This is a genomic window from Tenacibaculum sp. MAR_2009_124, assembly GCF_900105455.1.
Classification (GTDB): domain Bacteria; phylum Bacteroidota; class Bacteroidia; order Flavobacteriales; family Flavobacteriaceae; genus Polaribacter.
In genome coordinates, this window is the sequence record NZ_FNSF01000005.1 from 1 (window position 1) to 57671 (window position 57671).

A 57671-nucleotide genomic window follows, 5' to 3' on the forward strand; every position below is an offset into this window, starting at 1 on the left:
TCACATACACCATCGTTATCCTCATCATTACTATTTGGATTACATGGGTCTGCTGGATCAGGGTCTACCGTATCACAAATACCATCGCCATCTGCATCTGTATTGTTTGGTACACATGGATCCGTTGGATCGGGATCAACAGTATCACAAACGCCATCATTATCCTCGTTCATTACTATTTGGATTACATGGATCCGCTGGATCGGGATCTACTGTATCACAAATACCATCGCCATCTGCATCTGCACTATCTGGATTACATGGGTCTGTTGGATCTGGATCTACCGTATCACAAACACCATCATTATCTTCATCACTACTATTTGGGTTACATGGATCCGCTGGATCGGGATCTATAGTATCACATACGCCATCGCCATCTGCATCTGTATTATCTGGGCTACATGGATCATTTGGATCAGGATCAACACTATCACAAACACCATCGCCATCACTATCCGTTCCATTTGGAACACATGGATCTGCTGGATCGGGATCTACGGCATCGCAAATACCATCGCCATCCGCATCTGGTGCTCCTATTGGACATGGATCTGTTATATCTGGATCTACCGTATCACAAATACCATCTCCATCTACATCTGTTCCATTTGGTATACATGGATCCGTTGGATTTGGATCGATCGCATCACATACGCCATCACCATCGGTATCTGCTCCATTTGGACTACACGGATCTGTTGGGTCAGGATCTACTGTATCGCATACGCCATCGCCATCGGTGTCTAATGCATTTGGATCACATGGACTATTTGGATCAGGATCTATCGTATCACAAATACCATCACCATCGGCATCTGTTGCATCTGGAATACATGGATCTGTTGGGTTTGGATCTATTGCATCGCAATAACCATCACCATCTTCATCTGCACTATCTGGATTACATGGATTATTTGGATCGGGATCTATCGTATCACAAATACCATCGCCATCCGCATCTGTTGCATCTGGAATACATGGATCTGTTGGATTCGGATCTATTGCATCACAATAACCATCACCATCTTCATCTGCACTATCTGGATTACATGGATTATTTGGGTCGGGATCTATCGTGTCACAAATACCATCGCCATCGGCATCGCTTGCATCTGGAATACATGGATCTGTTGGATTTGGATCTACTCCATCACAATAACCATCGCCATCTTCGTCATTACTATTTGGATTACATGGATCTGCTGGATCTGGGTCTATACTATCACATACGCCATCATTATCCGCATCTATTCCATTTGGAATACATGGATCCGTTGGGTTTGGATCTACGGCATCACAAACACCATCACCATCTTCATCATGTCCGTTTGGAATACATGGATCGGTCGGGTTTGGATCTACACTATCACAGATACCATCGCCATCACTATCTGTTGCATCGGGTACACATGGATCCGTTGGATTTGGATCTACTGCATCACATACGCCATCGCCATCCTCATCGTGTCCATTTGGATTACATGGATCCGCTGGATCGGGATCTACACTATCACATACGCCATCATTATCTGCATCCGTTGCATCTGGTACACATGGATCACTTGGATCAGGATCTACACTATCACAAACACCATCGCCATCACTATCTAAATCTTCTGGACCACATGGATCTGTTACATCTGGATCTATTGCGTCACAAATACCATCGCCATCAACATCTGTTGCATCTGGACTACATGGATCACTTGGATCTGGATCTACTGCATCACAAATTCCATCGCCATCAGTATCGGTACTGGTTGGATTACATGGGTCGGTTGGATCGGGATCTATTGTATCACAAACGCCATCACCATCTGCATCCGTAGCATCTGGGCTACATGGATCGCTTGGATCGGGATCGATAGCATCACATACACCATCGCCATCAGTATCTGCACTTGTTGGATTACATGGATCAGTTGGGTCTGGATCTATTGTATCACATACACCATCGCCATCTGCATCGGTATTATCTGGAATACATGGGTCACTTGGATCGGGATCTACGGTGTCACATATACCATCACCATCTGCATCGGTATTGTCTGGACTACATGGATCCGTTGGATCGGGATCTATTGTATCACATACACCATCGCCATCTGCATCGGTATTATCTGGTATACATGGATCCGTTGGATTTGGATCTACAGTATCACATACGCCATCACCATCGGTATCGGTATTATCTGGTACACATGGATCCGTTGGATCGGGATCTACCGTATCACATACGCCATCATTATCTGAATCTACACTATTTGGATTACATGGATCCGCTGGATCGGGGTCTACGGTATCACATACACCATCGCCATCTGCATCTGTATTATCTGGTACACATGGATCCGTTGGATCAGGATCTACCGTATCACATACCCCATCATTATCTGAATCTACATTGTTTGGATTACATGGATCTACTGGATCTGGATCAATCGTATCACATACGCCATCACCATCCGCATCTGTATTATCTGGATTACATGGATCACTTGGATCGGGATCTATCGCATCACATACGCCATCACCATCACTATCTGTTGCATCTGGTAAACATGGATCATTTACATCATTATCTGTAATCGTTCCCTCTCCTTGTAAATCAGTGGTGGTTATGGTTTCAGGTGTTGGCGAGCCAATACTGACATTGCTCATCAACACATTATAAGTCTCACTAATTTCATAGACATTGTTGTCTATCGTTGTTATCGGAATCGTTACTGTTGTACTTCCAATAGGAATTGTATAACCTGCACTAGTTTGAGCCAAATAATCTGCTCCTACTTGCGCAGTATTATCAGATGTGGTCACATCTAAAGTAACGTCATACTGCGCTGGATTACTTAAGGTAGCGGTAAAGTTCGCTGTGGCTCCCTCAACTACTGTAATATCATCAATGCTTATTGTTGGGGCACTATCGCCTAAATCAGTGATTGTTCCTGCTCCTACTAAATCAGTCGTTGTAATTGCCTCTGATGGAGTTGATCCAATATTTATGTTACTCATTGTAACAGTATAGGTCTCATCTGTTGGCTCGTACGTAGTATCATTGATCGTTACCACTGGAATCGTTACGGTAGTACTTCCTGCGGTAATCGTATAACTTGCACTACTTTGAGCAGTATAATCATCTCCTGCTGTTGCCGTTCCATCACTCGTTGTTACATCAAAAGTAACATCATATTGAGAAGGATTGCTTAAGGTAGCGGTAAAGTTTGCTGTACTTCCTTCTGCAACCGTGATATCATCTATGCTAATCGTTGGGGCACTATCACCTAAATCGGTGATCGTTCCTGCTCCTACTAAATCAGTCGTTGTAATCGCCTCTGCTGGAGTTGATCCAATACTTACGTTACTCATTGTAACGGTATAGGTCTCATCTGTTGGTTCGTACGTAGTATCATTGATCGTTACCACTGGAATCGTTACGGTAGTACTTCCTGCGGTAATCGTATAACTTACACTACTTTGAGCGGTATAATCATCTCCTGCGGTAGTAGATCCATCACTCGTTGTTACATCAAAGGTAACATCATATTGAGAAGGGTTACTTAAGGTAGCGGTAAAGTTTGCGGTGCTTCCTTCTGCAACCGTAATATCATCTATGCTGATCGTTGGGGCACTATCACCTAAATCGGTGATCGTTCCTGCTCCTACTAAATCAGTCGTTGTAATTGCCTCTGCTGGAGTCGATCCAATACTTACGTTACTCATTGTAACGGTATAGGTCTCATCTGTTGGTTCGTACGTCGTATCATTGATCGTTACCACTGGAATAGTTACGGTAGTACTTCCTGCGGTAATCGTATAACTCTGACTGCTTTGTGCTGTATAATCACCTGGGGCTACTGCACTACCATCATTCGTACTTACATTAAAGGTAACATCGTATTGTGAGGCACTACTTAAGGTAGCGGTAAAGTTCGCTGTAGCTCCCTCAACTACTGTAATATCATCAATGCTGATTGTTGGTGCACTATCACCTGTATCAGTAATTGTTCCTGCTCCTACTAAATCTGTCGTATTAATTGTCTCTGGAGTTGGTGAACCAATACTTACACTACTCATTGTAACGGTATACGTCTCATTGGTTGGTTCATAAACAGTATCATCAATCGTAACTACTGGAATCGTTACCGTAGTACTTCCTGCGGTAATCGTATAACTCTGACTGCTTTGAGCGGTATAATCATCTCCTGCGGTAGCAGATCCATCACTCGTCGTTACATCAAAAGTAACATCATATTGAGAAGGGTTGCTTAAGGTAGCTGTAAAGTTTGCGGTGCTTCCTTCTGCAACCGTGATATCATCTATACTAATCGTTGGTGCACTATCACCTAAATCAGTGATCGTTCCTGCTCCTACTAAATCAGTCGTTGTAATTGCCTCTGCTGGAGTCGATCCAATACTTACGTTACTCATTGTAACGGTATAGGTCTCATCTGTTGGTTCGTACGTAGTATCATTGATTGTTGCCACTGGAATCGTTACCGTAGTACTTCCTGCGGTAATCGTATAACTTACACTACTTTGAGCGGTATAATCATCTCCCGCTGTTGCCGTTCCATCACTCGTTGTTACATCAAAAGTAACATCATATTGAGAAGGGTTGCTTAAAGTAGCTGTAAAGTTTGCGGTGCTTCCTTCAGCTACTGTAATATCATCAATGCTAATCGTTGGGGCACTATCACCTAAATCAGTGATCGTTCCTGCTCCTACTAAATCAGTCGTTGTAATCGCCTCTGCTGGAGTTGATCCAATACTTACGTTACTCATGGTAACAGTATAGGTCTCATCTGTTGGCTCATACGTAGTATCATTGATCGTTACCACTGGAATAGTTACCGTAGTACTTCCTGCGGTAATCGTATAACTCTGACTACTCTGTGCTGTATAATCACCTGGGGCTACTGCACTACCATCACTCGTACTTACATTAAAGGTAACATCGTATTGTGAGGCACTACTTAAGGTAGCGGTAAAGTTCGCGGTGCTTCCTTCTGCAACCGTAATATCATCTATGCTGATCGTTGGTGCACTATCACCTAAATCAGTGATCGTTCCTGCTCCTACTAAATCAGTCGTTGTAATCGCCTCTGATGGAGTTGATCCAATATTTACGTTACTCATTGTAACAGTATAGGTCTCATCTGTTGGCTCGTAAGTGGTATCATCGGTAGTAGCTATAGGAATAGTTACTGTCGTAGTCCCTGCAGTGATCGTATAACTTGTACTACTTTGAGCGGTATAATCATCTCCCGCTGTTGCCGTTCCATCACTCGTTGTTACATCAAAAGTAACATCATATTGAGAAGGGTTGCTTAAAGTAGCTGTAAAGTTCGCGGTGCTTCCTTCTGCAACCGTAATATCATCTATGCTGATCGTTGGTGCACTATCACCTAAATCAGTGATCGTTCCTGCTCCTACTAAATCAGTCGTTGTAATCGCCTCTGATGGAGTTGATCCAATATTTACGTTACTCATTGTAACAGTATAGGTCTCATCTGTTGGCTCGTAAGTGGTATCATCGGTAGTAGCTATAGGAATAGTTACTGTCGTAGTCCCTGCAGTGATCGTATAACTTGTACTACTTTGAGCGGTATAATCATCTCCCGCTGTTGCCGTTCCATCACTCGTTGTTACATCAAAAGTAACATCATATTGAGAAGGGTTGCTTAAAGTAGCTGTAAAGTTTGCGGTGCTTCCTTCAGCTACTGTAATATCATCAATGCTAATCGTTGGGGCACTATCACCTAAATCAGTGATCGTTCCTGCTCCTACTAAATCAGTCGTTGTAATTGCCTCTGCTGGAGTTGATCCAATACTTACGCCACTCATTGTAACGGTATAGGTCTCATCTGTTGGTTCGTACGTAGTATCATTGATCGTTACCACTGGAATCGTTACGGTAGTACTTCCTGCAGTAATCGTATAACTTACACTACTTTGAGCGGTATAATCATCTCCTGCGGTAGCAGATCCATCACTCGTGGTTACATCAAAAGTAACATCATATTGTGAGGGGTTGCTTAAGGTAGCAGTAAAGTTTGCGGTGCTTCCTTCTGCAACCGTAATATCATCTATGCTAATGGTTGGTGCACTATCACCTAAATCGGTGATCGTTCCTGCTCCTACTAAATCAGTCGTTGTAATTGCCTCTGCTGGAGTTGATCCAATACTTACGTTACTCATTGTAACGGCATAGGTCTCATCTGTTGGTTCATACGTAGTATCATTGATCGTTACCACTGGAATAGTTACGGTAGTACTTCCTGCGGTAATCGTATAACTTACACTACTTTGAGCGGTATAATCATCTCCTGCGGTAGCAGATCCATCACTCGTGGTTACATCAAAAGTAACATCATATTGTGAAGGGTTGCTTAAGGTAGCTGTAAAGTTTGCGGTGCTTCCTTCTGCAACCGTGATATCATCTATACTAATGGTTGGTGCACTATCACCTAAATCAGTGATCGTTCCTGCTCCTACTAAATCAGTCGTTGTAATTGCCTCTGCTGGAGTTGATCCAATACTTACGCCACTCATTGTAACGGTATACGTCTCATCTGTTGGTTCGTACGTAGTATCGTTGATTGTTGCCACTGGAATCGTTACCGTAGTGCTTCCTGCGGTAATCGTATAACTTACACTACTTTGAGCGGTATAATCATCTCCTGCGGTAGCAGATCCATCACTCGTGGTTACATCAAAAGTAACATCATATTGAGAAGGGTTGCTTAAGGTAGCTGTAAAGTTTGCGGTGCTTCCTTCTGCAACCGTAATATCATCTATGCTGATCGTTGGGGCACTATCACCTAAATCAGTGATCGTTCCTGCTCCTACTAAATCAGTCGTTGTAATTGCCTCTGCTGGAGTCGATCCAATACTTACGTTACTCATTGTAACGGTATACGTCTCATCTGTTGGTTCATACGTAGTATCATTGATCGTTACCACTGGAATCGTTACGGTAGTGCTTCCTGCGGTAATCGTATAACTTACACTACTTTGAGCGGTATAATCATCTCCTGCAATAGCAGATCCATCACTCGTTGTTACATCAAAAGTAACATCATATTGTGAGGGATTGCTTAAGGTAGCTGTAAAGTTTGCGGTGCTTCCTTCTGCAACCGTGATATCATCTATGCTAATCGTTGGTGCACTATCACCTAAATCGGTGATCGTTCCTGCTCCTACTAAATCAGTCGTTGTAATTGCCTCTGCTGGAGTTGATCCAATACTTACGCTACTCATTGTAACGGTATAGGTCTCATTGGTTGGTTCATACGTAGTATCATTGATCGTTACCACTGGAATAGTTACGGTAGTACTTCCTGCGGTAATCGTATAACTTACACTACTTTGAGCGGTATAATCATCTCCTGCGGTAGCAGATCCATCACTCGAGGTTACATCAAAAGTAACATCATATTGTGAGGGATTGCTTAAGGTAGCTGTAAAGTTTGCAGTGCTTCCTTCTGCAACCGTGATATCATCTATGCTGATCGTTGGGGCACTATCACCTAAATCAGTGATCGTTCCTGCTCCTACTAAATCAGTCGTTGTAATTGCCTCTGCTGGAGTTGATCCAATACTTACGTTACTCATTGTAACGGTATACGTCTCATCTGTTGGTTCATACGTAGTATCATTGATCGTTACCACTGGAATCGTTACGGTAGTGCTTCCTGCGGTAATCGTATAACTTACACTACTTTGAGCGGTATAATCATCTCCTGCAATAGCAGATCCATCACTCGTTGTTACATCAAAAGTAACATCATATTGTGAGGGATTGCTTAAGGTAGCTGTAAAGTTTGCGGTGCTTCCTTCTGCAACCGTGATATCATCTATACTAATGGTTGGTGCACTATCACCTAAATCGGTAATCGTTCCTACTCCTACTAAATCAGTCGTTGTAATTGCCTCTGCTGGAGTCGATCCAATACTTACGCTACTCATTGTAACGGTATAGGTCTCATCTGTTGGTTCGTACGTAGTATCATTGATCGTTGCCACTGGAATCGTTACCGTAGTACTTCCTGCGGTAATCGTATAACTTACACTACTTTGAGCAGTATAATCATCTCCTGCGGTAGCAGATCCATCACTCGTTGTTACATCAAAAGTAACATCATATTGAGAAGGGTTGCTTAAGGTTGCTGTAAAGTTTGCGGTGCTTCCTTCTGCAACCGTGATATCATCTATACTAATGGTTGGAGCACTATCACCTGTATCGGTGATTGTTCCTGCTCCTACTAAATCTGTCGTGGTTATCGAACTTCCTGTTCCTGTTTGGACATTACTTAAAGTAACAGTATAAGTTTCGTTTGTTGGTTCGTATGTAGTATCGTTTATTGTTACTACTGGTATGGTAACTGTTGTATTACCTGCAGTAATCGTATAGCTTTGGTTGGTTTGTGTAGTATAATCGTCACCACCAATTGCTGTTCCATTACTCGTTGTTACATCAAAAGTAACATCACAAGCTATTGCTTGACTTAACGTTGCCGTAAAATTAGCTGTAGTTCCTTCCGCTACCGTAATATCATCAATACTAATGGTTGGCACTGGATCAATTGTAATCTGAACAACATTACTCAATGCTGCACAAGTAACACTATTCAATAAAGATGAAGCTTCCCTTCTATACCACATATTTTGGGTAAGAACTCCCACATCATATGTAGTTCCTGTAGCCCCTCCTATTGGAGTAAAACTTGATCCATCAGTACTACTTTCCCATTGATAACTTAGTGTACCGCTTCCTGTAGAAGTAACTGTTTCGGTAAATGCTACTGGATCTTCTCCTGAACAAATTGTTTGATTTGCTGCTATGGTTCCTCCCGTTACATTATTAATTGTTAAGGTAGCTTCTGAAGTGGTTGCACTAGCACATACATTTTTTGTACTTGTAACTACCAATCTATATTTATTGGTTGAAGTTCCTATTAATGGATTTGTTAATGTTAAGCTTGCTGTGGTTGCATTGCTATAAATTCCTCCGTTCGTAATATCGTTCCACGCTCCTGCTCCTCCTACTTGTTCTTGCCATTGATATACCAAATCTGCCGTAGCTGCCGTACTACCACTATAATCTGGTGTTGTTGCTGGAGCCGTTCCTGTAAATGTTGTTGTACTTAATGAAGAAGCTGCTCCTGTAAAAGTTATATTTGTTCCTAGGCAAATTGTTGCATCACTTGGTTGGGTATCTACTTGCAATGTGGTAGCTTCCGTTTCATTCCCGTTTGCTCCGTCATAGCCACCGGCACCACCAGTTACTTGTCCGTTACTATCGAAACCAGTTCCATCTAAATCTCCATCTGAATCTCCGTCGGTTCCACCCGATTCTAAAACATCATTACAACCATCATTATCACTGTCTAAATCTAAATAATCTGCTGTTCCATCTCCATCGCTATCTTTTGGAATACAACTACTTCCTATTAATCCAAATTCTTCTATATGAACACTAGCGCCTTCTTTGGTAAGAATTCTTATATCTATATCAGTTACATTAAAATATGTTATGCCAAAAGAAAATTCCTGCCTAACTGGTCCTCCTCCAATAGCAGGAGCCGTAAAACTACGTGTGTATTGATTCCCATTTGAAGTAATTATAACCTCAAAATCTAAAACTTGCTGACCAGCTACTCCTAATTCATTATACATCAAAAACGCTGTAACCTCATCAACTGAATAGGGCATTACCAAATCAAAAACTAAGGGGACTCCATTAAACGTTCCATCCGTTCCACTTCCCCAATCTCCAAAACTACCACTAGCAGGATCACTTGGTGTTCCATCAATTAATCCTGGATTTCCTATTCCGTTAGCTACTGGTACATAGTTCGAAGAAACGGATGAGAAAAACTCCGCTCCAACTAAATCTGCATTGGTGTATTGCGAAGCTGCCTCATTACAATCTGTTATTCCATCATTATCATTATCTAAATCACAAGTATCAGCTACTCCATCCGAATCAATGTCTGCAAACCCTGAAACTGTCACATCACAACAAGCTGAACCGTCAGCTGAATCAGTTACCGCCGAGGTATTAGCCTGACCTCCTGAAGTCACTGTTGGAATTCCATCGACATCAACTCCTCCTGTTAACTCTCCTGAAGAGAGTTGTGTATAATTATAACTTCCAGCCGCTTCGATTGCATCATAACAGCCATCATTATCGCTGTCTACATCTAAATAATCAGGAGTTCCATCATTATCAGTATCCGGAGCAATACAATTAACTGCTATCTGAATTGCTCCTGAATTATTGACCGATTGTTCATAACTAATACTTACCGATGTCAATAAACTTGATTTAATGTTCCATAGTTTGTTATCATTAGAACCACTAACTGGAGAACCGAAAACAACTTCATTTGTATATACCCCTGAGGCAATGTTTAGAGAATTATCGGGATTATCTACAGTGAACGTTGCACCAGAGGAAGTTATCTTCCAAGTTTCACCATCATCAAACCAAGCTCCAGTAGTTTTAGAAAATGCTTCAAAACTAACTGGCGTATCAAACGTTATTGTCCAAACGGTTGGTACTGAAGGAGTATTATTATTATCTAAAGAGATATGTCCAGAACTATTATTAGACCCTGTAAAACCACCTGGTCCAGTTAAGGAAGTTGTAAAGTTAACCGTTTTTCCTCCTATTAAAATACTCCCATTAGATAAAGTAGAATCCCAAATTTGCCTTGTCGTACATGCCTGTTCATTACTATCTAAGATCCCATCATTATCATTATCTAAATCACAAGAATCAGCGATACCATCTGAATCAACATCTGCAAAACCTGAAACGGAAACAGCGCAACATGCTGAGTTATCAGAAAAATCTGTTACGGCGGCTGTTGTTGCTTGACCTCCAGAAGTGACTGTTGGAATTCCATCAGCATCAACTCCACCCGTTAACTCTCCTGAAGAAAGTTGTGTATAATTATAACCTCCGGCTGCTTCCAACGCATCATAACAGCCATCGTTATCGCTGTCCAAATCTAAATAATCAGGAGTTCCATCTCCATCTGTATCATCATTATGCGATGTTCCATTTAAATCTGTATCTTCATCAAGTGTTAAAATACCATCGTTATCATCATCTTTATCCAAGTAGTTTGGAGTTCCATCACCGTCTGTATCATCGTCTGTATAATCAGAATTTCCATTTAAATCTTCATCAACATTTAAAACGCCATCACAATCCAAATCAAAAGATGGGCATGCATCTGGACATGAAGCCCCATCATTAGAGCCACTCGCGGTTCCTGTTAATAATAACGTTGCCACTGGAGTCGCTCCGTCGTAATCATTAATCTTAAAAAACTCACCTGTAGTATTCCTAAATACATATAAATTACCTTCTACATCACTAAAAGCAGCACCATAAGCTCCAGAAGAACCCGCTAAGCCTGTAACAATTTTACTAGTTATTGTTATGGGGTTCGTAGTCAAATCTGATTCATAAAGTACATTATTACTAACTCCATAGGCTTTATTACTAATAATAGTAAAGTCTGCAAAATTATCATTGATTCCAGTAATAGGGATCAATGTATACGTCATTGTTGACAAATCAGCTCTTATATAGGCTCCTGCATTTTGACTTGAAGATCTAGCCCATAAAATGCCAGCTCCATCAAAATCAAGTGCATTTGGAGCATAAGATAGTGGAGTACCCCCATCTGTAATTTGTCCTAAATCAATCGAATTTCCATCTTGTCCAATTCTAACGATATTAAAACTAGAAGCCGTGATTCCATAAAGAAACCCATCTATTGAGTTATAACCTAATGTATTCGTAGTTGGAACGGGAGTTCCTACCACATTGTAATTCCCTGTTTCTGGATCCATTATATTTAACACCCCACTTAACACTTGATAAAAGCCAGGGGTACAACCTACAGGATTAACTGCGTCTCTATAATCAACATCTTCAGTTAATACATCTCCATCAACATCTGGGAAGTTATCATTTTGAGTGTTATCGAAACTACCGTTTACATCGGTATAATCGTCACCATTATCATAACTATTATCTAAACCATTTGTTCCTACAGTACCACTTAAAGTTAAGCCTGCTTCCGTTGTATCATTTCCGCCTTCATTATCTGAATCTAAATCTAGAATATCTGGGTTATCTGTACCATCAGTATTTACCGGAGTTAATCCTCCTAAATACGCAGAATTTATACCGTTATTTGTTAAGTATGTTGCTGCACTATCTGTATTAGGAGCTATATACCCTGTTGTAGTTTGCGCTTCAATATTGTCAGGAATACCATCATTATCACTATCTAAATCTTCTCCATTCGACTTTCCATCTCCGTCAGTATTTAAACATGGCACTATTACAGAAACTTTTACATCAGAAGCCGTATTTCCTACATCCATTGTTAACGTTAAATCACTAACTTGCTCAATTCTGATACTCCAATTCGTTGGATTCGAAATTAGTGGATTTACAGTTATTGAATTTCCTGAATGTGATATTATTCTTAATTCATTCCCTGGATCATACACTTTAAAACTACCTGAAGTACTTGAAAAAGTCCAAGTATCTCCTGTATCAAAATTAACACTTGCATTCGTTGCCGCTGAAATTGTAAAATCGGAAGCATTTGAAGTCGATAATGAAACAGAAGCTCCGTTGCTCTGTAAGGCCATATTACCATTATTATCTGTGTTAGCGGCACTTACTGTTCCTGATGCACTTTGGGTTACTGTTGTATTTGCAACCACATAATTTTGAGATGTTCCAGAAAGTCCTGAGAACTGCATTGCAGAAGAATTAAAACATTCGACGGAGTCTAAGACACCATCATTATCATCATCTAAATCACAGGTATCAGCTACACCATCGCTATCATTATCTGAAAAACCAGATACCGATACCTCACAACAAGCACTGCTATCAAAGTAATCGGTTACTGCAACGGTTGTTGTTTGACCTCCAGAAGACGTCGTAGGAACTCCATCGGAATCCACTCCTCCTGTAAAAGCCCCTGAAGATATTTGTGTATAGTTGTAAGATCCTGAAGCCTCTATAGCATCATAACACCCATCATTATCAGAGTCTGTATCAAGATGATCAAGTACTCCGTCTTCATCAGAATCACATAACCTTAATTCTATAAAATATTGGTTGTTCCCAGTAGCTCCTGTTGAGAAAAATTCAATTCGCTTCGCCCCCGTAGTTTTCGCAACCCATTCAAATCTCACTCCATTTGTTGTTTCAGTTCCGCCCGTTGGATTATCGACATAATATGTATTTCCACTATTTGAAGCAACGAAATCATCAACCAGAGTTGATGTATAATCAAATTCTACCCCATCTAATGAAATAAACCCATCTCTTAATCCCTGACTCAATGATCCTCCATGGGCTACAGTTACATAAGCTAAATCGGCATAAGTACCAGACAACTCAAAAGTTGTACTTCCTTCCGTAGCATTTGTCTTCCAAGCGGTGCCTCCTGAATTCGTGGAACCATTCGTAACTGTTACTAATAGACTTCCTGTCGGCAAGCCATATAAACTACTAATATCATCATTAGTAATGCTATAATTAGAGGCATTACCTCCTGGTGGACTTGATAAATCCACAGGTGTAATTTTAACTCTAGCACATTCATCATTATCTAGAATACCATCATTATCATTATCTAAATCACATGAATTTACAATTCCATCTGAATCAATATCATCAAAACCAGATACTGAAGCATCACAACAAGCGGTACTATCCGTTGGATCAGTAACGGCTGCTGTATTGGTTTGCCCTCCTGACACAGTTGAAGGAACACCATTTCCATCAACTCCTCCTGTAAAAGCTCCATCAGTTAATTGCGTGTAATTATATGAACCTGCAGCCTCTAAAGCGTCATAACATCCATCACTATCAGAATCTACATCTAAATGATCATAGATTCCATCATTATCACTATCACAAATTCTATATTTAATTCGTAATAATACTCCATTTTGAGAACTAGTAGCTGCACCTCCTGATAATATACCAGAGGTCAATTCAATGTTATCTCCTCCTAAAATTTCATACCTAGGAAAATTAGTAGTTGTATTTCCCGCACCTCCTACTGGGTTAGTTACACCTTGAGAAACTATATCTAAACCAGTAACGGGTGGAGTTGGCTGCAATAAAGCACCACCTGATGGATTAAAACTAACATACTCTCCATCATTAAATTGACCATCATACATTAATGAAATTGCTTCAAATGATTCAGTAAATAAAACCTCTACTTTTCTAGTTCCATTAATAGCATTAGCAACGGTAAGCCAAGGGCTTCCTGCGGATCCAATTAAATTTGATGTTGGAGTCGAAGAACCAGTAGAACTAAACTTTACCGTTACTCCTATTCCATTCAATTCTGGTATCCCTAAAACCGCGCCCATATCAGGTATTGTTTGCCCTGATGCTTGACTTATCCCTGCATCTGTTAACCCTAAATCTGCCCAATTTATGTTTAACGTAACCAATCCACATTCATTATCATCTAAAATACCATCATTATCATCATCTAAATCGACAACATCTTCGATACCGTCTCCATCCGCATCAGGATAAATTGTTACCGTTAAAGTTGACTGGGTACATAAAGGAGTTGGGTCAGAAGTATCACAAATTTGATATGTTATTACGTCTGTTCCCATTGCCGTTGCCGTTGGAGTATAATCAATAGTTCCATCATTATTAACAACAATGCTACCTTTTGAAGTTGTATTTCCTCCAACAATTGTAATAGATGTCAAATCTAAATTCCCATTAGGGTCTGTATCATTACCCGCCAAATCAATATTAGACGCCACTCCTTGAACAGCCTCTCCAACATCATCACTACTAACTGGATCGTCATTAGATTTCACTCTAGCAATAAACATTACCGAGTGAATTTGATCTGCTCCAGTCTGAACCTGTAAATTTATAGATGTATCTCCATTCGTAATATAAGGTGTTATGATATACTCATCTACATCCATACCATATCTAGAAGGAGAAGTTGCTATATTTGCGGGAGTACTTACTTCATCATGAACAGCACCAAAAGCCGTTCCTAAAACATTCGCTAATTGATTACTATTAACCACAACTCCCTCATCTGTATTTGTGGGATTATTATCTCCTTCAAAACTATATGTTACCAAACTACCCTCCAGAGGCAAACCGACATTTAGCGAGCTCAAAGTAAACGCAGCCGAAGCATCTTTTCCTGATCCATTATACAGCAGCTTTAAACCATCATAAATATTGATATTATATGTTCCTGTTATACCAACGGTATCTTCATAAATCACAGCTAACAACCAGGTACCTGTAACCGTACTAAAATTATACCAAGGAGTACCCGATGTATTTTCGATATTAAGATTAGTCATGGTGTAATTTCCAGAACCTCCAGAAGACACAATAGAGGTTACATCCGAAACATATGAGAAATAAGTTTCTGTTGCATCAAAATGATCTGCATAACTATTATCCGCTACTACCGTATGTGAAGCACCCAATGGATCCTGAAAAGTAACGGTATTATCTTGTGTTGCATTTCCATGCGCCCAGTAAAGATAAGCCTTTACTATAGAAGCACCTCCAGGAACCGTAAGACTAGAAGTTGCAGATGTTGAAATTGAGGCATTAGTTACTTGAGAAGCAGGTGTTCCTGAGTTATCAGTTGGTTGATCTCTAAAAGAAGAACCTGCCAAAGCGTAGTTAATTCTCCCTGAAAAAACATCTCGATTTGTTATACTTTGACTATACAATAAAGTCGTAAAAAGCATACATACAGCAACTATTACTGCTCTTTTTTTACTGAAATTCATAACCATAATTTATAAGGGGGTTACCTTGCATTTTATTAAATCAAGATAACATCTGAGTTTTGTGAATTGTTTTTATATAATTTTAAGTTGCTTTTCTACTGACGGTATCTACATTTAACAAGAAACCAAACACAACCTAAAAACTTTATTATTTCATCGTTGCATAATCGCAATAAATGCAAACTCTCACATCTTCAAAACTTGATACAAACACATTTTTTCTCATACTAAAGAAAGGGTTCAAAAATTAATCTATAACTAGGCGTTCTTGTGAATAAATCATAGAACAAAATTTATTATTTCGCTAAATATTTATACAGAAAATCCCTGTGCTGAAGCACATATAATGAAATACCATCCCTTATGATAATTTTGACAGTCTTTAATTAGCGAATGGTTATTGAGTAATAATAGTGGTAGTAGTAACTCAGTTACGCGTAGTAGTTCAGTAGTTTTTAAGACTGCAAAATAATATGTTTCTTAAAATAACTAGTTTAAGAATTTGGTTAAAAGGAGTATTCTCATTTTTCGGGGGTTTTATCTTACAATAATTGTTTTACTCTATAAATAACATCTAAAAAAAGTGCGTTTTTTTAGCACTTTTAACACTGCGAATATATATAATTAACAAATATTAACAAATATTTTTTCGATGAAATAATGATGAACTGCAAATAAGTATCGATGAAGTGTTAAATTCCTCTCTCCCTTCTTATTTCTTCATACGCCTTTTGAATTTGTTGAAATTTTTGTTTTCCACCTTGAATATGCTCTTCTCCGAGTCCGATTAATTTATCTGGATGATATTTCTTTACCATTTTACGATACGCCTTTTTAACCTCGGTATCATTAGCATTTTTAGAAATTTCCAGAATCTCATAAGCGTTCTTTGATTTTGCAACAAACATTGCTTTAATAGAGTTAAAATCTCTTTCACTTATATATAAGTAGTGGGCAATCTTAGCAATAACAGCTTCTTCCTTAAGCTTTATACTTCCATCAGATTTAGCTATTCCAAATAAAAAATGGATTAATTGTAACCTTGAAGCATGTGACATATATTGTCTTATTTGCATACAAACTTGCCTTGAAGACACTTTTCTGTTCACAATGCCTTTGAATAATTTAAAAGCATTATTCGCTCTTTCTTTACCATAAAGATTTACAAAATATTCTCTTACATAATCGAGTTCTCTTTTATCGACATGACCATCTGCCTTGATTACTATTGAAGCTAAAATAAGTAAGCTAATTTCAAAATCGCCAGATTCAACATAACTCTTTTTCTTTCGTTGAGATTTATACTCTTTTTCTTCTTCTTTTAAATCCTCTAATGAAACCCCATCAATAAAACTCCCAACTACAAAACCAATAACAGCTCCAATAGGACCTCCTAATGTAAAACCAGCACCTGCACCTAACCATTTGGCAAATTTCCCCATGTAAATCTTTTTATCAAATATAAGACTATTTCGTTTCCAAAATGTTTCATTTTCATAGCCTTTATTTTTTTGTCCTTTGCTTATATTTTGATTTGACGCATTTTTACCGAAAAATAAATAAACTTAAACTATACCACTAATAAAAATAATAAATAAAAACTATATTTAATCCTTCTTAAAACAGTGTTTTTAACAATTTTTACACGAACACCTACCATTTACATATACAACAGGTTCAAAGAGCTTTAAAACACACTTTTAATATATTTTTAATTTGCTCCTTATGTGCAAAAAGAATTATCTTTGTAAAAAACTTAATTTATGTATCCAGAAGAATTAGTAAAGCCAATGCGCGATGAATTGATTGACGCGGGTTTTAATGCTTTATATACAGCTGAAGATGTTGATAGTGCTTTAACCAATGAAGGAACCACTTTAGTTATGGTTAACTCTGTTTGTGGTTGTGCGGCCGGAACTGCTCGACCAGGTGCTATTGCTTCATTAGGAGCTGATAAAAAACCAACCCATTTAACAACTGTATTTGCAGGAGTAGAAAAAGAATCAACCGCTAAGGCTCGTGAATACATGATTCCGTTTCCTCCTTCTTCTCCAGCTATCGCTCTTTTTAAAGATGGCCAATTAGTTCATATGCTTGAACGTCATCATATTGAAGGGAGATCGGCTCAAGCAATTGCTCAAAATTTAGCAGCTGCTTACGATGAATTCTGTTAATTTTTCTTAACAAACGATATTGAATCATAGATTCAACCTTGAAAATCCACTTATTTAAGTGGATTTTTTTATTTTTACTCGCCAAGCGAGAGTTCATATCTTTTGTTATTTTACAACATCAACTGTTATAAACTCTCTAACGCCCGTGTCAAAATTTTTAAATAGTTTTCTTTGCATACTTCTCATGAATATTATGAGGTTGTTGATTAATTTGGGAGGCATTTAAACATTCTGACACATATGTCAAAAATTTTAAATATTTTTATTTAGAACTTCAAGGATGTATTCCTAGATAACTGACTTTTTATACACATATATTATGACGAAGAAGCTTAAAATTGATGGTATTGATAAAATTATTATCAAGCGACTTGTAAATGATGCCAGAACTCCAGTTTTAGGTATCGCTCGGGAGGTTGGTATTTCAGGTGCAGCAATCCATCAGCGATTAAGAAAACTTGAAGATTCCGATCTTATTGACGGGTATAAAATGGTTTTAAATCCGAAAGCCTTGGGTTATAATACTACGGCTTTTGTTGGCGTTTTCTTAGACTCATCAAGTTTATATTCTTCTGCTATAAAAAGGCTAAAAGAAATTCCTGAGATCGTTGAAAGTCATTACACTACAGGTAATTATGCTGTATTCATTAAAATAATGTGTAAAAATAATGAAGATTTAATGCACTTATTAAACAAAGATATTCAAACAATTAAAGGAGTCTCACGAACGGAAACCTTCATTTCCTTAGATCAGCAAATTAACAGACAAATTAAAATTTAATGACCGATTTTATTTTTTATTTTAAAATGGGCCTTTTTCATGTATTAGATTTCAAGGCTTATGATCATATTCTTTTTTTAATAGTACTCTCTGTAGTTTATCAGTTTAAACAATGGAAGAAAGTTTTATGGTTAATTACTCTATTCACTATTGGACATTCCATTACTTTAGCGTTATCTGCTTTTGGCATTTTAAATGTTAGAGCCGATTTAGTTGAATTTTTAATTCCTCTAACAATTTTCATTACCGGCCTTATGAATGTTTTAACAGCAAAAAAAGCCTCTGTCGGAAAAGAAAATCAAAATTTATTTTTTGCTTTATTTTTTGGGTTAATTCACGGATTAGGCTTTTCAAACTACTTTAAAATTATGATTGGCAAGGCTAGCAATAAACTAATCCCTTTATTAGAATTTGCACTTGGAGTTGAAGCTGCTCAAATTATAATAGTTCTTGGTATTTTATTAATTGGTTCTTTAGCCCAATCAATTTTAGGAGTAAATAGAAGAGATTGGATACTTGTAACATCGTCAATTGTTATTGGGTTTGCTTTACAAATGATGTTTGACCGGGTATTCTGGTAAGCACAAAGGTGACAGCCACTCTTATCAAAACAAATTTATTTGAGTAATCGATAAATTACTGTTTTGTATTAATTGAAAAAACTACCATATACTCTATATTTTTACATTTATTTTAACGACATAATAATGAGTTAATTGGTAATTTTGTTTTATATTTTTTAACCTTATTTTGTATAAATTAGCCTAAATTCCGTATCACATTTATTTTGGATAAAAAACAATTAAAATACGACAAAGCTTACTTAAAAATGGCAAGAGAATGGGGACAACTCTCTCATTGTGAAAGAAAGAAAGTAGGCGCACTTATTGTAAAGGATAGAATGATTATTTCCGATGGATATAATGGTACTCCTTCTGGATTTGAAAATCCTTGTGAGAATGACGAAGGTTATACAAAGTGGTACGTGCTTCATGCAGAAGCCAATGCAATTTTAAAGGTAGCTGGTTCAACTCAATCATGTGAAGGAGCCACATTATATATAACACTTTCTCCATGTCAACAGTGTAGCAAGTTAATTCATCAGGCAGGAATTAAACGCGTAGTTTATGCAGATGCCTATAAAGATCGTTCTGGTTTAGACTTTTTAGAAAAAGCTGGAGTTAAACTGACACATTTACCTTATGAACAAGAATAATTTACCTATTTATTTTTCAATTGCCGTTGTTTTTGGAATCATTATCGGCGTTTTTTTTAGTGGAGGAAATTCTTACTCCTCTTTCGTTGGAAAAACTTCAGATAATGAACGGAAAATAAAACGTCTTATAGATTATATTCAGAGTGATTATGTTGACAATGTAAATACAGATGAGTTATTAGATGGTGCTATCGCAGAAATGCTGGATAAACTAGACCCCCATTCGGTGTATATTCCTAAAGAAAACCTTCAATCGGTTACCGAAAACATGCAAGGTAATTTTGTAGGAATTGGAGTGCAGTTCCGAATGAAAGGAGACACCATTACTGTTATTGATGCAATTAAAGGAGGCCCTAGTATTAAGGCTGGGATAAATGCTGGAGATCGTATTTTAATGGCAAACAACGACACTCTCTTTGGAATCAACATCAAAACGACCCAAATCTTAAAAAAACTAAAGGGAAAACCAAATACTAAAGTAAACCTGCAAATTTACCGTAAAACCAATGACAGCCTTTTCAATATAGATATTACTAGAGGTAAAGTAAATATTAAAAGTGTTGATATTGCTTATATGCTCACAGAAAGTATTGGTTATATAAAAGTGAATAGGTTTGCACGAAACACTTACAGAGAATTTAAAACTTCTTTGGACACCTTACTAACGAAAGGAATGAGCACCTTAGTCTTAGACCTCAGAAATAATGGTGGTGGTTTTATTGATATTGCCAATAAAATAGTTGATGAATTTTTGGAAGATGACAAACTAATAGTATATACTAAAAACAATAAAGGAGATACCAATGAGTCGTTTGCTACCGAAAAAGGAGAATTCGAAAATGGCAAACTTTATGTTTTAATAGATGAAAATTCTGCATCTGCCTCAGAAATTGTTGCAGGAGCTCTTCAAGATAATGATAAAGGAACCATTATTGGCCGAAGATCTTTCGGTAAAGGATTAGTTCAACAAGAAATGGACTTAGGTGATGGATCTGCTGTTAGATTGACCACTGCTCGTTATTATACTCCAACCGGACGTTCAATTCAAAAACCTTATAAGAAAAACAAAGGCTCTTCCAACTATAGAGAGGATTTAGAGAATAGATATTACAATGGAGAATTATTTAATAAGGATAGTATCAAAATAGCGGATAGCCTCCAATTCAAAACTCCGAAAGGAAAAATTGTGTATGGTGGTGGAGGAATTATTCCTGACGTATTTGTACCTATTGATACAACTTCAAATATGTCAACCTTCTTTTTCGTGCCATTACAAAATTTCGCATTTGATTATGTTGACAATAATCGAAGTAAACTAAAAAACTTAAGTATTGACGATTTTATTGAAAATTTTGATAACAATCATGAGATCTCCGATCGCTTCTTTAATCAGGTGAAAGATTTTCGCCTATCCGAAAAAAGAAAGGTCAATATTAGAGCCAGTTTAAAAACAGTCATTGCTCGAGATCTTTTTAACGATGAAGGCTTGTACAAGCTCAGTGAGAAAGACGACAAAATGATTCAAAAAATACTAGAACTCGAAAATCAACATAAAAACTTGCCTTAGGCGAGTTTTTTTTTGCAAAAAATTTAGCCTCCTATGTAACCTTTTTAAATTTCGCTGGTTTATAAAATAGAAACTGATCAAAACTAACACATTGAAAAATTTGACTGACGAAGAGCTTATGATACAAGTTACCAATGGTGATCTTAACAAATTATCCATTATTTTCGATAGGTACCATGTGCATTTGTACAATTTTTTCAATAAAATGATTCAGGATAAAACAATAAGTGAAGATTTAACCCAAGAGGTTTTTATAAAGGTTTTAAAATATCGCACATCATATAAAAACGGAAATTTCACCTCTTGGATTTTCACTATCGCTAGAAACATTTTTTCTACTTATTACCAAAAGAGAAAAAAGGAAAGAACGCATTTAATAAACGATGACATTTGTTCAAATGACAAAGAAATTTCGGAGGGAAATGAGGAAGCCATAGATCATTTACAAAAAGCACTTTTACAACTTACCGTTAGTGACAGAGAGCTTATTGTAATGCACAGACTTCAAGAAATAAATTACGAGCAAATAGCTGAAATTACTGGAAACTCTATCGGAGCTTTAAAAGTAAAAATGCACAGAGCACTCAAAAAATTAAAAAGTATTTATTTTCAAAACATTGAAAATTAACAAAACAAAAGGATCATGGAATGTAAAGATATACAACAAATGTTTAGTGATTATTTAGAAGGAAACACCCCTTCTTCTGAATCGATTCAAATAACATCACATATTGAAACTTGTTCTGATTGTTCTGAAGAACTTGAAAAATATAAAGCGATTTTTTCAGCCCTATCAAACATTGATATGGAAAAGCCTAGTGTAAATTTAAAAGCAAAATTTGACAGCCTTTTAAATGAAGAAATAGAAAGAAATAACACTAAAACCATCTCTTTAAAACCAAGTACAGATTGGAAAACTTACATTCGAGTTGCTGCTAGTATTCTCATTGTTTCAATTGCTTTTTTGACAGGTAGATTTCAATCAAAACAAACTACTGAAATAGCAAACAAAACACATAAAGAAGAAAGGAAACAATTTTTCGAATTACTCGAAAACCAATCAGTTAGTAAACGAATTTTAGGAGTTAATAATTCTCAGAAATTCACTGAAGAAAATACAGAAATTATTGAAGCTATTATACGTAAGCTTTTTTACGACAAAAACACCAATGTGCGTCTGACTGCAGCAGAGGCTCTTTCAAAGTTTTCGTCATTAGAAATTGTAAAATCAGCTTTAATAAAAGCTTTGGAAACAGAAAAAGAAGCTATTATTCAAATAGAACTTATTCAAATATTAGCTAGTATACAGGAAAAAAGAGCGCTCAAACCTATGAAAAAGTTATTAGAAAATAAAGAAACACCTAATTATGTAAAACAAGAACTGCAATTCAACATTCCGAGTTTATTGTAGTTAACAAAATAAGAAAACATGAAAAAACTAAGTTTATTATTATCATTATTTGTTCTCTGTGTAGTTCAAGCACAGGACAAAGAATATACACATTCTTTGAAAGGAGTAAAGAAAGTTCAAGTAACATCAAATGCTTCTATAAAAGTTTTGGCTTCAGCAACTAAAAACCTAATGATGACTTGCATCAAGGATCCAAAATGTGAAGAATGTAAAGAAGATCACAATCACCATAACGTTGGGTGGTCGGTTCGAGGAGAACGATCAGAAAGAAAACAAAAGAAGAAAGATAAAAGAGCTGGATTAACTCCTATTTATCCTGGAGGAAAAGACGACACAAATGGTTTCGGGTTTTCCATTACAAAAGAAGGAAATACGTTGATAATTGAAGATTTAAAATCACATTTACAGTCCAATAATATTCAGTTAGAAATTCCTAAAAACCTCGATCTTTCCGTTGACTCAGGAAATTTAGGAAGCATTACTATTAAAGGGTTTTCTTCTGAAGTTGAAGCCGAATCGAATGTTGGAGCTATTCATATGACAGATGTAACCGGTCCCATCACGGCACATTCAAGTACAGGGCCTATTAATATCGATTTTATAAAAGTAAACCAATCCTCACCTATTACCGTTAGTTCTTCGGTTGGAGAAATAGATGTTAGCTTACCATCAAATACAGATGCGAATTTAGATATTAACACCAACGGTACTGTTTATACGAATTTCGATTTGAAACAAAAGGCTAAAAAGGATTTACCACAAGTAAGTGGAAATAGAAAAATAACGAGTCCTATTAATAAAGGTGGTGTAAAGATTAAACTAAAATCTTCACTTGGTAATATTTACTTACGTAAAAAATAACTTTGTTCCATTAATAAACGAACTCATTTAGTGCATTACTTCTTTTGCAAAATCCTAAATGAGTTCTATCACCAATTTTTAAAACTTTATATAATGAAAAGAATATTCTTATTCATAGGAATGCTATTGTCTTTCAGCACCCTATATCCACAAAAAAAAGTAGAATTAAAAGAAAACACTAGAGGCATTACTAATATTGATTTAAAACTCGATTATGCGAATAAAATTGATCTAAAAAATTGGGATAAAAATGAGTTATTTATTAAAGCCATCGTTAACTTAAACAACAATAGTGAAAATGATTTGTATAGTTTAAAAAGCAAAACCACTCACAGTAGTTTGAGTATTCATTCCGATTATGCCAACTTTTTCGAAAAATATCACAAACAAATTACCACTAAAACGGAGGATGGCGATTGTAATAACAGCTATTATACCAACCACACTGAAGTTCATATTGATTATGTCATTTTCGTCCCTAAAAATATGACCTTAAAAATTAAAAGTATTACCGGCTCAGTTGATGCCCAATCTTATGATGGTAAACTTAAATTGGATCTTATAAGCGGAGATATCACGATCAAAAAATACTCAACTGATCTCGATTTAAAAACTATAAGTGGAGAAATAGATCTTTTTGTTTCTGATGCAAAGTTTCGTGCCGAGACACTTACTGGAACGGTTTATTCAAACTTAGATATTGATTTCAATAACCGAGAAGAGGGCTTTGGGCATAAAATCTCTGGAAAAATTAAATCTGGTAAACTAAACCTAAAACTCAAATCTATCAGTGGAGACATTTTTCTTCGAAAACCACAACTATAACAATAAAAGTCGACTTAAAAAAACTTCAAATCAATATCTAACAACTATAAAAACATAAGTAATCAACGGTCATTAGGATCAAGAAATAAAAAACTCGCCCCAGGTGAGTTTTTTTGATTACAGATTATTTATACTATTTACAAATTAAAACTATAACCCGTATTACTTTTCTTTCAAAGCTTATAACCCGATGTAAAACGGACAGTCAGCTTTAAACTTTAAAAAACAAGAAAGAGTGAATGTAATAATTTTAAGTTTCTTTTAATTCAAATAACGAAATGATAACCTAAAATTACAAATGTTTCTAACATTATTACAACTCTATAATTGAATAAAATATGTTAAAAAAAATAATGTTTAAGTAGTTAATCAAATGTGATTTCCATATTTTTATAATCAAAACTTAACCAATAAGTTAGTGAGTATAAATTCGCAATTACTCATCTACTTTAAAAAAGTAAAATGAAAGATTTAGAAAAGACATTTGCAACTACAGCGGAGAAATATCGTAATCGATTATTCACCCCTTACTGGAAAAAAAACAGCTTAGAGACTTTACCTAACCGTCTCCTTAAATTTGATTCTATTTTTAACGTATTTACTCCTGAAATAAAAATGAATCTGAAGGATTGTTTAGAATTGAATCCTAAGCTCCATAAGCATCAACTGATTGAATTTAGAATGGAATATTAGAATACTTTCAATATTAAATTGAATTCAATTTATCATTATTTCAATGACGAGGTAAACTAGCGGTCAACTAGAGACGACCATTATTTTCAAGTTTCTCCGTTTTGAATTCTCAAATGTAGAATTACAATTCTAGCTATTAAAAAAACCACAAAATCCCCTCATTAACCCATCAAACAATCAATCATGAAAAAAACATTCATTATGATAGGAATTATAGTACTTATTCTTATTATTCTTGGAGGAATTGGAACTTCCTACTTCAAACCGGATAAAAACATTGTTTTAAATTTCATCAAGGAAAATCCTGAAAAAGCATCTATCAAATTAATTAGAAACGACTCTTTAATTGTTGAGAAAAATCCCGATAAAATGATGCCACTGGCAAGTACTCTTAAAATAATTATTGCCATTGAATATGCAGAACAAGCTGCCAAAGGGCTTATCGATCCCAACGAACCTATTCCGTTAAGTGAATTGGATAATTATTACGTTCCAAATACAGACGGGGGAGCACAGCAAAACTGGTTAATTAAAGTAAAAGATAAAATTGACGCTAAAAAAATTGCATTAAGAGAAATTGTAAAAGGGATGATTGCCTTTAGTTCAAATGCCAATACAGAGTGGCTTTGTAAAAAACTTGGGCTTCAAAACATTAATCATCAATTGGCTAGTCTGGAAATACAAAATCACTCCGAAATTTACTATATAGTTTCAGCCTTATTTATTGGTAAAGAAGTATTCCCTCAACTGAAAGATGAAGAGCTTGAGGTCGCTTTAAGAAACCTAACGATAGCTGAATACCGAAAAGCAACATTAGATATTCATGATAAACTAGAGCAAGACAGTACCTATAAAAAGGAAATTGGAGAAAGAGGATTAAATCTTGAAAAAATATGGTCCGATAACTTACCTAGTTCAACCGTGAAAGAATATGTTGAGATAATGCACAAGATTAATTCGAGAACATATTTTAGCAAAGAAACGCATTCATATTTGGATGAAGTTATGGAGTTTCCGCTTGATGACCCTACTAATGGACAATGGTTTCATCATTTAGGCATGAAGGGAGGATCAACTGCTTTCGTATTAACCAAAGCCTTATATGCCACTGATAAAGAAGAAAACACAACAGAATTATCATACTTCATCAACGATTTAAACTTTATAGAGAATAGGAGACTTCAAATGAGTATGAATGAATTTGAATCTGGCATATTAACAAATGAAGAATTTAGAGAACAATTAAAAAATGAGTTATCGCTTCAACGATAACCGAATTACTAGGCTATATTTTCAAAAAACACCGTATTAACAAATAAAAATTAATAATCAAAAAAGACAAAAATGAAAACTTTAAAAAGATTAACTATTACTTGTTTATTCGTACTTTTTGCAAGTACAAATAGTATTGCACAAGAATTATCTGTAACAAAAACAGAATCATCAAGTATTAATATTAACGAGTTACCCGAGTATGTAATTGTTACTTCTGAAAACACAAAACTCTTTGGAGGTATTAACATTGAAATAGACTACAAAAAATCTAGTTATGCTGATGTATTAGAACGATTGGAAACGTTGTTACAAAACAGAAAAAAACTTAGGGTAAGGAATCAGACTGATTTACTGAATGCTTTATCTAAATTAGGTTTTGAATATATCAATGCATATAACGCAAATGCAGGAACCATTAGCGCTGGTGGAGGCGATGACATTGAAATATTTGGAGGCGAATCAAAATATAGAGTGAATATGGTATTCCGAAAGAAAGAACAATACAGAGGCTAAAAAAAACTAAAAAAATGTGTCCCCTTTTTTCATTTGACAAACGTCTTAATAGTACAAAACTTAAATTTTAAATTATGAAAGAATTTATGATGATTTTTATTGGCTCAGAATATGCCGATTTAGGACTTTCTCAGGAAGATATTCAAGGAAGAATGGAAAAATGGTTTGCTTGGGGAAACAAAATGGAAAAAGCAGGGATCCTAAAAGGCGGAGAAGCTTTAACACCTCAAATACGAAGAATTATTGGTAAAAACAGGACTGTTACCGATTTAACTTCGGCAGATGTTAAAGAGATTGTTGGAGGTTATTATTTAGTTAAGGCGAAAGATTTCGATGCCGTTCAGGAAATTGCTCAAGATTTTCCAGATTATGATCTTGGAAATACTGTAGAAATTCGCGAAATAATGGTTTTTGATCATTAATGGAAAATAAACACATAGACCATCTTTTTCGCCATCACAGCGGAAAGATGGTTGCTGTTTTAACACGAATATTTGGGCTTTCGAATCTTGAAATTATAGAAGATTCAATTCAAGACACCTTTTTAAAAGCGAGTATAAGCTGGAAAACAACTACTCCAGACAACCCAGAAGCGTGGCTTACTCAAGCCGCTAAGAATCGTGTACTAGATATTTTTAGAAAGCTTAAAAATGAAAAAAAGCATACTCCTGAATTATCTCATGGAGCTCAAACCATTGCGTTTAACGACTTTTTCTTAGAAACAGAAATTGATGATGCTCAACTTCGAATGATTTTCACAGCTTGTCATCCGAAATTAAATGCAAAAGATCAAATAGCCTTTTCATTAAAAACGATTTCAGGCTTTAATACGAAAGAAATTGCAGCAGCACTGTTAACAAAGGAAGACTCAATAAAAAAGAGACTCTTAAGAGCAAAAAAGTTCATTACAAGTAGCTCCATCCAGTTTACCATTCCACAAGGACTTGATTTAAGAAAAAGAATTGAACAAGTATTAGAAGTGTTGTATCTTATTTTTAACGAAGGTTTTCATTCAAACAACACAAATACACTTATTCGTAAAGAACTTTGCGGAGAAGCCCTTAGATTATGCAAACTACTTTTAAAAAATAAATACACAAATATTCCTAGTGCTTATGCTCTATTTGCACTCATGTGCTTTCATGCCGCTCGGTTAGAATCGAAAACAACTGATGAAAATGAAATTCTTGACTTAAAACATCAAGATAGATCGCGGTGGTCCTACCCTTTAATTCAACTTGGAAATGCTATGATGCATAAAGCCGTTGAAAATGATGAACGATCTTGCTACCATTATGAAGCTGCCATTGCTGCCGAACATATTAAAGCTGCAAGTTTTGAATTAACAAATTGGAAAAAGATTCTTTATTGGTATGAGTGCCTGCATGAACTAAAACCGTCCCCTTATTATTTATTAAACATGGCTGTTGTTTGTCTTCAAGACGACAATTATATGAAAGCTAACTTTTACTTCGAGAAAATTAATATTAAAGAATTAGAACAACGTTCGTATTTGTACTACGGTGCTAAATCGGACTATTACTCACAAACCAACCAACATGACAAGGCTATCGAATACTTGAATTTCGCTATTGAAAAAGTTAATAATAAATTAGAGAAGAACTATTTACTAAAGAAGAAACAAATTTTACTGCAACAAAATTGAAAATAGTTCTAAATAATTTCATGAATGCCATCTCAGTATCCATTTTTTTTTCTAAAAAGTCAAATTACTTTGATACAATATAAAAAAACGACCTCCTATTTTTCTGATGCTTATCTTCTGTACAGTCACCTTGGCAATTATCAACTAACTGACTTTCACCATAACCAATTGCGCTTTCAATTTTATCGGACGAAATTCCTCTTGACACTATGTAATCTCGAGTTGCATTGGCTCTTCTTTGAGATAAATTTTCATTATACTCATCGGTTCCTCTACTGTCTGTATGAGACTCAATACGAATAACCATCTTCGGATGTGCTTTCATTACACTAACAATGTGCTCTAGTTCATATTCCGCATCTTCTCGAATTATTTCTAAGTTAAAATCGAAATAAATTGGGTTAATCACAATTTGATCTTCCACAATTAATGACTCTAAAGCAATATCTGCCTGTATTTCTTTCTTATCAATATCCAGTGTGTTTTGTTCTAACTCTCCTTGAATATAAGCAGGCTTTGCAGCAACTACTATATATTTACGTTCACAATCAATTTCTATAAAACTATACCCTCCATCTGACCTAGTTGTTTGCTCTGACACTGGTTCTCCTTTATCGTTGATTAATCGAACTGATACTCCTGAAATTGGATCCCCCGTTTTAGATTCACTAACAATACCATTAATAGCTTCTTTACATTGATAAATCCTAAAACTATAAATATCATCATCTCCTTTTCCTCCTTCTCTATTTGATGAAAAATAGCCAGCTTTACGCTCTTTGTCTATCATAAAACCAAAATCATCACGAGGGCCATTTATTGGACTCCCGACATTTACTGGATCTCCATAACTAAATCCACTCAGTTTACTCTCAAAAATATCTAAAGCTCCTAAACCCAAATGTCCATCCGAAGCAAAATACAATCTGTTATTTGATCCTACAAATGGAAACATCTCTCTTCCTTCGGTGTTAATAGTATTCCCTAAATTCTCAGGTTCACCAAAACTCCCATCATCTGCAATAGATACCTGATATAGATCCGTCTCTCCAAAGCCTCCTGGCATATCGGACACAAAATAAAGTGTTCGTTGATCCGAACTCAATGAAGGATGACCGATTGAATAATCATCATTATTAAAAGGTAATTCCTCTATGGCTCCCCATGTGTTATCAAATTGTCTTCTCGCTTTAAAAATCTTTAACTTAGCCGTTTTTTCTACATCTCCTGAGGCATCGTCTCGAGTAAAATACAATGTATTTCCATCTTTAGTAATTACAGCATTAGACTCGTGATATTTGCTACTTAATGAAACTAGTTTTTCCGAAGCTCCAACATCTAAACTCCCTCCTTCACGCAATTGTTGTTCTTCAGATTTATAAATATTTAAGTAGGGCTGATTATTCCACTTGTATAATTTCTTATTTTCTGAATCTTCTCTAGTTGATGAAAAATAAAGATATCCATTATGAACAGAGCCTCCAAAATCAGAATATTTTGTATTTATTGATAAATTATGAATGTTTACAAAGGTTTTAGGTTTATTCGTAAACTCGGAAAAGTATTGCTTATTAGCTTCTAAAGCCAATACTCTACTATCATTTCCCTTTAGTTCTTTTAACTTTAGCAGCCATTTATCAGATTCAGCCGCATCTCCATTACTCTTTAATACCTGCGCATAACGAAATAGATGCTCAGGAGAAGCAACACCTTCATGCTGTTCCATTAATTTACGATATGAATCTTCTGCATCGTGATAAGAAGATGTAAAATAATAAGAGTCTGCCAGCCTACTTAGCACTTTATAGGAACGGTCTCCTTTATCATATAATTGACGATATAAATCTGCTGATTTAGTATATGCATATTCTTCAAAATACCGGTTCGCTGCATATCGGCGTTGACCATAACTGGTAAAACAAATACCGAATAACAACAGCATAATAATGGTCTGTTTCATATATATTTCTATTTTTATATCCTTATGTTATGTTAAAAGAACCTTGGTGATTTTACTGTTTGAGGTTTAAATAATTCATATCGAAGTAAAATCTCATGAGTTCCTGAATTGTAATTACTATAATTAGAAGTTGTTAAATCATAAGCGTATCCTATTTGTAAAGATCTACTTACTTGAAAACCTAACATACCACTTATAGAGTCATCCCAACGCCAAGCTACTCCTAAACGAAACTTTTCATTAAACAAGAAGTTTGCCGAAACATCTAAAGACAAAGGTGCCCCGCTTACAGCTTTTGTAAGTAACGCTGGTTTAAACTTTACACTATCACTTAAATTAAACACATATCCAGCAATAAAAAAGTAATGCATTCTCTCAACTGCAACGCTTCCTCCACCGCTTACATCATCATAGTGCTCTGTTCGTAAAATATTAGGAACAGCTAATCCTACATACCAATTATTCGTATAATAATAAACTCCTGCACCTATCGTTGGCAAAAATCTGTTGATTGGTGCTGCCAATTGCAAATCATCTTTATCTCTATAGATTCCTTTGGTCCAATCTATATTAAAAAGTCGGCCTCCTAATTTCATTCCGAAGGCTAAATTAGCTTCATCGGTTGTTCGAACTGTATAGGATACATTGGCATCTATAGAAGTCTCTCGAGATGGCCCAATAACATCATTAACCAAATTAATCCCTAAACCGACACCGCTATAACCAATTGGGGTATCATAACTCAAACTTTGAGTTTGAGGTGCTCCGTCTACTCCGACCCATTGAGCACGACCTAATAGGTTAATTACTCCATGTCCTTTTGACCCAACATAAGCAGGATTTACACTCATTGTATTAAACATGTATTGAGTATAATGCGGATCCTGTTGAGCATAAAGTGTTACACTTATCATTAACAAACTTAGTAATGTCAGATTCTGTACTATTCTTTTCATCTCTTTATACTTTTGATCTTTTCTAATCACTATTGAACTATTTCATCAAACGGTTGTAACGAACCAGATATAATCATGGCCTAAGTGATCCTTCAGACTTGGATGATTTTATTTGTTTCGTCATTTCCGTTAAACATAAATTATGCGTTATTTTCTATTTATATGAATCCAACCTGTTTTTGGTTCTGAGCCATTCCCTAGATCTAAAACATAATAATATGTTCCAGATGGTAGTTGTTCATCAACCTGAAAATTAATACGCCCGTTAGATTCCCCTGTCCAAGAATTATCATATCTACTCTTACTGTACACAATGCTACCCCAACGGTTGTAAACCTCCAATCGGTTATTCTTATACATTTCGTCACCAATACATGAAATTACAAACGTATCATTCTGTCCATCTCCATTCGGAGTAAACTCATTATATACCGTTAAACATGGCAACGTATCAGGATCTAAATAATCAGGAATTCCATCCTCATCAGTATCTAAAGAATCATCTGGCATTCCATCTCCATTATTATCTGGATTCTCATCAATTGTATCGATTCCATCACCATCATCATCCATATCTAAATAATTAGGAATTCCATCACCATCAGTATCATCTGTATTAGGGTTGCCGTCATCATCAATATCTTCTTCCGAAGTTAAAACACCATCTCCATCATCATCAATATCTTGATAATCGGCTGTTCCATCACCATCTGTATCTTGCATATCTGGAGCATCCCCTCCATTATCTACATCTACAGAATCCATCATACCATCTCCATCACTATCCGAAATATCATCAATAACACCATCTCCATCGCTATCTAATGAAGAATCTGTTCCTCCCTCTTGAAGATCAGTTACCCCATCATTATCACTATCTAAATCTTGATAATCAGGATTACCATCCTCATCTGTGTCCATAATATCAGGAGAACTACCTCCATTATCTGGATCTACTGAATCTGCTAGTCCATCACCATCACTATCCGTTTGATCATCTAACATTCCATCTCCATCTGAATCCAGATTCATATCAGAACCACTTTCTATAAGATCAGAAATACCATCATTATCACTATCTAAATCTTGGAAATCAAGATTACCATCACCATCGGTATCAGTGGCATTTGTACTTCCACCAGCATTCACATCTACATCATCCGCATCTGCCGTATCCACAATACCATCGTTATCAGCATCTGTAGTACTATCTAAAACTCCATCGCCATTGGTATCTACTACTGAAGCATCTTGTCCACTTTCTACTAGGTCTAGAATTCCGTCTCCATCACTATCTAAGTCTAAATGATCTGGAATTCCATCGCCATCAGTATCTCTATCTGGATCACCACCTTGTTCTACGCTATCTAAGATTCCATCATTATCAGAATCTAAGTCATATAGGTCTTCGATACCATCGCCATCGGTATCTGTTGTCAAGGCATCTCCAAAGCCAACTAAGCCATCTACTGAATCTGCAATACCATCACCGTCACTATCTGTTTGATCATCAATTACGCCATCGCCATCTAAATCTAAGTTACCTGGCAAATCTGGATTGTTTGGCTCTTCAACATCTGGGGTTCCATCTCCATCAGTGTCTGGTAAATTGTTTCCATCTACCAAATCTCCTGTGTCTATTTGACCATCTCCGTCGGTATCTGTTCCTCCTGCTTCATCTACATCATTGATACCATCGCCATCACTATCTAAGTCTTGATAATCTGGAAGTCCATCGCCATCGGTATCTGGTCCTGTTGATGAAGTTCCTCCATTATCTGGATCTACTGAATCTGCCAGTCCATCGCCATCGGTATCAGTTTGATCATCAATCACACCATCATTATCAGTATCTAAACTAGGATCGCCTCCGCCTTCTATAAGGTCGGATACTCCGTCATTATCACTATCGGTATCTTGGAAGTCTGGCATTCCATCGCCGTCACTATCCGTTGGCGTAGTACTTCCGCCTGCATTGATGTCATTATCATCATTATCAGCCGTATCTACAATACCATCGTTATCGGCATCTACTGTGCTATCTAACATTCCATCACCATCGGCATCAAGTGTTGCTGCATCTTGGCCACTTTCTACAATGTCTAAGATTCCATCGCCATCACTATCTAAATCTAAATGATCTGGAATACCATCGCCATCGGTATCTCTATTTGGATCGCCATCTTGCTCCACGCTATCTAAGATTCCATCATTATCAGAATCTAAGTCATGGATATCTGCAATACCATCGCCATCAGTATCGGTTTGTTCTGCATCTCCAAAGCCAACTAAGCCATCTACTGAATCTGCAATACCATCACCGTCACTATCTGTTTGATCATCAATTACGCCATCGCCATCTAAATCTAAGTTACCTGGCAAATCTGGATTGTTTGGCTCTTCAACATCTGGGGTTCCATCGCCATCAGTGTCTGGTAGATTGTTTCCATCTACTAAATCTCCTGTGTCTATTTGACCATCTCCGTCGGTATCTGTTCCTCCTGCTTCATCTACATCATTAATGCCATCGCCATCACTATCTAAATCTTGGTAATCTGGAAGTCCATCACCGTCACTATCTGGTCCTGTTGATGCAGTTCCTCCATTATCTGGATCTACTGAATCTGCCAGTCCATCGCCATCGGTATCGGTCTGATCATCAATCACACCGTCATTATCAGCATCTAGACTAGGATCGCCTCCGCCTTCTATAAGATCGGATACTCCGTCATTGTCACTATCGGTATCTTGGAAGTCTGGCATTCCATCGCCATCACTATCCGTTGGTGTAGTACTTCCGCCTGCATTGATGTCATTATCATCATTATCAGCTGTATCTACAATACCATCGTTATCGGCATCTACTGTGCTATCTAACATTCCATCACCATCGGCATCTAGTGTTGCTGCATCTTGTCCACTTTCTACTAGGTCTAGGATTCCATCTCCATCACTATCTAAATCTAAATGATCTGGAATACCATCACCATCGGTATCTCTATTTGGATCACCATCTTGCTCCACACTATCTAAGATTCCATCATTATCAGAGTCTAGATCATGAATATCTGCAATACCATCGCCATCAGTATCGGTCTGCTCTGCATCTCCAAAGCCATCTAAACCGTCCACTGAATCTGCAATACCATCACCGTCACTATCCGTTTGATCATCAATAACGCCATCGCCATCTAAATCTAAGTTTCCTGGTAAGTCCGGATTGTTTGGCTCTTCAACATCTGGTGTTCCGTTTCCACTACTATCTGGTAAATTCGTTCCGTCTAATAGTGTTCCACCTGTATCTATTTGTCCGTTATTATCTGTATCCGTTCCGCCTGCTTCAACAACATCATTGATACCATCACCATCGCTATCTAAGTCTTGGTAATCTGGTAAACCATCACCATCTGTATCTGGTGTTCCTGCTGCTGTTCCACCATTGTCTGGATCTACTGAATCTGCAAGTCCGTCACCATCCATGTCGGTTTGATCATCTAGTATTCCATCATTATTGGCATCTAAGTTTGGATCCGTTCCGCCTTCTACTAAGTCAGATACTCCATCATTATCACTATCCACATCTTGGAAGTCTGATGTACCATCACCATCACTATCAGTTGGTGTAGTGCTTCCGCCTGCGTTTACATCGGCATCATCCGCATCTGCTGTATCTAAAATACCATCGTTATCGGCATCTGTTGTACTATCTAATACTCCATCTCCATTGGTATCTACTACTAAAGCATCTTGTCCACTTTCTACTAGGTCTAGAATTCCATCGCCATCACTATCTAAGTCTAAGTGATCTGGAATTCCATCATTATCTGTATCTCTGTTTGGATCACCATTTTGTTCTACGCTATCTAAGATTCCATCGTTATCTGAATCCAAGTCATGAATATCTGCGATTCCATCTCCATCTGTATCGGTTTGCTCTGCATCTCCAAAGCCTACTAATCCATCTACTGAATCTGCTATACCATCTCCATCGGTGTCTGTTTGATCATCAACAACGCCATCACCATTGGCGTCTAAACTTCCTGGTAAATCTGGATTGTTTGGCTCTAGAACATCTGGTGTTCCGTTTCCACTACTGTCTGGTAAATTCGTTCCATCTAATAGTGTTCCACCTGTATCTATCTGTCCGTTATTATCAGTATCTGCTCCGCCTGCTTCTACAACATCATTGATACCATCACCATCGCTATCTAAGTCTCGGTAATCTGGTAAGCCATCGCCATCACTGTCTGGGGTTCCTGCTGCTGTTCCGCCATTGTCTGGATCTACTGAATCTGCAAGGCCATCGCCGTCGGTATCGGTTTGATCATCAATCACACCGTCATTATCTGCATCTAAACTAGGATCGCCTCCGCCTTCTATAAGGTCAGATACTCCGTCATTATCACTATCAGTATCTTGGAAATCTGGCATTCCATCGCCGTCACTATCCGTTGGGGTAGTACTTCCACCTGCATTGATGTCATTATCATCATTATCAGCTGTATCTACAATACCATCGTTATCAGCATCTATCGTACTATCTAACATTCCATCGCCATCGGCATCAAGTGTCGCTGCATCTTGTCCACTTTCTACAATATCTAAGATTCCGTCTCCATCACTATCTAAGTCTAAATGATCTGGAATTCCATCGCCATCAGTATCTCTATCTGGATCACCACCTTGTTCTACGCTATCTAAGATTCCATCATTATCAGAATCTAAGTCATATAGGTCTTCGATACCATCGCCATCGGTATCTGTTGTCAAGGCATCTCCAAAGCCAACTAAGCCATCTACTGAATCTGCAATACCATCACCGTCACTATCTGTTTGATCATCAATTACGCCATCGCCATCTAAATCTAAGTTACCTGGCAAATCTGGATTGTTTGGCTCTTCAACATCTGGGGTTCCATCGCCATCAGTGTCTGGTAAATTGTTTCCATCTACCAAATCTCCTGTGTCTATTTGACCATCTCCGTCGGTATCTGTTCCTCCTGCTTCATCTACATCATTGATACCATCGCCATCACTATCTAAGTCTTGATAATCTGGAAGTCCATCGCCATCGGTATCTGGTCCTGTTGATGAAGTTCCTCCATTATCTGGATCTACTGAATCTGCCAGTCCATCGCCATCGGTATCAGTTTGATCATCAATCACACCATCATTATCAGTATCTAAACTAGGATCGCCTCCGCCTTCTATAAGGTCGGATACTCCGTCATTATCACTATCGGTATCTTGGAAGTCTGGCATTCCATCACCGTCACTATCCGTTGGCGTAGTACTTCCGCCTGCATTGATGTCATTATCATCATTATCAGCTGTATCTAAAATACCATCGTTATCAGCATCTGTTGTACTATCTAGTACTCCATCGCCATTGGTATCTACCACTGAAGCATCTTGTCCACTTTCTACTAAGTCTAGAATTCCATCGCCATCACTATCTAAGTCTAAGTGATCTAGAATTCCATCACTATCAGTGTCTCTGTTTGGATCGCCGTTTTGTTCTACGCTGTCTAAGATTCCGTCGTTATCTGAATCTAAGTCATGAATGTCTGCAATTCCATCGCCGTCAGTATCGGTTTGCTCTGCATCTCCAAAGCCTACTAATCCATCTACTGAGTCTGCAATACCATCGCCATCACTATCCGTTTGATCATCAATCACGCCATCTCCATTAGCATCTAAACTTCCTGGTAAATCTGGATTGTTTGGCTCTAGAACATCTGATGTTCCGTTTCCACTACTATCTGGTAAGTTTGTTCCATCTAATAGTGTTCCGCCTGTATCTATTTGTCCGTTATTATCGGTATCTGCTCCGCCAGCTTCTACAACATCATTGATACCATCGCCATCGCTATCTAAGTCTTGGTAATCTGGTAAGCCATCTCCATCTGTATCTGGGGTTCCTGCTGCTGTTCCGCCATTGTCTGGATCTACTGAGTCTGCTAGTCCATCACCATCGGTGTCCGTTTGATCATCTAGTATTCCATCATTGTTTGCATCTAAACTTGCATCGGTTCCTCCTTCTACTAAGTCTGATACTCCATCATTATCACTATCCACATCTTGGAAGTCTGATGTACCATCTCCATCGCTATCTGTTGGTGTAATGCTTCCACCTGCATTGACATTATTATCATCTGCATCGGCTGTATCTAAAATACCATCGTTATCAGCATCTGTTGTACTATCTAGTACTCCATCTCCATTGGCATCTACTACCGCTGCATCTTGTCCACTTTCTACTAGATCTAGAATTCCATCGCCATCACTATCTAAGTCTAAGTGATCTGGAATTCCATCACTATCAGTGTCTCTGTTTGGATCGCCATTTTGTTCTACGTTGTCTAAGATTCCATCGTTATCTGAATCTAAGTCATTATCATCTGCAACACCATCACCATCGGTATCTGATAAAATCGTCACTGTTAATGTATAAACATCTCCTGTACATCCATCAGCACTTGTTGGTGTTATTGAATAAACAACCGTTTGATTTACCTTGGTAATGTTTACTAATGCATCTCCAATTGTACTCGCAGTCGAAGAAGTAATTGTTTCTCCTGTTACATTAGTATTATCTGCCGCACTCCAGCTAAACGTAGTTCCTGCTACAGAGGTGTCGGCTGCTAGATTGTGAGATAATGTTTCTCCACTTGTTATGGTTACTGTAGGATTCGTTGCCACAAAATCTTGTGGATCGATCGTTACCGTATATGTGTAAGAATCTCCCGCACAACCATCTGGACTTGTTGGTGTTATTGTATAGACTACTGTTTGAACACTATTGCTTGTGTTTATTAAAGTGTCTGTTATACTCGTCGCTGTGGATGCACTCGTGGTTTCTCCCGTTACATCCGTATTCTCTGCTGCACTCCAACTAAAGGTTGTTCCTACTACTGGCGTATCCGAAGTTAAATCATGAGCTAAACTCGAATTGCTACATATATGATCACTTGGATCTACCGCTACAAAATCCTGAGGACTTAATGTTACTGTATATGTATAAGAACTTCCTAGACAACCATTTGAACTTGTAGGTATAATAGTATAAACTACCGTTTGAACACTATTACTTGTATTTATTAAGGTATCACCTATGGTCGAAGTTGTTTGTGCTGTTAAAGACTCGCCTGTAACATTCGCATTGTCCGCTGCACTCCAACTAAAGGTTGTTCCTGCTACATTAACATCTGAAGTTAAATCATGAGTCAAGGCTATATTACTACAAACCGTATCTGTTGGTGCTGCTGCTACAAATGGTTCTGGATTTACTGTTACCGTGTAGGTATATGAATCTCCAACACAACCATCTGCACTTGTTGGTGTTATTGTGTATACTACCGTTTGAACCGATCCACTTGTGTTAGTTAAGGTATCGGTAATACTTGTTGCGGTTGAAGCACTTGTCGTTTCTCCCGTTACGTTTGCATTGTCTGCCGCACTCCAACTAAAGGTTGTTCCTGCTACATTAACATCACCTGTTAAATCATGGCTTAACGCTACATCACTACAAACGGTGCCTGTTGGTGCTGTCGCTACAAATGGTTCTGGGTTTACTGTTACTGTGTAGGTATATGAATCTCCTGCACAACCATTCGAACCTGTTGGCGTAATTGTATAAACTACTGTTTGAACTGAGCCACTTGTGTTGGTTAAGGTATCTGTAATACTTGTTGCGGTTGAAACACTTGTCGTTTCTCCTGTGACATTTGCGTTGTCTGCTGCACTCCAACTAAAGGTATTCCCAGTGAATGTAACATCTGCTGTTAAATCGTGATTTAACGCTACATCACTACAAACTGTGTCTGTAGGAGGTGTGTTATTCACAGGTTCTGGATTCACAGTTACAGTATAGATATATGAATCTCCTGCACAGCCAGCAGCACTCGTTGGTGTAATAGTATACACTACAGTCTGTACTGAGCCACTTACATTTGTTAAAGTATCAGTAATGTTAGCAGCTGTAGAAACTGTTGTCGTCTCTCCCGTTACATTTACATTATCTGCTGCGCTCCAACTAAAAGTATTTCCCGTTAGCGTTACATCTGCTGTTAAATCGTGATTCAACGCTACATCGCTACAAACCGTTTCTGTTGGCGGCGTACTATTAACGGGTTCCGGGTTTACTGTTAACGTAACTTCTGAGCTTGTTTCACTAGCACAAACATTTTTAGTACTTGTTACGAGTAACCTGTATTTATTTGTTGAAGCAGATAACGGTACATTGGTTAATGTTAAACTTACAGTCGTTGCACCTCCATATATTCCGCCATCACTTATATTATTCCATGGTCCTGAACCTCCAACTTGTTCCTGCCAATGATAAGCTAAATCAGCTGTAGCTGGAGTACTACCACTATAATCTGGTGTGGTTGAAGGAGCTGTTCCTGTGAAGGTTGTTGTACTTAAGGAAGAAGCTGCACCCGTAAATGTTGTACTTGCTTCTGGACAAATTGTTGCATCTGTTGGCTGTGTATCAACCTGAAGCATTGTAGCTTCTACTTCATTTCCATTAACTCCGTCGTACCCTCCAACTCCTCCAGTAACCTGACCATTGCTATCGAAACCTGTTCCATCTAATATTCCATCACTATCTCCATCAGTTCCTCCTGATTCAGTTACATCATTACAGCCATCATTATCACTATCTACGTCTAAATGATCAAGAACCATATCTCTATCAGCATCACAAAGTCTAAGCTCTACGAAATACTGTGAATTCCCAGTAGCACCTGTTGCAAAAATTTCCATTCTTTTCGCTCCAGGTTGTTTAGCTATCCATTCGAATCTTACTCCATTGCTAGTTGCCGTACCTCCTACTGGGTTTTCTACATAGTAGGTATTTCCAGTATTCGCAGTAAAATAATCATCAATCAAGGTTGTTTGAAAATCATATTCTACTCCATCTAAAGCTATAAATCCATCTTGTAAACCTTGAGCTAAAGATCCACCATGTGCTATGGTTACAAAAGCTAAATCAGCATAAGGTCCTGAAAATTCAAAAATCGCATTTCCTTCGGTAGCATTTGTTTTCCAAGCTAATCCTGCAGAATTTGTAGCTCCATTGGTTATGGTTACAAAAATACTACCTGTTGGCAGTCCGAATAAACTACTTATATCATCATTTGTTATACTATAATTTGAAGCATTCCCTCCTGGCGGAGTAGATAAATCTGCTGGTGTAACTTTAACACGAGCACATTCAGCATCATCTAAAATACCATCATTATCGTCGTCTAAATCACATACATTATTTATACCGTCTCCATCTGGATCATTTGCTGTTGGTGTTCCTATTGTAGCGCCGTCAGAACAAGGGTCTGACTCTGTAAGAATTGCGCTATTTTGAATACCCACACAAGCGGCATTCGGATGTGTTATGACTAAATTATATACTTTACCTGATAAGCCAGTTACATTACTAATATTTAATGTTGATGTTGTAACTCCTGAATACACTCCTGTATTCGTTAAATTTACACCATCTTCTTGCCATTGATATACCAATCCTGCAGAAACGTCTGTTGCTCCTGCATCAGAATAATCTGGTGTTGTCGTCGGAGCAGTACCTGTATATGCTGATGTACTAATAGCTGTTGCAGATGTTATGGTAAATGAAGTCGGGTCCCCTGTGTTTACAGATTGATCTACTAAAGCAGTTGCATCAACAGTTACTTGGGTTGGGACAATTTCAATACCCAAAACTCCATCATAACCTCCTGATCCACCCGTCACTTGTCCGTTGGCATCAAAACCAGTTCCATCAAGAACTCCATCATCATTAGCATCAACACCTCCCGATTCAATGACATCATTACAACCGTCATTATCACTATCTGCATCTAAACGATTTGGAATACCATCACCATCAGTATCTATATCCATTAAATTATTACAAACAGGCATTGTTGTTCCTTCCAACAATTGTAATGTTGGATTTTCCGTAGATTTCCACCAAATTGCTCCATTGTTTGAATTAAATTCGTCGAAATTATACAACCTAAGAAAAACTGTTCCTGTTGGATTTATTGGAGTAGTTAGAGAAGAGCTAGTTCCTGATTTAGTAGAAATATTTGCTACTTCAACGGCATTACTTGGATTTCCAAATTCATCCATAAATAAATAATCATGATCCCACTGAGACCCACTAATTATTTGAAATTGAACATTTGTTTGAGAAGATAAATCCACATATACATCTAAAATAGTTAAATCACTGACCCCAGATCCAGACGCACCTATAATCTCTGCACTTGAAGTTACTGTAGATGTAACGGAAGGAACTGGATCTGGAAAATAAGGAAGACTAAAAGCATCAACTCCTGTGAAGAGTGTTGTAATGCTAGGTACAGGGGTAGGTATAGAAAAAACAGGAGTGTATAATGCAGTATTCTTAGTAGCACTAAATGTGCATATTGCTGATACTGTTGACATTTCATTTATATCCAGAATTCCATCATTATCATCATCTAAATCACATGAATTGTTAATTCCATCTGCATCAGGGTCATTTGCTGTTGGAGTTCCAACAATAGCTCCGACTGTACAAGGATTAACTTCTGTAAGTGTGGCACTATTTTGAACATCAACACAGCCTGTATTTGGATGTGACACCACTAAATTATACACCTTGCCTGATAGTCCTGTTACATCACTAATATTTAATGTAGAAGTTGTCACTCCCGAATACACCCCTGTATTTGTTAAGTCTACTCCATCTTCTTGCCATTGATATACCAACCCTGCTGAAACATCTGTTGCGCCTGGATCTGAATAATCGGGTGTTGTTGCAGGTGGTGTACCTGTATATGCTGATGTACTAATAGCTGTTGCAGATGTTATGGTAAATGAAGTCGGATCTCCTGTATTTACGGACTGATCTACTAAAGCAGTTGCATCAACAGTTACTTGGGTTGGTACAATTTCAGTACCCGTAACTCCATCATATCCTCCCGAACCTCCAGTAACTTGTCCATTAGCATCAAAACCAGTTCCATCAAGAATTCCATCATCGTTGGCATCAATTCCTCCAGATTCAATTACATCATTACAGCCATCATTATCGCTATCCAAATCTAAAATATTTTGGATACCATCTCGATCTGTATCACAAATTCTATATTTGATTTGTAATAAAACTCCATTTTGAGAACTAGTAGAAATCCCCCCAGAAGATATCCCCGATATAACTTCTATATTCGCTTCATTTGAAATTTCATATCTTGGAAAGCTTGTAGTCGTCGTACCAACACCTCCTACAGGATTGGATACTCCTTGAGCCGTAATATCTATGCCGCTAATTGGTCCTGTTGGTTGCAATAGCACACCTCCTGAAGGACCACACATAACAAACTCTCCATCAGTAAATTGACCATCATACATTAAAGATATTTTCTCAAAACTTTTTGTAAATGACACTTCAATCTTCCTTGTTCCTCCAATAACATTGGCAAGCCCCAACCAAGGGCTTCCGACAGCACCTATCAAATTCGAAGCTGGAGTTGAAGAACCAGTAAAACTAAACTTAACAGTTATTCCTATTCCATTTAGCTCCGGGATTCCCAAAACAGCCCCTATATCAGGAATAGTTTGTCCTGAAGCTGAACTAATACCTACATCTGTTAAGCCTAAGTCTGCCCAATTAATATTTAATGTTACCAGACCACACTCATCACTATCTAAAATACCATCGTTATCATCATCTAAATCACATGAATTGTTAATTCCATCTCCATCAGGATCATTTGCTGTTGGTGTTCCAACAATCGCTCCATCCGTACAAGGATCTATTTCGGTGAGTCTTGCACTATTTTGAACATCTACACAGCCTATATTTGGATGAGACACCACTAAATTATACACCTTACCTGATAGCCCTGTTACATCACTTATATTTAATGTAGAAGTTGTAACTCCTGTGTACACTCCCGTAGTTGTTAAATCTACTCCATCTTCCTGCCATTGATATACCAACCCGGCAGAGACATCTGTTGCACCTGAATCTGAATAATCGGGTGTTGTTGCCGGTGGAGTACCCGTATATGCTGATGTACTGGTGGCCGTCGCGGATGTTATCGTAAATGAAGTCGGATCTCCTGTGTTCACAGATTGATCTACCAAAGCAGTCGCATCAACAGTTACTTGTGTTGCTACAGTCTCGTTACCCGATACTCCATCATACCCTCCTGATCCTCCTGTAACTTGACCGTTAGCATCAAAACCAGTTCCATCAAGAATCCCGTCATCATTAGCATCAATTCCTCCAGATTCAATTACATCATTACAGCCATCATTATCGCTATCCAAATCTAAAATATTTTGGATACCATCTCGATCTGTATCACAAATTCTATATTTGATTTGTAATAAAACTCCATTTTGAGAACTAGTAGAAATCCCCCCAGAAGATATCCCCGATATAACTTCTATATTCGCTTCATTTGAAATTTCATATCTTGGAAAGCTTGTAGTCGTCGTACCAACACCTCCTACAGGATTGGATACTCCTTGAGCCGTAATATCTATGCCGCTAATTGGTCCTGTTGGTTGCAATAGCACACCTCCTGAAGGACCACACATAACAAACTCTCCATCAGTAAATTGACCATCATACATTAAAGATATTTTCTCAAAACTTTTTGTAAATGACACTTCAATCTTCCTTGTTCCTCCAATAACATTGGCAAGCCCCAACCAAGGGCTTCCGACAGCACCTATCAAATTCGAAGCTGGAGTTGAAGAACCAGTAAAACTAAACTTAACAGTTATTCCTATTCCATTTAGCTCCGGGATTCCCAAAACAGCCCCTATATCAGGAATAGTTTGTCCTGAAGCTGAACTAATACCTACATCTGTTAAGCCTAAGTCTGCCCAATTAATATTTAATGTTACCAGACCACACTCATCACTATCTAAAATACCATCGTTATCATCATCTAAATCACATGAATTGTTAATTCCATCTCCATCAGGATCATTTGCTGTTGGTGTTCCAACAATCGCTCCATCCGTACAAGGATCTATTTCGGTGAGTCTTGCACTATTTTGAACATCTACACAGCCTATATTTGGATGAGACACCACTAAATTATACACCTTACCTGATAGCCCTGTTACATCACTTATATTTAATGTAGAAGTTGTAACTCCTGTGTACACTCCCGTAGTTGTTAAATCTACTCCATCTTCCTGCCATTGATATACCAACCCGGCAGAGACATCTGTTGCACCTGAATCTGAATAATCGGGTGTTGTTGCCGGTGGAGTACCCGTATATGCTGATGTACTGGTGGCCGTCGCGGATGTTATCGTAAATGAAGTCGGATCTCCTGTGTTCACAGATTGATCTACCAAAGCAGTCGCATCAACAGTTACTTGTGTTGCTACAGTCTCGTTACCCGATACTCCATCATACCCTCCTGATCCTCCTGTAACTTGACCGTTAGCATCAAAACCAGTTCCATCAAGAATCCCGTCATCATTAGCATCAATTCCTCCAGATTCAATTACATCATTACAGCCATCATTATCGCTATCCAAATCTAAAATATTTTGGACACTATCTCGATCTGTATCACAAATTCTATATTTGATTTGTAATAAAACTCCATTTTGAGAACTAGTAGAAATCCCCCAGAAGATATCCCCGATATAACTTCTATATTTGCTTCATTTGAAATTTCATATCTTGGAAAGCTTGTAGTCGTCGTACCAACACCTCCTACAGGATTGGATACTCCTTGAGCCGTAATATCTATGCCGCTAATTGGTCCTGTTGGTTGCAATAGCACACCTCCTGAAGGACCATACATAACAAACTCTCCATCAGTAAATTGACCATCATACATTAAAGATATTTTCTCAAAACTTTTTGTAAATGACACTTCAATCTTCCTTGTTCCTCCAATAACATTGGCAAGCCCCAACCAAGGGCTTCCGACAGCACCTATCAAATTCGAAGCTGGAGTTGAAGAACCAGTAAAACTAAACTTAACAGTTATTCCTATTCCATTTAGCTCCGGGATTCCCAAAACAGCCCCTATATCAGGAATAGTTTGTCCTGAAGCTGAACTAATACCTACATCTGTTAAGCCTAAGTCTGCCCAATTAATATTTAATGTTACCAGACCACACTCATCACTATCTAAAATACCATCGTTATCATCATCTAAATCACATGAATTGTTAATTCCATCTCCATCAGGATCATTTGCTGTTGGTGTTCCAACAATCGCTCCATCCGTACAAGGATCTATTTCGGTGAGTCTTGCACTATTTTGAACATCTACACAGCCTGTATTTGGATGAGACACCACTAAATTATACACCTTACCTGATAGCCCTGTTACATCACTTATATTTAATGTAGAAGTTGTAACTCCTGTGTACACTCCCGTAGTTGTTAAATCTACTCCATCTTCCTGCCATTGATATACCAACCCGGCAGAGACATCTGTTGCACCTGAATCTGAATAATCGGGTGTTGTTGCCGGTGGAGTACCCGTATATGCTGATGTACTGGTGGCCGTCGCGGATGTTATCGTAAATGAAGTCGGATCTCCTGTGTTCACAGATTGATCTACCAAAGCAGTCGCATCAACAGTTACTTGTGTTGCTACAGTCTCGTTACCCGATACTCCATCATACCCTCCTGATCCTCCTGTAACTTGACCGTTAGCATCAAAACCAGTTCCATCAAGAATCCCGTCATCATTACCATCAACACCTCCTGATTCAATGGTATCTTTACATCCATCATTATCGCTGTCTATATCCAAATAATTCGGAATTTCATCAGAATCAAAATCGCATACCGAAGTTCTCTCTGCTATTGTCAATGAAGAATACTCCCATTCAGTTGAATTGTAATTAGCTGGCTGATAAGTTAATCCAGTTGCTACAATATGCCTTTCTAAATATATTTTTTGATATTTCGTCCCTTCTGGAATTAAAATAAAACCTATTGTAGAATCATTTCCTCCGTTATATGCACTCTCTTCAACATTTCCTACATCAATAGTAAAGTTACTCGTTTTACTGGTCACTCCATTATACGGAACATTTCCTTCTACAAATGTTGAAGGTCCTCCATCGGCTATTTGACTCGGATTCACTGGCTGTACGAACCTCCAGCCAGAGAAATCAGTTTCAGGGCTTCCGTCTAATTTTATCGCAGTGAAAATAAGTTCTCCATCGTAAAAACCTTCAACATCTGGATAATTACCTGATATTCCAAAAACCGTTTTCCAATCGGCAAATCCCGTCGTTGTACTCAAGAAATCAAACTCCATTACCTGTCTAAAATCTCCACTTCCACCATGGTTTGACCAAGTATATAAAGCACTAGTACTACCCGATTCAAGGGTTCCGACTTCTGAATTTAAATTAGTTTCCGTAACAAATTTATCTTCAAAATGTGGTGCCGTACCATGAATAGGATAACTCGCATCAGTTATATATGTTTCGGGAACACCATTTTTTGTGTAAGCATGAACTAAGTTTATATTCACTGTCCCTCCAGAGGGATATGTTGCTGTGGCAGTAAATGTTCCCGGGACACCATTGAACTGGGCATATTGATATCTTTTTATTCCGCATTCAGTGCTATCTAAAATACCATCATTATCATTATCTAAATCACAAATATTGACCACTCCATCTCCGTCAACATCTGGTAAGCCCGAAACTGAAGAATCACAGCAAGCAGAACTATCTGTATTATCTATTACTGCAGCTGATGTAGATTGACCTCCTGTACTCGTTAAAGGAACACCATTAGCATCAACACCTCCAGTAAAAATCCCTAGAGATAATTGCGTATGATTATAAGATCCTGATGCTTCTAATGCATCATAACATCCATCATTATCACTATCTACATCCAAATGATCAGGGATTCCATCAGAATCGGTATCTATATCACATAATTTATCTAACACTATCTTTAATCCTCCTCCAGAAGGTACAGCATTACCATTAACTACATCAGTTCTTTTAATTGTAAAACTACTTACTTCAGGAAGCTGAATAGAAAAGGTTGCATTTACGGGCGTTATATTGTTCGCCCCTCCTTCTTGATTAGAATTTATAATAATTTGACCCGCTGTTATCGTTTCTGTAATTTGATTCGCAGGATCAGAAACGGTAGCTAAACCAGCTCCAGAATCATATTCAATTGTATAAGTTTCACGTAAATTGAAAACACCTGCTCCCCATTCAAATTCGATGGGTTCACTTTTATCTAAATCTACCTGTACTGTAATTTCATCATTTCCAGCTGATGCTGCATTCGTAAATGAAATCGCTCCTGTGGCATTAAATGATACACCAAAAGCAGTTGTAGAGCTTGCAGCTATAATTTCTACATTATCTATATTAGTTGTGAATATAGATGTAGCTGCTGTAGCTCCAGCAATAGTTCCACCAGTTGTTAAGTTTATGTTTAAAGGAACTGTTGTACCTTCACTATATGAATTTGGAGTAATTACCCAATTCACAACGCCTGAACAAGCGGTTACTCCCTCATTGGTGTCTAAGACACCATCGTTATCATTATCTAAATCAGCCTTATCTGCAACTCCATCTCCATCAGTATCCTTATTTATATTAACTGTTAAACTCGCTTGAGAACATAAAGGTGTTGGGTTTGAACTATCACAAATTTCATATGTTATTGTATCCGTTCCAGTAGCCGTTGGACTTGATGTATATATTATGGTACCATCATTATTTACAGAAATACTTCCTTTTGAAGTTGTGTTACCTCCTACTATGGTAATTGAAGTAAGATCTAAGTTTCCGTTAGGATCAGTATCGTTTCCCGCCAAATCAATGGTTGTAGCGACTCCTTGCGTAGCTTCTCCTACATCATTGTTTACTACTGGATCATCATTAGATATTACCCTGGTGATAAACATTACGGTATGTATTTGGTCTGTCCCTGTTTGAACTTGTACATCTATTGCTGTATCTCCATTTGAAATGTATGGAGTTATATTGTATTCTTCTACATCTATTCCGTATCTCGTTGGTGAAGTAGCAACATTACCAGGAGTACTCACACCATCGTGGAGCATTCCAAAAGAAGTTCCCAAAACATTAGACATTTGATTGGTATTAACTAAAACCCCTTCTCCTGTATTCGCTGGATTGTTGTCTCCTTCAAATCCATACATTGTTAAACTTCCTTCAACAGGTAAACCTATATTTAAAGAACCCAGATTAAAAGTTGCTGAAGCATCTTTTCCTGCACCATTATATAATAATTTTAAACCATCGTATACATTTATATTATAGGTATCAGTTATTCCAATAGTATCTTCATATACCACAACTAAAAGCCATGATCCGGAAACAGTACCAAAATTATACCATGATGTTCCAGACGTGTTTTCTATGTCTAAATTTGTCATAGTATAATTCCCAGACCCTCCACTATTTACGATTGTTGTTACGTCCGTTACGCAGGAAAAGTAGGTTTCTGTTGCATCAAAAGGATCACCATAAGTATTATCGGCTACCACCGTATGAAGTGTTCCAAGAGGGTCTTGAAACGTAACCGTATTGTCAACCACAGTATTTCCATGAGCCCAGTACAAATAGGCCTTTACCACATTAACTCCACTTGGAATCGTAAGATTTGAAGCGGCCGAGGTTACTATTGAAGAATTGGTAACTAGAGATGCAGGCGTTCCTGAATTATCAGTCGGTTGATCTCTAAAAGAAGAACCTGCTAAGGTATAGTTAATTTTTCCCGAAAAAATATCTCGGTTTGTTATACTTTGACTGTAGATGAAACTTGTAAATAAAATACAAATCACCATGCAGGCTAATAGTCTTTTACTATAATTTATAACCATAATTTATAAAGTTGGGGGTTCTATATAAGTCATTATATCATTATAACTTTCGTCTTAATTTTTATACTATATTTTATATTTACCGATATGTTTCTAGCATCATACAAAGCTTGGTTAGACATATGTTACTTTACCTTAACACATCTTTATTTACTTCCTTAAAAGGATATAAATAGGCATAACATAAAATTTTGATTCTTTGAGAATAGGTTTAAATCATTTTCTAATACTATTAAAGGATTAATAAGATTTTTAAACACGTAAATGCTTATATTAATTATGAAAACGAAATTCAGTATACCTATAAAATGTTTTAAAGACAAGCCTTATGCAAAAACACATTAATTGGAGTGTGATCCTTCCGGATAAATTTGGAGTCTATGATTACGAATTGATTTTGTAGTAGTTGCAATTCTGTTGTAGGAGTAGTGTGATAATTTTTTAGACTAAAATCTCATAGGTTTCTAGGAGTAAATACCCCAGATACAGTTTTAGAAGGGGGATTTCATTTTTTAGGTTTTTATCTAATTTTGGTTATAGTTAAATTAATAAGCACTTTTGACAAAAGTATTTCTATAATCTTCTATCAATGCTAATATATAGAAATAGGAATTCTCCATGTATATTTTTTCGATGAAAAAATGATGAAATGCAATTATCTATAGACGAGTACCTAAAACACTAAAAAACAACACATTAAAACCTCATCTGTTTTTATTTTCTCTGAATGATATGAGTAAAAGAATTTGTTTTCTTAACCAAGATTTTATTGTTAAGAATTTCCTAGAAATTTAAGCAGTAACAAATTATAAGAAATAAAATAATTCCTTACATTCCTTTTTCGCTTCTTTTATTTTGGTATACCTCAGCGATCGTTGGATTCTCAGAACATTCTTTTATCTGTTCCAATTCATCTCCTGCTTTCACCTCTCCTGTTTGTACAACTTTAAAATAAATACCTGGAAAATCTTGTTTCCAAAACTGTTTTACAATTTTCATATTGTTAAATCGTACTCCTAGTTTCATACAAGGTTGTCTCGGTTTTGTAACCTCCAAAACTACCTCTCCTACTTTAAAAGTATCTCCTACATGAATCTTGGATTCATCTAAGTTATCAATAGTTAGATTCTCACCAAACATTCCTAAGTCCCAATCTGAATTTGGATACAATTCTTTCCAATAATCATAGTGCTTTAATGAATATCCATAAACCGCTTGATCAATACCCCCATGATCTTCTCTATTGCAAATTGCATCGCCTTTTACTTCTTCTTGGTCCAAAAAAACAGGTTTCTCTACTGGATATTTAAAAATACCCGTTGTTACCATTTTCCCTTTCCAGTCAATTTCTTTTCGTTCTCCGATGTTTGTTGCAATGATTTTCATTTATTATATTTTTTGGGTAATTAGTTTATATTCCACTCCTGATTATTCTTTTAAATAACTTCCTAAAACATCCGCTATATTTCGATTATCAGATAATTGTGGTATTTTATTCTGTCCTCCAAACTTTCCTATAGATTTCATATACTCATGAAAACCTCCTTTCTTCACCTTTTTAATCACCAAGGTTTTCAATATTTTACCATCAATTAAATCGCGGTAGTAAATATTTTGCTCTTGCATGGAAGCGTCTATTTTTGACGCCATCTCTTCAAGATTTTCAGGTTCGGTTTCAAACTCTATAAACCATTCATGAAAAGGTAATCCAGTTTCAGGATTTACCTGTGGAGCTACGGTAAACTCACTTACATTTATATCGGTTCCTTTAATTGCATCGTTCAAGGCCTTTTCTACTTCTTTCCCAATAACATGTTCTCCAAAAGCTGAAATAAAATGTTTTATTCTACCCGTTACTTTTATTCTATATGGTTTTAAGGAAGTAAATTCAATTGTATCCCCAATATTATATCCCCATAAACCAGCAGATGTATTTAAAATAATTACATAGTTTACACCTACCTTAACATCTTTTAACGATATTCTCGTTGGATTTTCATTGTAATATTCCGATGCAGGAATAAACTCATAAAATATACCTGAGTTTAACTGCAATAACATCCCTTTTTCAGTTTGAGAATCTTGATAGGCTATAAAACCTTCAGAAGCTGGGTATAGTTCGACATAATCAATTTTCTTTCCAATTAAGGCTTCAAATTTGTTTTTATAAGGTTCAAAGTTAACACCTCCATAAACGAAGAAGTTAAAATTTGGAAATATTTCAGAAATCGATTTCCCTGTTTTTTCTATAAGCTTTTCAAAATAGACTTGAACCCAAGATGGGATTCCACTAATGACCGTCATGTTTTCTGGAAGAGTTTCTTCCACTATTTTATCTACCTTTGTATCCCAATCTTCAATACAATTCGTTTCCCAACTTGGTAATCTATTTTTTAATAAGTAGTTCGGAACGTAATGCGCTGCAATTCCACTTAAACGCCCTAATTTCACTCCATTTTTATCTTCTAATACTGGACTTCCTTGAAGGAAAATCATTTTACCATTAACGAAGCTTGCATTTTTTGTTTCTGCAATATAAAACAACAAGGCATTTCGTGCGGCTTTAATATGCGTAGGCATTGATTCTTTTGTAATTGGAATATACTTCGCTCCTGAGGTAGTTCCTGAGGTTTTGGCAAAGTACAAAGGGCGCCCTTTCCACAACACGTCTTCTTCTCCTTTAACCACTCGATCAACATAAGTTCTCAACCCTTCATAATCGCTAATTGGAACACGTTTTTTAAAGTCTTCATAATTATTTATCGATATAAAGTCATGATCTTTTCCGAAGGCAGTTTTACATCCTTCAGATACTAAATACTCAAATACGTTTTTTTGGGTCTTATGAGGTTTATTTGCCCATTTATAGACTTGTTTTCTTACTTGCTTTGCAAATGGAATTGCTAGTTTCGACTTGATACTCATTTATTGAAAAGCTATATAATTAGTTGGATTTACCGGGTATCCATCATTCCATAATTCAAAGTGTAAGTGAGGCCCAGTGGTTAACTCTCCTGTTGATCCGACATTGGCAATTACCTCTCCTGACTTTACAAATTCTCCTTGCTGCTTTAGTAAAGTTCCATTGTGTTTATACACTGATAAGAACTGATTTGAATGTTGAATCATAATAACATATCCTGTTTCTGTAGTCCATTCCGCTAAAACAACCGTTCCATCAGCAATTGCTTTCACAGGGCTTCCTGTTTTCGCTACAATATCAACAGCATAATGCCTACTATTAACATCATAGCCTTGAGAAGTAATTCCTGTGAGTGGTGAAAAGAACACATTTTTAGCTCTATTTGCATCAGCTTCTGACAACGGAAATCTATCTTTACTTTCAACCTGTTCTCTAAAAAGAGAATCTCTTTTAGTCGCTTGCAATTTGGACTCATCGAAAAACACCCCTCCATCTTTAATATTAACAATGGAATCAATTTTTTCGGGCTCTATTTCTCCTGTTAAAACAGGTTTCAAAGCTTTCGTATAAATTTCCAAAACACTTAACCTATTTTTCAAAGAATCTGCTTCGTAGGTTAATCGTGTTGCTTTCTTTTTTAAAGAAGTAGACGAATATCCTGGTATATATTCTCGTAATGAGGTAAATGCAATTAACAACGTTGTTAGCATCACTAAGAGAATAGAGAAAAGTCCTCCCAAAACAAATACATTTAATCTCGACAGTTTTAAAGAAAATCGTTCTTGAAAAGTATCTTCATTTAAAATTACCAAGCGGTATTTATCGGTTAGTTTTTGTTTGAACTTTCGATTTTTATCTTTTTTGGCCACAGTCTGTTTGTTTATAGGTTTAACCCGAATTATGCGTTAGAAACATAATATAGAATTTATACCATTTGAAATTACCGAAATAAAACGTTCTTTTTTCCTTTCTATTTCAAAACACCAACTGGTATTAGGTTCAAATATACAATGAAGTATTCGAAGTTTTTATATTTAAGATAAAATTGACGTATAGTGGACACTTTTACTAAGTGCTTTATTTGATGACCTACTAAAAATCTCATAAGAATTGAAGACATTGTTTTTACATCATTTTTATGTTAGATTATTGAAGTGCAAATTCAATTTCCATGACGTTACCAAAAGATTCAGGCAAAAACTGTCATCTTCAATTTTAAGTTTAAATTTCATACAGAATTATCTTTTTCTGGGATACTTTTCTTTTTCCATTGATGAAAAAGAAACAAAAAATCTAGTCTTAATCAGCCTTCACTCAAAACTAATCATCCTCGAACCTAAATTAAAATAACTCGCTATCGCTCAAACAGATTTTAATTTTAACGGCTCTTGCGGTGTTATTCTTGGCTTGCCCGCTTATAACAGGATGCTTTTAGTAATCCTTTAAATATCAACAAAATTTACCTTTCAAAAATAATTCTTAGCTAAAATTATAAACCAAATAAGTAAGAAATAGATACAGCAAAATTACTGTTGCTTGATAAGTTTGATTCTCCTTCTAATGCCGAAGGAATGTTAAACACATACCCGAATTCTAAATCGAAATTGTTTAAAGAATATTGAAAAGGTATATATAGTTGTGTATTCACCAATCCGAAATCATTATTTTCTTCATAAACAGTAATCTCTCTATCTCTAAAAGTAAAAGTTCTCGCTAATTGAATAGTTTGCTGACCAACAGTTATTCTTAGTTCAGGTCTTAACTTAAATTGATTGTTTCCTTTTTCCAATAATTTAATTTCGCCATAGCTAGTTGACACAAATTGAATAGACCCTTCGCTTCCAAATAAATAAGACATTGTTATATCGGTACCTAAAGTTCTACTTTTATTTTCAATCTCTATTCCTGTGTTCACTGCATTTTTAAATGGGTTACTATCTGGATCACTGTAAAAATATCGATCATAAAAAGCAAACCATCTAAACTGATTGTTCTTTCCAAATCTATCTCCATACCCAACCGTAACAGACACGAAATCCCATTTTGGCTGAAATTTCTCGTAATACATACTGGATATATTCGCGAAAAAACCACTAGAATTTAAATAAGTAATTTGAGGGGTACTATTAAACTGATCTATTCCAATATCTCTTCCAGAAAAATAAGTATCGTTATTATAGTCAAAGGAAATAGCGATGAAATCGGATTTTAATCTAGCTAATTCAAGGAGATCATCTAAACCATCTTCGTTTAATAAACTATCAATGATTTCATTTTCATCTTCGGTAAAATTATCGTCTAATTCTTGAGCATATGAGTAAGATACAAGTATTAACAGTAAACACAAAAGGTATTTTGATCTCATATGAGGCATAAGCTTTTTAATTCTATTTCGAAATTTAAGAATAAAATAAAAACGTTTACTAGTTTGTTCGATTTTATTTTAAATATTGAACTCGTTTAAACTTTTTCTATTACCTAAAAAAAAAAGCTAATCCCATTTACAAATAAAACGTGGCTACCGAAGTAACCACGTTTTATATTATAAACTCACTTGATTTAATGAACTAATCTTGAGTCTCTCTAATTTCTAACTCTTTTATTTTTTGCTCGCCGAACATTTCGCCTTACATTCTTTTTAGCTCCACCTCTATTTTTAGATTGTCGTTTACGAATTAGCTCTTTTTGTTTTGGCGTTAACGTAGCTCTAAATTTAGTTTTTGCTTTTTTAACAATAGCTGTATTTCTTGTAATTATATTTTTTTGTGAGCTGGACAATGTTCTTTTCAAAGCCGTTTGCCTTTCCGCTTTAGAAAGAGTTTTATTCTTTAAAATAGTACGTTGTTCAGAAGTGAGCGAGGCTTTAAATGCTTCTCTATTATTTTTTATCAACTCTTTCTGAGTTTGAAGTAACTGTTGTTGCTTTTCAGAAAGGTTTAATCCTTCAATATTATCTTGAGAGTATACATTAAACACACTTATGAAAAGTGCTAGTATAAATATCCATAAACCTTTTATTCGTTTCATCTGTATCTCTATTCTTTTTATTCGTTTGTTATGACATTTAAAACAAACATCATACCTATTTGACCTTTCTTTTTCAAAAAAGTTTTAATCGCTGAATACTACCTTAGTATTTATTTGCTGCTTAAAACTCTCTAATCGGCCCCATGTACTTAGATGACAGTCTATTTATTCTGTAAACACCTCTTCAGTTAGTAATTCGTCATTTACAAATTCATCTAACAAATCATCCACTTCATCATCATCAACCATAACAGTTGCTATTAAAATATCTCTTTCTGGGGTTAAGATATCACCTTTAAAAGGGTTAAAAAAAGTGAAACCCAAAAGTAATGCAATTACTGCAACTGAAGACCAAAGATATACTCGCCTGGATAAATTAATAACTTTCCCTTTGGATTCATTAACCGTTTGATCCAAAATAGATTTTTTTGATTTAGCAAAATAATCTTTAGGAATCTCCAACCCTAAATCTTCTTTATGTTTTTTTTCTGAACTCACATCAAATGTTTTTCGATGTATAAAGTTATTGTTTTGTTCGTTCATAACAAACTATGCTTTAATTTTTTCTATATACGCAACTACTGTTATATTCTTTTCAATATATTTCACTACACTGTAATAATGAGTTTTAACCGTATTTTCACTCATTTTTAATAACTCAGCGATCTCCCTAAACTTTAGGCTATCGTAATATTTCATTTGAAAAACTCTCTTCTGTTTTTCAGGCAATTGCTGCAATACTTCTTGCAAACGCATTTGAGCTTCATCTCCATCAAAATATTCATCTCCTTTTAAACTATTTAAAAAATGATCATTCACATCTTGCAATGATGAAAAGCTTTTCTTTTTTTCTTTTTCCAAGAATCTTATGGATTCATTATATGCAATTCTGTACATCCAAGTATGTAATGAACTCTCTTGTTTAAAATTACTTAAACTTTTATACACTCTTATAAAAGTATTCTGTAATACATCATCTGCATTTTCATGAGTTCCTACTATTTTTCGAATATGCCAATACAAACGTTCTTGATATAAATCTAATAACTTTGTAAAAGCTTTTTCTCTATGTTTTTTACTTGTTAATTGTTGTATAAAAACAGCTTCATTCATACTGGTTACTTATAGGGGATTAAACATTCATACATTGCCAATAATTATCACAAACAACTAACAATCAACACTATCAACAACCCTCTTAATTTACAACTTTAATTCAATAATTAATGTAATACGATTTGTGATTAAATTAAACCCGCATTAAACCACCTTCAAAAACTCTATTCAATAATGCGGGTTAGTCACCAAAACTACTTATCTTCTTCGTCTATGTCTCAAGGTTATTTCTCTTGTGTTTCCATCGGCATCTGTAATTGTAGCAATATTATCACACGATCCATCTCCAAAATCTAAGGTATAATCATTTCCTCCTTTTGTTATTTCTACAATACCACTTACAATATACTTACAGGCATATTCTCTTCTTAACGGAGTTGTAATTGTTGCTTTAAAAAGCTCTCCATCTCTATTCACCGATTCCCAATACCCTGACATTAAGAATACATCATCTCCTCTATCATCCGTATCACTACCTTCAATCATTTCTTTCACTTTTTCTCCTTTTTTGGTAATAGTTTCCCCTGTAGATAAATTCACGGTAATATCAACTGCATACGATCTTTCAGGGTTACCATTTGGATTCTCTGTCATTTTTGAAACAGACACAGATCCTTCAATTCCGTTATCGTTCACAGAAAAACCCTCAAATTCAATCAGTTTTGAGAAAGTTCCATCTACACGCGTGTATTCAATAATAATTTTTCCTGCAAAAACTCGCCCTCTTCTTCCTTCACATCCGTCTCCAAAATCTAAGGTTACAATTTTCCCGTTTGCAGTTTCTTCAACAGTTCTTATTAAACAATCTGGATGATTACTTGGAGGTGTATGTCCTCTTCCAGCTACTTCTGTTACCACAGCATCATCTTCAATTACGTCTTCTACATCTGAAGAATAATCATCTGCCAAAACCACATTTTGAACTTCTTCCGTTGTTAAAGGGTCGTCTAGCACTAATTCTGAATCATTCGAC

28 protein-coding genes (1 of these 28 running past the window's edge) are annotated in these 57671 nt (G+C 36.6%); 14 read left to right on the forward strand and 14 right to left on the reverse strand.

Going from position 1 to position 57671, the window contains the following annotated elements; genetic code table 11:
* Positions 1-159 precede the first annotated feature (159 nt).
* Both BLW23_RS11095 and BLW23_RS11100 read right to left on the reverse strand, forming a co-directional pair.
* On the reverse strand, positions 160-15858 hold the full coding sequence (locus tag BLW23_RS11095) for a Calx-beta domain-containing protein (RefSeq protein WP_176829801.1): 15699 nt from the start codon (positions 15856-15858) through the stop codon (positions 160-162).
* A 692-nt stretch (positions 15859-16550) separates the two neighbouring features.
* Positions 16551-17300, reverse strand: coding sequence for a TerB family tellurite resistance protein (locus BLW23_RS11100; RefSeq protein ID WP_093669824.1), 750 nt, complete (start codon positions 17298-17300; stop codon positions 16551-16553).
* A gap of 321 nt (positions 17301-17621) precedes the next feature.
* Here BLW23_RS11100 and BLW23_RS11105 point away from each other — a divergent pair, with 321 nt between their 5' ends.
* From BLW23_RS11105 to BLW23_RS11170, 14 genes are all read left to right on the forward strand, one after another.
* The gene (locus BLW23_RS11105) at positions 17622-18032 is read left to right on the forward strand and encodes a BrxA/BrxB family bacilliredoxin (protein ID WP_093669826.1); all 411 of its coding nucleotides are present in this window, start codon (positions 17622-17624) and stop codon (positions 18030-18032) included.
* Between the two features lie 319 nt (positions 18033-18351).
* Entirely contained in the window at positions 18352-18813 is a 462-nt protein-coding gene (locus BLW23_RS11110) for an Lrp/AsnC ligand binding domain-containing protein (protein WP_093669828.1), read from the forward strand.
* Positions 18813-19394, forward strand: coding sequence for a HupE/UreJ family protein (locus BLW23_RS11115; RefSeq protein ID WP_093669830.1), 582 nt, complete (start codon positions 18813-18815; stop codon positions 19392-19394). Before BLW23_RS11110 ends, BLW23_RS11115 begins: the two co-directional genes overlap by 1 nt.
* Positions 19395-19597: 203 nt before the next feature.
* A complete protein-coding gene (locus BLW23_RS11120; protein WP_093669832.1) occupies positions 19598-20029 on the forward strand; it encodes a deoxycytidylate deaminase in 432 nt (143 codons plus the stop codon).
* Positions 20016-21596: a S41 family peptidase gene (locus BLW23_RS11125; protein ID WP_093669834.1), complete on the forward strand. Its 1581-nt coding sequence runs from the start codon at positions 20016-20018 to the stop codon at positions 21594-21596. Before BLW23_RS11120 ends, BLW23_RS11125 begins: the two co-directional genes overlap by 14 nt.
* 91 nt (positions 21597-21687) lie before the next feature.
* A complete protein-coding gene (locus BLW23_RS11130; protein ID WP_143032153.1) occupies positions 21688-22224 on the forward strand; it encodes an RNA polymerase sigma factor in 537 nt (178 codons plus the stop codon).
* A gap of 15 nt (positions 22225-22239) precedes the next feature.
* A complete protein-coding gene (locus tag BLW23_RS11135) occupies positions 22240-23007 on the forward strand; it encodes a zf-HC2 domain-containing protein (RefSeq protein WP_093669838.1) in 768 nt (255 codons plus the stop codon).
* Between the two features lie 18 nt (positions 23008-23025).
* On the forward strand, positions 23026-23868 hold the full coding sequence (locus BLW23_RS11140) for a DUF4097 family beta strand repeat-containing protein (protein ID WP_093669840.1): 843 nt from the start codon (positions 23026-23028) through the stop codon (positions 23866-23868).
* 93 nt (positions 23869-23961) lie between these two features.
* Positions 23962-24693, forward strand: coding sequence for a DUF4097 family beta strand repeat-containing protein (locus tag BLW23_RS11145; protein WP_093669842.1), 732 nt, complete (start codon positions 23962-23964; stop codon positions 24691-24693).
* A 462-nt stretch (positions 24694-25155) separates the two neighbouring features.
* The gene (locus tag BLW23_RS11150) at positions 25156-25386 is read left to right on the forward strand and encodes a hypothetical protein (RefSeq protein WP_093669844.1); all 231 of its coding nucleotides are present in this window, start codon (positions 25156-25158) and stop codon (positions 25384-25386) included.
* Between the two features lie 183 nt (positions 25387-25569).
* On the forward strand, positions 25570-26658 hold the full coding sequence (locus tag BLW23_RS11155; RefSeq protein ID WP_093669846.1) for a serine hydrolase: 1089 nt from the start codon (positions 25570-25572) through the stop codon (positions 26656-26658).
* Positions 26659-26730: 72 nt separating this feature from the next.
* Positions 26731-27174: a hypothetical protein gene (locus BLW23_RS11160; RefSeq protein ID WP_093669848.1), complete on the forward strand. Its 444-nt coding sequence runs from the start codon at positions 26731-26733 to the stop codon at positions 27172-27174.
* A 74-nt stretch (positions 27175-27248) separates the two neighbouring features.
* Entirely contained in the window at positions 27249-27596 is a 348-nt protein-coding gene (locus tag BLW23_RS11165) for a YciI family protein (protein ID WP_093669850.1), read from the forward strand.
* Positions 27596-28840 (forward strand): RNA polymerase sigma factor, encoded by a 1245-nt coding sequence (locus BLW23_RS11170; protein WP_093669852.1) that lies wholly within the window; start codon positions 27596-27598, stop codon positions 28838-28840. Before BLW23_RS11165 ends, BLW23_RS11170 begins: the two co-directional genes overlap by 1 nt.
* Positions 28841-28904: 64 nt before the next feature.
* Here the strand turns inward: BLW23_RS11170 and BLW23_RS11175 are convergent, their stop codons facing one another.
* From BLW23_RS11175 to BLW23_RS11230, 12 genes are all read right to left on the reverse strand, one after another.
* Positions 28905-30800: an OmpA family protein gene (locus BLW23_RS11175; RefSeq protein ID WP_093669854.1), complete on the reverse strand. Its 1896-nt coding sequence runs from the start codon at positions 30798-30800 to the stop codon at positions 28905-28907.
* Positions 30801-30832: 32 nt separating this feature from the next.
* Positions 30833-31756: a PorP/SprF family type IX secretion system membrane protein gene (locus BLW23_RS11180; RefSeq protein WP_093671750.1), complete on the reverse strand. Its 924-nt coding sequence runs from the start codon at positions 31754-31756 to the stop codon at positions 30833-30835.
* 147 nt (positions 31757-31903) lie between these two features.
* Positions 31904-45313 carry a PKD-like domain-containing protein gene (locus BLW23_RS11185; RefSeq protein ID WP_093669856.1) on the reverse strand — a complete coding sequence of 4470 codons (13410 nt, stop codon included), beginning with the start codon at positions 45311-45313 and terminating at the stop codon, positions 31904-31906.
* Positions 45314-45315: 2 nt separating this feature from the next.
* Positions 45316-49596 (reverse strand): Ig-like domain-containing protein, encoded by a 4281-nt coding sequence (locus BLW23_RS11190; protein ID WP_093669858.1) that lies wholly within the window; start codon positions 49594-49596, stop codon positions 45316-45318.
* Between the two features lie 864 nt (positions 49597-50460).
* Positions 50461-51018 carry an MOSC domain-containing protein gene (locus BLW23_RS11195; protein ID WP_093669860.1) on the reverse strand — a complete coding sequence of 186 codons (558 nt, stop codon included), beginning with the start codon at positions 51016-51018 and terminating at the stop codon, positions 50461-50463.
* Positions 51019-51060: 42 nt separating this feature from the next.
* The gene (locus BLW23_RS11200) at positions 51061-52557 is read right to left on the reverse strand and encodes a GH3 auxin-responsive promoter family protein (protein WP_093669862.1); all 1497 of its coding nucleotides are present in this window, start codon (positions 52555-52557) and stop codon (positions 51061-51063) included.
* Positions 52558-53424: a M23 family metallopeptidase gene (locus tag BLW23_RS11205; RefSeq protein WP_093669864.1), complete on the reverse strand. Its 867-nt coding sequence runs from the start codon at positions 53422-53424 to the stop codon at positions 52558-52560.
* Between the two features lie 620 nt (positions 53425-54044).
* Positions 54045-54920: a hypothetical protein gene (locus BLW23_RS11210; protein WP_143032155.1), complete on the reverse strand. Its 876-nt coding sequence runs from the start codon at positions 54918-54920 to the stop codon at positions 54045-54047.
* Between the two features lie 218 nt (positions 54921-55138).
* Positions 55139-55582: a hypothetical protein gene (locus BLW23_RS11215; RefSeq protein ID WP_143032156.1), complete on the reverse strand. Its 444-nt coding sequence runs from the start codon at positions 55580-55582 to the stop codon at positions 55139-55141.
* A 165-nt stretch (positions 55583-55747) separates the two neighbouring features.
* Entirely contained in the window at positions 55748-56125 is a 378-nt protein-coding gene (locus BLW23_RS11220) for a hypothetical protein (RefSeq protein WP_093669870.1), read from the reverse strand.
* A 6-nt stretch (positions 56126-56131) separates the two neighbouring features.
* Positions 56132-56695 carry an RNA polymerase sigma factor gene (locus BLW23_RS11225; RefSeq protein WP_093669872.1) on the reverse strand — a complete coding sequence of 188 codons (564 nt, stop codon included), beginning with the start codon at positions 56693-56695 and terminating at the stop codon, positions 56132-56134.
* A 201-nt stretch (positions 56696-56896) separates the two neighbouring features.
* Positions 56897-57671, reverse strand: partial view of a hypothetical protein gene (locus BLW23_RS11230; RefSeq protein WP_093669874.1) — the 3' portion only. Its footprint extends 74 nt past the window's final position; only the last 775 of its 849 coding nucleotides appear in the window; its start codon lies off the right edge, out of view — the gene reads right to left on this strand; the stop codon is at positions 56897-56899.

Coding starts and splice junctions, on each gene's coding strand:
- BLW23_RS11155 (WP_093669846.1), top strand. CDS start 25,570: ATGAAAAAAACATTCATTATGATAGGAATTATAGTACTTATTCTTATT.
- BLW23_RS11140 (WP_093669840.1), top strand. CDS start 23,026: ATGAAAAAACTAAGTTTATTATTATCATTATTTGTTCTCTGTGTAGTT.
- BLW23_RS11135 (WP_093669838.1), top strand. CDS start 22,240: ATGGAATGTAAAGATATACAACAAATGTTTAGTGATTATTTAGAAGGA.
- BLW23_RS11095 (WP_176829801.1), bottom strand. CDS start 15,858: ATGAATTTCAGTAAAAAAAGAGCAGTAATAGTTGCTGTATGTATGCTT.
- BLW23_RS11105 (WP_093669826.1), top strand. CDS start 17,622: ATGTATCCAGAAGAATTAGTAAAGCCAATGCGCGATGAATTGATTGAC.
- BLW23_RS11225 (WP_093669872.1), bottom strand. CDS start 56,695: ATGAATGAAGCTGTTTTTATACAACAATTAACAAGTAAAAAACATAGA.
- BLW23_RS11170 (WP_093669852.1), top strand. CDS start 27,596: ATGGAAAATAAACACATAGACCATCTTTTTCGCCATCACAGCGGAAAG.
- BLW23_RS11150 (WP_093669844.1), top strand. CDS start 25,156: ATGAAAGATTTAGAAAAGACATTTGCAACTACAGCGGAGAAATATCGT.
- BLW23_RS11180 (WP_093671750.1), bottom strand. CDS start 31,756: ATGAAAAGAATAGTACAGAATCTGACATTACTAAGTTTGTTAATGATA.
- BLW23_RS11115 (WP_093669830.1), top strand. CDS start 18,813: ATGACCGATTTTATTTTTTATTTTAAAATGGGCCTTTTTCATGTATTA.
- BLW23_RS11125 (WP_093669834.1), top strand. CDS start 20,016: ATGAACAAGAATAATTTACCTATTTATTTTTCAATTGCCGTTGTTTTT.
- BLW23_RS11165 (WP_093669850.1), top strand. CDS start 27,249: ATGAAAGAATTTATGATGATTTTTATTGGCTCAGAATATGCCGATTTA.
- BLW23_RS11210 (WP_143032155.1), bottom strand. CDS start 54,920: ATGAGATCAAAATACCTTTTGTGTTTACTGTTAATACTTGTATCTTAC.
- BLW23_RS11220 (WP_093669870.1), bottom strand. CDS start 56,125: ATGAACGAACAAAACAATAACTTTATACATCGAAAAACATTTGATGTG.
- BLW23_RS11175 (WP_093669854.1), bottom strand. CDS start 30,800: ATGAAACAGACCATTATTATGCTGTTGTTATTCGGTATTTGTTTTACC.
- BLW23_RS11215 (WP_143032156.1), bottom strand. CDS start 55,582: ATGAAACGAATAAAAGGTTTATGGATATTTATACTAGCACTTTTCATA.
- BLW23_RS11110 (WP_093669828.1), top strand. CDS start 18,352: ATGACGAAGAAGCTTAAAATTGATGGTATTGATAAAATTATTATCAAG.
- BLW23_RS11190 (WP_093669858.1), bottom strand. CDS start 49,596: ATGGTGATTTGTATTTTATTTACAAGTTTCATCTACAGTCAAAGTATA.
- BLW23_RS11200 (WP_093669862.1), bottom strand. CDS start 52,557: ATGAGTATCAAGTCGAAACTAGCAATTCCATTTGCAAAGCAAGTAAGA.
- BLW23_RS11145 (WP_093669842.1), top strand. CDS start 23,962: ATGAAAAGAATATTCTTATTCATAGGAATGCTATTGTCTTTCAGCACC.
- BLW23_RS11195 (WP_093669860.1), bottom strand. CDS start 51,018: ATGAAAATCATTGCAACAAACATCGGAGAACGAAAAGAAATTGACTGG.
- BLW23_RS11160 (WP_093669848.1), top strand. CDS start 26,731: ATGAAAACTTTAAAAAGATTAACTATTACTTGTTTATTCGTACTTTTT.
- BLW23_RS11100 (WP_093669824.1), bottom strand. CDS start 17,300: ATGGGGAAATTTGCCAAATGGTTAGGTGCAGGTGCTGGTTTTACATTA.